Origin of the sequence: Sphingobium soli (assembly GCF_020782245.1) — a bacterium.
In the GTDB taxonomy this organism is placed as follows: domain Bacteria; phylum Pseudomonadota; class Alphaproteobacteria; order Sphingomonadales; family Sphingomonadaceae; genus Sphingobium; species Sphingobium soli.
The window spans coordinates 1-57,301 of record NZ_JAJGNP010000013.1 but is presented as its reverse complement, the minus strand read 5'-3'; the positions used below and the strand labels follow the sequence as shown (position 1 = coordinate 57,301).

Annotated in this window: 52 protein-coding genes and 4 pseudogenes (1 of these 56 cut by a window edge); 23 read left to right on the top strand and 33 right to left on the bottom strand. The window is 61.1% G+C overall.

Annotated features, from left to right (window positions below):
* Together fahA and hmgA are read right to left on the bottom strand one after the other, a co-directional pair.
* Positions 1–1,025, bottom strand: the 5' portion of a protein-coding gene (gene fahA, locus LL253_RS14570) for a fumarylacetoacetase (protein WP_228227645.1). It extends 268 nt beyond the left edge of the window; the window shows 1,025 of its 1,293 coding nt (coding positions 1–1,025); it begins with the start codon at positions 1,023–1,025; its stop codon lies beyond the left edge, outside the window.
* Entirely contained in the window at positions 1,025–2,353 is a 1,329-nt protein-coding gene (hmgA, locus tag LL253_RS14565; RefSeq protein ID WP_228227644.1) for a homogentisate 1,2-dioxygenase, read from the bottom strand. Before hmgA ends, fahA begins: the two co-directional genes overlap by 1 nt.
* A gap of 72 nt (positions 2,354–2,425) precedes the next feature.
* Between hmgA and LL253_RS14560 the strand changes: the two genes are divergently transcribed.
* Together LL253_RS14560 and LL253_RS14555 are read left to right on the top strand one after the other, a co-directional pair.
* Complete coding sequence (locus LL253_RS14560; protein WP_037544016.1) at positions 2,426–2,893, top strand: MarR family winged helix-turn-helix transcriptional regulator; 468 nt, start codon at positions 2,426–2,428, stop codon at positions 2,891–2,893.
* Between the two features lie 133 nt (positions 2,894–3,026).
* Positions 3,027–6,260, top strand: a complete 3,234-nt coding sequence (locus LL253_RS14555) for a glycoside hydrolase family 2 TIM barrel-domain containing protein (protein WP_407696110.1) — start codon at positions 3,027–3,029, stop codon at positions 6,258–6,260.
* 268 nt (positions 6,261–6,528) lie between these two features.
* Here LL253_RS14555 and LL253_RS14550 read toward each other — a convergent pair whose 3' ends face one another.
* Genes LL253_RS14550 through coxB form a run of 5 tightly spaced genes read right to left on the bottom strand, consistent with a single transcriptional unit; the run spans position 6,529 to position 12,050 of the window.
* Entirely contained in the window at positions 6,529–7,605 is a 1,077-nt protein-coding gene (locus tag LL253_RS14550; protein WP_228227642.1) for a c-type cytochrome, read from the bottom strand.
* Complete coding sequence (locus LL253_RS14545; RefSeq protein ID WP_228227641.1) at positions 7,602–8,192, bottom strand: cytochrome c oxidase assembly protein; 591 nt, start codon at positions 8,190–8,192, stop codon at positions 7,602–7,604. The genes LL253_RS14550 and LL253_RS14545 overlap by 4 nt, the downstream gene beginning before the upstream one ends.
* Entirely contained in the window at positions 8,189–8,566 is a 378-nt protein-coding gene (locus tag LL253_RS14540; protein WP_228227640.1) for a hypothetical protein, read from the bottom strand. The genes LL253_RS14545 and LL253_RS14540 overlap by 4 nt, the downstream gene beginning before the upstream one ends.
* On the bottom strand, positions 8,563–11,085 hold the full coding sequence (gene ctaD, locus LL253_RS14535) for a cytochrome c oxidase subunit I (protein ID WP_228227639.1): 2,523 nt from the start codon (positions 11,083–11,085) through the stop codon (positions 8,563–8,565). The genes LL253_RS14540 and ctaD overlap by 4 nt, the downstream gene beginning before the upstream one ends.
* The gene (gene coxB / locus LL253_RS14530; protein ID WP_228227638.1) at positions 11,082–12,050 is read right to left on the bottom strand and encodes a cytochrome c oxidase subunit II; all 969 of its coding nucleotides are present in this window, start codon (positions 12,048–12,050) and stop codon (positions 11,082–11,084) included. Before coxB ends, ctaD begins: the two co-directional genes overlap by 4 nt.
* A gap of 181 nt (positions 12,051–12,231) precedes the next feature.
* Here coxB and LL253_RS14525 point away from each other — a divergent pair, with 181 nt between their 5' ends.
* The 3 genes from LL253_RS14525 to LL253_RS14515 all read left to right on the top strand — a co-directional run bounded on the left by LL253_RS14525 (position 12,232) and on the right by LL253_RS14515 (position 14,290).
* Positions 12,232–12,660, top strand: a complete 429-nt coding sequence (locus LL253_RS14525; protein WP_323133417.1) for a DUF2231 domain-containing protein — start codon at positions 12,232–12,234, stop codon at positions 12,658–12,660.
* Positions 12,657–13,952 carry a PQQ-dependent sugar dehydrogenase gene (locus LL253_RS14520; protein ID WP_228227636.1) on the top strand — a complete coding sequence of 432 codons (1,296 nt, stop codon included), beginning with the start codon at positions 12,657–12,659 and terminating at the stop codon, positions 13,950–13,952. The genes LL253_RS14525 and LL253_RS14520 overlap by 4 nt, the downstream gene beginning before the upstream one ends.
* A gap of 101 nt (positions 13,953–14,053) precedes the next feature.
* The gene (locus LL253_RS14515; RefSeq protein WP_228227635.1) at positions 14,054–14,290 is read left to right on the top strand and encodes a hypothetical protein; all 237 of its coding nucleotides are present in this window, start codon (positions 14,054–14,056) and stop codon (positions 14,288–14,290) included.
* Between the two features lie 115 nt (positions 14,291–14,405).
* On the opposite strand, the gene LL253_RS14510 is transcribed toward LL253_RS14515, so the two are convergent.
* The 10 genes and pseudogenes from LL253_RS14510 to LL253_RS14465 form a co-directional block, all read right to left on the bottom strand.
* The gene (locus tag LL253_RS14510; RefSeq protein WP_228227634.1) at positions 14,406–16,007 is read right to left on the bottom strand and encodes an alpha-L-fucosidase; all 1,602 of its coding nucleotides are present in this window, start codon (positions 16,005–16,007) and stop codon (positions 14,406–14,408) included.
* A gap of 325 nt (positions 16,008–16,332) precedes the next feature.
* On the bottom strand, positions 16,333–17,022 hold the full coding sequence (locus LL253_RS14505) for a response regulator (RefSeq protein ID WP_228223057.1): 690 nt from the start codon (positions 17,020–17,022) through the stop codon (positions 16,333–16,335).
* Positions 17,019–19,697, bottom strand: a complete 2,679-nt coding sequence (locus tag LL253_RS14500; protein ID WP_228227633.1) for a sensor histidine kinase — start codon at positions 19,695–19,697, stop codon at positions 17,019–17,021. Before LL253_RS14500 ends, LL253_RS14505 begins: the two co-directional genes overlap by 4 nt.
* Entirely contained in the window at positions 19,694–20,296 is a 603-nt protein-coding gene (gene kdpC / locus LL253_RS14495) for a potassium-transporting ATPase subunit KdpC (RefSeq protein ID WP_228227632.1), read from the bottom strand. The genes LL253_RS14500 and kdpC overlap by 4 nt, the downstream gene beginning before the upstream one ends.
* Before the next feature lie 12 nt (positions 20,297–20,308).
* A complete protein-coding gene (gene kdpB, locus LL253_RS14490; protein WP_228227631.1) occupies positions 20,309–22,354 on the bottom strand; it encodes a potassium-transporting ATPase subunit KdpB in 2,046 nt (681 codons plus the stop codon).
* 13 nt (positions 22,355–22,367) lie between these two features.
* Positions 22,368–24,071 carry a potassium-transporting ATPase subunit KdpA gene (gene kdpA / locus LL253_RS14485; RefSeq protein ID WP_228227630.1) on the bottom strand — a complete coding sequence of 568 codons (1,704 nt, stop codon included), beginning with the start codon at positions 24,069–24,071 and terminating at the stop codon, positions 22,368–22,370.
* Between the two features lie 17 nt (positions 24,072–24,088).
* Entirely contained in the window at positions 24,089–24,178 is a 90-nt protein-coding gene (gene kdpF, locus LL253_RS14480; RefSeq protein WP_009823688.1) for a K(+)-transporting ATPase subunit F, read from the bottom strand.
* A gap of 105 nt (positions 24,179–24,283) precedes the next feature.
* Complete coding sequence (locus LL253_RS14475) at positions 24,284–25,135, bottom strand: TorF family putative porin (RefSeq protein WP_228227629.1); 852 nt, start codon at positions 25,133–25,135, stop codon at positions 24,284–24,286.
* A gap of 223 nt (positions 25,136–25,358) precedes the next feature.
* Positions 25,359–25,631, bottom strand: a pseudogene (locus LL253_RS14470) (transposase); the annotation flags it as partial.
* A gap of 223 nt (positions 25,632–25,854) precedes the next feature.
* Positions 25,855–27,026, bottom strand: a protein-coding gene (locus LL253_RS14465) for an IS3 family transposase (RefSeq protein WP_407696109.1) whose coding sequence is annotated in 2 segments (ribosomal slippage) — positions 25,855–26,765 and positions 26,765–27,026 — 1,173 coding nt in all. Because the reading frame shifts where the segments join, the coding sequence is not laid out codon by codon here.
* 156 nt (positions 27,027–27,182) lie between these two features.
* Between LL253_RS14465 and LL253_RS14460 the strand changes: the two genes are divergently transcribed.
* The 6 genes and pseudogenes from LL253_RS14460 (at position 27,183) to LL253_RS19830 (ending at position 32,295) form a co-directional block, all read left to right on the top strand.
* The gene (locus tag LL253_RS14460; RefSeq protein WP_228227627.1) at positions 27,183–28,820 is read left to right on the top strand and encodes a flavin-containing monooxygenase; all 1,638 of its coding nucleotides are present in this window, start codon (positions 27,183–27,185) and stop codon (positions 28,818–28,820) included.
* A gap of 158 nt (positions 28,821–28,978) precedes the next feature.
* Positions 28,979–30,169 (top strand): beta-ketothiolase BktB, encoded by a 1,191-nt coding sequence (bktB, locus tag LL253_RS14455; protein ID WP_228227626.1) that lies wholly within the window; start codon positions 28,979–28,981, stop codon positions 30,167–30,169.
* Positions 30,166–30,873 carry a CoA transferase subunit A gene (locus LL253_RS14450; RefSeq protein ID WP_228227625.1) on the top strand — a complete coding sequence of 236 codons (708 nt, stop codon included), beginning with the start codon at positions 30,166–30,168 and terminating at the stop codon, positions 30,871–30,873. Before bktB ends, LL253_RS14450 begins: the two co-directional genes overlap by 4 nt.
* Complete coding sequence (locus tag LL253_RS14445) at positions 30,873–31,514, top strand: 3-oxoacid CoA-transferase subunit B (protein WP_228227624.1); 642 nt, start codon at positions 30,873–30,875, stop codon at positions 31,512–31,514. The genes LL253_RS14450 and LL253_RS14445 overlap by 1 nt, the downstream gene beginning before the upstream one ends.
* Before the next feature lie 71 nt (positions 31,515–31,585).
* A pseudogene (locus tag LL253_RS19835) lies at positions 31,586–31,969 on the top strand (dienelactone hydrolase family protein); the annotation flags it as partial.
* Between the two features lie 110 nt (positions 31,970–32,079).
* On the top strand, positions 32,080–32,295 hold the full coding sequence (locus LL253_RS19830; protein WP_266101026.1) for a dienelactone hydrolase family protein: 216 nt from the start codon (positions 32,080–32,082) through the stop codon (positions 32,293–32,295).
* A 43-nt stretch (positions 32,296–32,338) separates the two neighbouring features.
* On the opposite strand, the gene LL253_RS14435 is transcribed toward LL253_RS19830, so the two are convergent.
* From LL253_RS14435 to LL253_RS14400, 8 genes are all read right to left on the bottom strand, one after another.
* Positions 32,339–32,845, bottom strand: coding sequence for a nuclear transport factor 2 family protein (locus LL253_RS14435; RefSeq protein ID WP_228227623.1), 507 nt, complete (start codon positions 32,843–32,845; stop codon positions 32,339–32,341).
* Positions 32,846–32,857: 12 nt separating this feature from the next.
* Entirely contained in the window at positions 32,858–33,619 is a 762-nt protein-coding gene (locus LL253_RS14430; protein WP_228227622.1) for an SDR family NAD(P)-dependent oxidoreductase, read from the bottom strand.
* Between the two features lie 56 nt (positions 33,620–33,675).
* The gene (locus tag LL253_RS19935; protein ID WP_323133416.1) at positions 33,676–34,836 is read right to left on the bottom strand and encodes a flavin reductase; all 1,161 of its coding nucleotides are present in this window, start codon (positions 34,834–34,836) and stop codon (positions 33,676–33,678) included.
* Positions 34,837–34,860: 24 nt separating this feature from the next.
* Positions 34,861–35,085 carry a dodecin gene (locus LL253_RS14420; protein WP_228227621.1) on the bottom strand — a complete coding sequence of 75 codons (225 nt, stop codon included), beginning with the start codon at positions 35,083–35,085 and terminating at the stop codon, positions 34,861–34,863.
* Between the two features lie 23 nt (positions 35,086–35,108).
* On the bottom strand, positions 35,109–35,879 hold the full coding sequence (locus LL253_RS14415; RefSeq protein ID WP_009821808.1) for an enoyl-CoA hydratase-related protein: 771 nt from the start codon (positions 35,877–35,879) through the stop codon (positions 35,109–35,111).
* Positions 35,880–36,716: an enoyl-CoA hydratase-related protein gene (locus LL253_RS14410; protein ID WP_228227620.1), complete on the bottom strand. Its 837-nt coding sequence runs from the start codon at positions 36,714–36,716 to the stop codon at positions 35,880–35,882.
* Positions 36,717–36,723: 7 nt separating this feature from the next.
* The gene (locus LL253_RS14405) at positions 36,724–37,182 is read right to left on the bottom strand and encodes a nuclear transport factor 2 family protein (protein ID WP_228227619.1); all 459 of its coding nucleotides are present in this window, start codon (positions 37,180–37,182) and stop codon (positions 36,724–36,726) included.
* A 69-nt stretch (positions 37,183–37,251) separates the two neighbouring features.
* Positions 37,252–39,609 (bottom strand): TonB-dependent receptor, encoded by a 2,358-nt coding sequence (locus LL253_RS14400; protein WP_228227618.1) that lies wholly within the window; start codon positions 39,607–39,609, stop codon positions 37,252–37,254.
* Between the two features lie 168 nt (positions 39,610–39,777).
* On the opposite strand from LL253_RS14400, the gene LL253_RS14395 reads away from it, so the two are divergent.
* Positions 39,778–40,437, top strand: coding sequence for a carboxymuconolactone decarboxylase family protein (locus LL253_RS14395; RefSeq protein ID WP_228227617.1), 660 nt, complete (start codon positions 39,778–39,780; stop codon positions 40,435–40,437).
* 55 nt (positions 40,438–40,492) lie between these two features.
* On the opposite strand, the gene LL253_RS14390 is transcribed toward LL253_RS14395, so the two are convergent.
* The 4 genes from LL253_RS14390 to LL253_RS14375 all read right to left on the bottom strand — a co-directional run bounded on the left by LL253_RS14390 (position 40,493) and on the right by LL253_RS14375 (position 44,853).
* The gene (locus LL253_RS14390) at positions 40,493–41,293 is read right to left on the bottom strand and encodes an SDR family NAD(P)-dependent oxidoreductase (RefSeq protein WP_228227616.1); all 801 of its coding nucleotides are present in this window, start codon (positions 41,291–41,293) and stop codon (positions 40,493–40,495) included.
* A 10-nt stretch (positions 41,294–41,303) separates the two neighbouring features.
* Entirely contained in the window at positions 41,304–42,395 is a 1,092-nt protein-coding gene (locus LL253_RS14385; protein ID WP_228227615.1) for a zinc-binding dehydrogenase, read from the bottom strand.
* A gap of 158 nt (positions 42,396–42,553) precedes the next feature.
* Positions 42,554–43,660 carry an LLM class flavin-dependent oxidoreductase gene (locus LL253_RS14380; RefSeq protein WP_228227614.1) on the bottom strand — a complete coding sequence of 369 codons (1,107 nt, stop codon included), beginning with the start codon at positions 43,658–43,660 and terminating at the stop codon, positions 42,554–42,556.
* 38 nt (positions 43,661–43,698) lie between these two features.
* On the bottom strand, positions 43,699–44,853 hold the full coding sequence (locus LL253_RS14375) for an LLM class flavin-dependent oxidoreductase (protein WP_228227613.1): 1,155 nt from the start codon (positions 44,851–44,853) through the stop codon (positions 43,699–43,701).
* Between the two features lie 148 nt (positions 44,854–45,001).
* Between LL253_RS14375 and LL253_RS14370 the strand changes: the two genes are divergently transcribed.
* Positions 45,002–46,651: a class I adenylate-forming enzyme family protein gene (locus LL253_RS14370; RefSeq protein WP_323133415.1), complete on the top strand. Its 1,650-nt coding sequence runs from the start codon at positions 45,002–45,004 to the stop codon at positions 46,649–46,651.
* The gene (locus tag LL253_RS14365) at positions 46,648–47,076 is read left to right on the top strand and encodes a nuclear transport factor 2 family protein (RefSeq protein WP_228227612.1); all 429 of its coding nucleotides are present in this window, start codon (positions 46,648–46,650) and stop codon (positions 47,074–47,076) included. Before LL253_RS14370 ends, LL253_RS14365 begins: the two co-directional genes overlap by 4 nt.
* On the opposite strand, the gene LL253_RS14360 is transcribed toward LL253_RS14365, so the two are convergent.
* Entirely contained in the window at positions 47,066–47,773 is a 708-nt protein-coding gene (locus LL253_RS14360) for a TetR/AcrR family transcriptional regulator (RefSeq protein ID WP_228227611.1), read from the bottom strand. The two genes, LL253_RS14365 and LL253_RS14360, sit on opposite strands and share 11 nt — an antisense overlap.
* A gap of 130 nt (positions 47,774–47,903) precedes the next feature.
* On the opposite strand from LL253_RS14360, the gene LL253_RS14355 reads away from it, so the two are divergent.
* The 5 genes and pseudogenes from LL253_RS14355 to tnpC all read left to right on the top strand — a co-directional run bounded on the left by LL253_RS14355 (position 47,904) and on the right by tnpC (position 52,369).
* Positions 47,904–48,680 carry a DUF2889 domain-containing protein gene (locus LL253_RS14355; RefSeq protein WP_228227610.1) on the top strand — a complete coding sequence of 259 codons (777 nt, stop codon included), beginning with the start codon at positions 47,904–47,906 and terminating at the stop codon, positions 48,678–48,680.
* Positions 48,677–49,810, top strand: a complete 1,134-nt coding sequence (gene ribB / locus LL253_RS14350) for a 3,4-dihydroxy-2-butanone-4-phosphate synthase (RefSeq protein WP_228227609.1) — start codon at positions 48,677–48,679, stop codon at positions 49,808–49,810. The genes LL253_RS14355 and ribB overlap by 4 nt, the downstream gene beginning before the upstream one ends.
* 217 nt (positions 49,811–50,027) lie before the next feature.
* A complete protein-coding gene (gene tnpA / locus LL253_RS14345) occupies positions 50,028–50,411 on the top strand; it encodes an IS66-like element accessory protein TnpA (RefSeq protein ID WP_228227675.1) in 384 nt (127 codons plus the stop codon).
* A complete protein-coding gene (gene tnpB / locus LL253_RS14340) occupies positions 50,408–50,755 on the top strand; it encodes an IS66 family insertion sequence element accessory protein TnpB (protein ID WP_228227608.1) in 348 nt (115 codons plus the stop codon). Before tnpA ends, tnpB begins: the two co-directional genes overlap by 4 nt.
* A 102-nt stretch (positions 50,756–50,857) precedes the next feature.
* Positions 50,858–52,369, top strand: a pseudogene (gene tnpC, locus LL253_RS14335) (IS66 family transposase).
* Between the two features lie 111 nt (positions 52,370–52,480).
* On the opposite strand, the gene LL253_RS14330 reads toward tnpC, so the two are convergent.
* Positions 52,481–52,798 carry a 2Fe-2S iron-sulfur cluster-binding protein gene (locus LL253_RS14330; protein WP_228227607.1) on the bottom strand — a complete coding sequence of 106 codons (318 nt, stop codon included), beginning with the start codon at positions 52,796–52,798 and terminating at the stop codon, positions 52,481–52,483.
* A gap of 4 nt (positions 52,799–52,802) precedes the next feature.
* Positions 52,803–54,056: a cytochrome P450 gene (locus LL253_RS14325; protein WP_228227674.1), complete on the bottom strand. Its 1,254-nt coding sequence runs from the start codon at positions 54,054–54,056 to the stop codon at positions 52,803–52,805.
* A gap of 156 nt (positions 54,057–54,212) precedes the next feature.
* On the opposite strand from LL253_RS14325, the pseudogene LL253_RS19930 reads away from it, so the two are divergent.
* The 4 genes and pseudogenes from LL253_RS19930 to LL253_RS14310 all read left to right on the top strand — a co-directional run.
* A pseudogene (locus tag LL253_RS19930) lies at positions 54,213–54,359 on the top strand (MerR family transcriptional regulator); the annotation flags it as partial.
* Between the two features lie 27 nt (positions 54,360–54,386).
* Positions 54,387–54,917 carry a MerR family transcriptional regulator gene (locus tag LL253_RS14320; protein ID WP_266101024.1) on the top strand — a complete coding sequence of 177 codons (531 nt, stop codon included), beginning with the start codon at positions 54,387–54,389 and terminating at the stop codon, positions 54,915–54,917.
* Between the two features lie 136 nt (positions 54,918–55,053).
* Complete coding sequence (locus LL253_RS20000) at positions 55,054–55,350, top strand: TetR/AcrR family transcriptional regulator (protein ID WP_407696108.1); 297 nt, start codon at positions 55,054–55,056, stop codon at positions 55,348–55,350.
* Positions 55,351–55,564: 214 nt separating this feature from the next.
* Positions 55,565–56,809, top strand: a complete 1,245-nt coding sequence (locus LL253_RS14310) for a sensor histidine kinase (RefSeq protein ID WP_228227604.1) — start codon at positions 55,565–55,567, stop codon at positions 56,807–56,809.
* 5 nt (positions 56,810–56,814) lie between these two features.
* Here the strand turns inward: LL253_RS14310 and LL253_RS14305 are convergent.
* Positions 56,815–57,301, bottom strand: a 487-nt coding sequence (locus tag LL253_RS14305) for an SDR family NAD(P)-dependent oxidoreductase (protein ID WP_228227603.1), incomplete at its 5' end; no start/stop codon positions are given.

The window sequence follows — 57,301 nt, the reverse complement described above, 5'->3', positions numbered from 1 at the left end:
ACAATCTGCGCCGCGGTCCAATACATGGCGCTGGCCCGACTGTGGCTGAGGCGGAAGGGTGGCATAGCGGCGTCCCGCATGCGCGCGGTGCGGATGGTGACGCCAAGGTCGAGCGCTAGTCCGCCCCATTCCTGATCCTGCGGGTCCAGTAAATAGGGCAGGGGCGCGGGGTCGCCCTGCGGCCGGGCGGGCTGAGCCTGACGGAAGGGTGCGAGGGCTTCGGGCGTTATCACCCAGGGGGAGATGGTCGAATGGAAATTCTTGGCCAGGAAAGGGCCGAGCGGGACATATTCCCACGCCTGGAAATCGCGCGCCGACCAATCATTAAGCAGGCAGAAACCGCCGATATGGCTGCCCGCATCTTTGATGGGGATAGGGTCGCCCAAGTCATTGCCCTGCCCGATCCAGATGCCCAGTTCCAGTTCATAATCCAGCCGCGCGGTCGGGCCAAAGCGCGGTTCGGCGGCATCGGGCGCCTTCGACTGCCCGTTCGGACGAACCACTGGCAGCCCCGAGGGACGCACGGAAGACGCGCGGCCGTGATAGCCGATCGGCACATATTTATAATTGGGCAGCAGCGGATTGTCGGGTCGGAACAAGGTGCCGACATTGGTGGCATGATGAATGCCGACATAGAAATCGGTATAGTCGCCGATCCGGGCGGGCAGATGGAGGGTACAATGTGCCTGGGCGTTAAGCGCTGCGGCAAGGACAGGCTGCGCATCCCGATCACATAGCAGGCGGGAGAGCGTGCGGCGCAGGGCGACCCGGTCAGTCGCGGGCAGCGCAAGCATGCGGTTGAGGCAATCATCGCCCAGCAGGGGCCGGACGGCATCGGGCAGATGATCGCCGATCGCGGCAAGATCGAGGATATGGTCGCCGATCGCGACGCCGGGGCGGGCCGATCCATTGGCAGGAGAAAATATGCCGAGCGGCAAATTCTGAACCGGAAAATCGGGGTGGCCCATGGCGTTGTCGACCCAGCATGGGAGATCAATCGCGTGGGTTTCGTCGATGGTCGTCATCAATCATCTCCTTGGACGGGCAGGCGCGCTTTGGCGAAGCCAGACCAGCATGCGTCATAATCCCGCTGCGCGAAGTCAGCCTCAGCGGCGAAATGGGTGGGGCGAAAAGGCAGCCGGCCTTCAAACATGAAGGCCATGGTCGCATCGATCTTGTGCGGCGCAAGGGAGGCGGAAATGGCGGTTTCGTAGCTGGACCGGTCGGGACCATGGCTGGCCATTTGATTATGCAGCGACGCGCCGCCCGGCGCAAAACCGCCAGCCTTCGCATCATAGACGCCCGCCACCAGGCCCATGAACTCGCTCATCACATTGCGATGGAACCAGGGCGGTCGGAACGTGTCTTCGGCCACCATCCAGCGCGGCGGGAAAATGACGAAGTCGCAATTGGCGACGCCGGACGTATCGCTGGGACTGGTCAGCACCGTGAAGATGGAGGGGTCGGGATGGTCATAGCTGACCGTGTTGATGGTGTTGAAACGGCGCAGGTCATAGCGGCACGGGGCTAGGTTCCCATGCCAACCCACGACATCGAAAGGCGAATGCGGCAAGGTCGTTGACCAAAGACTGCCCTGAAATTTCTGGATGAGTTCAAAGGACGCGTCGACATCCTCGAACCAGGCCACCGGGGTTTCAAAATCCCTGGCGTTGGCAAGGCCATTGGCACCGATCGGCCCCAGTTCAGGCAAGCGGAACAGCGCGCCATAATTTTCGCAGATATAGCCGCGCGCGGATTCATCCAGGAGCGAAACCTGAAAACGGACGCCACGGGGGATGAGCGCGACCTGCTGCGGCGCGACGTCGAACCGGCCAAGCTCAGTGGTAATCCGCAGTGCGCCTTGTTGCGGCACGATCAGCATTTCGCCGTCGGCATTGAAGAACGCGCGGCCGTCCATCGGGCGGTTGCAGGCATAAAGATGGACGGCGAAACCGACAGCTGCAGCGATATCGCCATTGCCGCAATAGGTGACGATGCCGTCCAGGAAATCCACCGGTTCGGACGGCATGGGCAGCGGGTCCCAGCGCAGGCGATTGGGCGAGGGCGGCATGTCCATGAAGGGGGCGGAGGCGAAGCGATGCGCCCCGGCATAAGGGCGGTAAGCCTCATGCTGCGCCGTGGGCCGCAGGCGATAGAGCCAGCTGCGGCGATTTTCGGCGCGCGGCGCGGTGAAGGCCGTGCCGGAAAGCTGCTCGGCATAAAGGCCAAAGGGCGTCTTTTGCGGCGAATTGCGGCCGATCGGAACAGCGCCAGCCACAGCCTCCGTCACGATATGATTGGCAAAACCAGGTATCATCGCGGCCGATGCGCCATCTTGATCCGGAATTGGCATTGCCCTCTCCTATAGTTTCATTTGCAACCAGTATAGACTTTGCCCGATCGGTGTCAAATGATAGCCTTCGCCATGACCACCTCCTCCCTGCTGCTCGATGCGTTCCTGCCCTATCGCCTGTCGTTCACCACCAATCTGGTGAGCGATGCGGTCGCCAGCGCTTATGAGGAGGCGTTCGGGCTGCGCATTCCCGAATGGCGCGTAGTCGCCGTGGTGGCAGAGCATCCCGACGGCGTGACGCAGCAGGCTATCGGCTGGACGACGCGGATGGACAAGGTAACCGTCAGCCGCGCCGCAGCCGCCCTCATCGACCGCGACATCTTGATCCGGGGGCCGAACCCGGCCGACCAGCGGTCGCATCTCCTGACGCTGAGCACGGCCGGCATAGCGCTGTACCAAGCGATCGTGCCGCAGGCGCTGGCGCTGGAGGAACAAATTTTCGGGTCCTTTACAGAGGCAGAACGGACACAGCTGGACGCGATGCTGCGCCGGATCGATGCAATCGTGCTGGACGGACACATGACAGCGTCCAAGGCATAGCGCGGGCGGTCACAGCCATCAATGACCTACATATGTTGGACGATGCACCCACATTGTGGCAGGGCAAACTTGTACACATCACGCCTAGATCAAATATGCGATGTTTGAAGAAGGCATAGTCGGGGGAATGGACATGCGCGCACCGATCGGGACCCTGGCGGCGAGCAGCCTGATCGCCCTGTCCGGCGTAGCGATAGCCCAGGGTGGTCCGCCACAGGTGCAGCCGGTGCAGATCGATCCCGCCCGGCCAGACTGGGAAAATCCGGCAGTTTTCGCCATCGGAAAGTTGCCCGCGCGCGCCACCGCCTTTCCCTTCGAAAGCCGCGACGCCGCGCTGGCCAGCGACCGTTCCCAATCGCGCCGCTTCCTGTCACTGAACGGGCCATGGAAGTTCGCCTTTTCGCCTAATGCCGACAAGCTGCCGAACGGGTTCGAGCGCCCCGATTTCGATGTGTCGGGCTGGAAGACGATACCCGTTCCGGCCGACTGGCAGGCGGAAGGCTATGACCAGCCCCGCTACAATAATATCACCTATCCCTTCCCCGCCAACCGGCCGCTGATCCCCCATGCGACAAATCCGGTGGGGTCCTATCGCCGCGATATCGACATACCGGCGGACTGGGCCGGGCAGGATATGGTGCTGCACATCGGCGCGGCTGGTTCCGCTTATTATGTCTGGGTCAATGGCCAGAAGGTCGGATATGCGCAGGATAGCAAGCTGCCGTCGGAATTCGACGTGACCCGCTTCACGCGCCCCGGCCGCAACAGCATCGCCGTCCAGGTCTATCGCTGGTCGGACGGCTCCTATCTGGAGGATCAGGATTTCTGGCGCGTGTCGGGGATCGAGCGCGATGTGTTCTTGATGGCGGCGCCCAAGACGCGCGTGCGCGACTTTTTCGCTCATGCCGGTTTCGATGCGGAGGCCGGTGCGGGCCAGTTGGCGGTCGACGTCACTGTAACCTCGGGCGCGGCGACGAGCGCCCGCTATGTGCTGATGGATGGCACGCGCATCGTGCTTGAAGGACGGCAAGCCGTTGCCGCCGGAAATGCGGAACGCACCGTGACCCTGACCGGCAGGATCGACAGGGTGAAACCGTGGACGGCGGAAACCCCCAACCTGTACCGGCTGCTGGTCGAACTTTATGACTCAGGCGGACGGATCATCCAGTCGAGCGACGCCAGAATCGGTTTCCGCACGGTCGCGATGCGCAACGGCGTCGTCACGGTGAATGGCAAGCCGATCACCCTTCGCGGCGTCAACCGCCATGAGCATGATCCCGAAAGCTTCCATGTCATTTCGCTGGCCTCAATGGAGCGCGATATCCGGTTGATGAAGCGCAACAATGTCAACGCGATCCGCACATCCCATTATCCCAATGATCCGCGTCTCTACGACCTGGCCGATCGCTATGGCCTCTATGTGATGGACGAGGCGAATATCGAGAGCCATGCCTATATGGATTATGGCAATCGGCATGGCGATCAGCGCGCCGAATATCAGATTGGGTTCGACCCGGCGTGGAAGGACGCGCATGTGAGCCGCGTCACCAACATGGTGGAGCGGGACAAAAATCATCCATCGATCCTCTTCTGGTCGCTGGGCAATGAGGCAGGAATCGGCCCCAATTTCGCGGCTGCGGCGGCCGCCGCCAAGGCGCGCGACCCCGATCGGCTGGTCAGCTATCTGGGCTGGGGCACATGGGACGGGATTGGCGACCATCGGCCCAATTTCTACGCCGACATCTACGCACCCATGTATGATCCGGTCGCCAAGCTGGTCGATTACGCAACCAACTGGAATTTCAGGCAGCCGCTGATTCAGTGCGAATATGCCCATATGCAGGGGAATAGCGGCGGCAATCTGAAGGACTATTGGGACACCATCTATGCCCATCCCGACCGGCTACAGGGCGGCTTCATCTGGGACTGGGTCGATCAATCCATGTATCGATACACCAGGGATGGCACGCGTTACTGGGGCGATGGCGGCGAATATGGGCCGAACCCGGGAGGCGACATAGAATTTGGCGACGGGTTGCTGCAGTCGGACCGAACCCCCAATCCGGCACTTTATGAATTGCGGAAGGTCTATGCGCCGGTCCAGTTCGATGGGTTCGACCCGGCGAGCGGCCGCGTCACCGTTCGCAACCGCCACGATTTCATCGATTTGTCCGGGTTCAGTTTTGATTGGGCGATGATGGAAGATGGCGTGGAAATTGCCCGGGGCGCGCTGACAATGGCGGACGTGCCTGCTCGCGGTGCTGCGGCAGTGACGGTGCCCATCAGCGCTATTCCTCGCAGGTCCGGATCGGAATATTTCGTGACGGTCAACGCCCGGGCCAAGGCGGGCGCCATCCCGTCGGTGGCCGCCGAAACGCTGATGGGCTGGGAGCAATTTGCGCTGCAATCGGACGCCCCTGCCCTACCCGCCGTCGCCACTGGTCCCGTGACGGTCAGCGAAAAGGGCGATGCCGTCAGTCTTAGTGCCAATGATGCAACGTTGGCGATCGACCGGACGAGCGGGCTTGTCAGGTCCTACAGCAAGGACGGACGTATGCTGGCGCGCGGCGGTGCGCCGCATTTCTGGCGCGCGGTCACCGACAATGACATCGGCATTGGCACGGCCAGACAGTTGGCGGTCTGGAAGACGATGAGCGAACAGCGTAAAGTGGCCGCCATCCGAATTCTTCCAGCGGAGAATGGCGGACGTTCAGTGGAGGTGCGCTATATATTGGGTGAAGGCGCGGCCGACTTTACCAGCATCTACCATATGGCAGGCGATGGATCGGTGTCAGTCACTGGCGATTTTCAGCCGGTCAGGGACGACCTGCCACCCCCGTTCCGCATCGGCCTCGCCTTCAGCCTGCCGCGCGCCATAGACACCGTTCAATGGTATGGCCGCGGCCCGCACGAAAGCTATGTCGATCGCAAGACGTCCGCACCCATCGGCTTGTGGCGCGGCGCGATCGCGGATCAGAATCACGACTATATCCGGCCGCAGGAAACCGGCAACAAGGTGGATGTTCGCTGGATGGAGGTGTCGGGCGATGGCGCGGGGCTTCACGTGCAGGGCGCGCAGCCGATGATGATGAACGCGCTGGCCTTTCCCTACAGCGACCTTGACCGGCATGCGCCGGGAACCTGGAAATCGTCGGACATTCGTCCGCGTGACGAAGGCACGCTGCTGATCGACGCCGCCCAATGGGGCGTGGGTGGCGACACGGCCTGGAGCGAATTTGGCAAGCCGATGGCCGCCTATCGCACCGCCAGCACGCCTATGCGCTTTTCCTTTCGCCTGACCCCTTTCACCGGATCGGGGACCCACCCTGATCAGGCGATACCAGCGCGCGCCACACAGGAGGAATGACGAAGGGCTCCGGCTGGAGAGGACCCGTCAGCCCTCGCCTTCGGCGAAAAATGGGACACCTCAAAGTGCCTCATGCGTTGAGCGCAGGATATTGTTTGAAAGGACCAACATGCCCCATCACAAGGAACGCCCCGCTCGCAAGGCGACGTCCCGTCTGGCCATATACCTGTTCTTCGCCTTCTTATTGGCTGCGCTTCTGGCATTTGCATGGGTAAACATGCACGGTTGAAGCCGGCAGCATGGTGGTCGAGCCCGGCCATTCCATATGTCATCGGGAAGTATCGTTATGAGGGCCGCCTGCCGCCTTGTTGCGGGATTCCCCTATAGCCGCGGCCAGCGAGTCGACGTCAGACGGCGGAATGCGCCGGGCGATCATCGCCATCGTTTCCGGTGACTGGCGCGCGTCAACGACAGCTTTTTCCTGTTGCCAGCCTTTCAGCCGCGCGGCGACATAGGACGATCTTTGCCCCGCCAATATAGGGCCTGCCTTTCCGGGCGCATGGCAGTTGACGCAGGCCGGGACCGGAATGCCGGCCTGATCCTTGAGCATCGGCAAGTCCGACAAGAGAATGGTCGGCTTCAGTCCCGGAAGGGCGGAAAAATGGTTCGCGAGCCGCTGCATTTCCGCATCGCTCAAGCTGCTGACCGCTGTTTGCATGACCGCGCTGGACCGCTCACCCGACGCATAGCGGCGCAGGCTGGCCAGCAGATAGGCTGGATCCTGCCCCCCTAAAATCGGGATATCGGGCTGTCCCCGCCCCTTCCCATCCGCGCCGTGGCAACCGGTACAGCCAGCGAGCGTACCAGGGGCGACCCCCGAAAGCGGCCTTTCCCCGGCCGCTTGCGTAAGGGCGCGATATTGACGGGGCGTCATACCGGGAAGCCGACGGACAAAGGCTGCCATATGTTTTACTTCGTCCGGACGGTCGGACACAGGCCAGGCGGGCATGCCCGTGAATTTGACGCCATGGCGGATGATCCAGAATAGCTCGCGATCCCGCCATTCTCCTGCGGTTTGTGCAAGATCCGGGGCAGGCGGCGTCGCGCCTTGCATCACAGGCGACGCGCGAACGCCGGGGGCGCCGTGACAGACCTGGCAGGCCTGACGGAAATGACCTGCCGCGCTGACCAGTCCGGTATCGGCCAACGGATCATCCGGCGCCTGGAACGCGGAATAGGTGCGCACCGAATTGCGCATCACCCAGTGCAGAAACCAGTCGGTGATGCGCCAGTGGCCAGAGGACGCTGAAATCTGCACCGCGCCCGACCATGCAAAGAGCATGGCGAGGGTGCCCACGCCGATAAGCGTTACAATGGCGCGCAGCCAGGTGATGCGGATGGTCATGCAATACTCCGCTGACGAAGGAGGCTGGCCAGCAACGCGAGTCCCCCCAGGAAATAGCTGGCGGCGCCCAGCAACAACATGATGACACCGCCCAGTTGCTGATCGACCAGCGCATCTACGCCGGCCAATCCATGATGTGCCATCGGATAAAGGGCCCGGGGCGCAAGGCCGATCAAGACCCCCAGCAAGGTCATATGCATGGATGTGAGCAGGAGCGCGCCTATCCCTGCGGCGCGGCGCGGCGCGTAGCATACCGACGACCAGAGCAGCAGGCCGGCGGCGAGAAAACAGAATTGTTCGATCACCAGGACTGGAAAGGATCTGGCCGCCGCGCGCAGCACTGGAAGATGCCAAAGCCACACGACCATCAGTTCAACGAGCATCATCGCCATTGGCGTCACGATATGGGGCCAGCGACGGGCAGGATCGGCCGCAGTTCCGGCGAGACCGAATGCAAGCAGCGGCGCGGCGATGGCAACGGCGATCATATGCCCTGCCATATGCCCGATCATGCCCAGTGGCAGCCAGGCCAGCAGCCAACCCGCGGGCAGCAACGCCAGGCCGGCAAGCAGGGAAGCCCGCTTCACAGGCAGTTCCGGAGAAACACGACAGGCAGCGCTGTGAAGAGGACGCCGACGAAACTGAGGCCAGCCAGCAGCAATGTCGATTTGGCCAGAAAGCGCAGCCGGTCGATATCCGTGGAATCCTGGTGCGGGGCGCTATCACCCGGGCGGCGCGTCTGCTTCCAGGCGACCCAGCCGGAAAGGGAGATGAGCCCCAGAGCGACAAGCGTTCCGACCACGAACAGGGTCGGAAAGGTTGCGAAGGTCCCCGCCTTTGCGCAGGAGATCGCGGTCCATAGATACGCCATCAGGAAATGCCCGGCCCAGATGGCGGGCGGAACGATCAGCGTCCAGAGCGTGACCCGGAGGCGCTCATGCCATTTGCCCCGCTCCGTCATGCGACCTCCGGAAACAGGCCGATGGTCGCGTAGGTGACGATCGCCGTCAGCGCGTAGAAATGCATATAGACGCTGACGTTGCGCAGATCCGCATCATGGTGCGGATCCATCTTTCCGGCCAGACTACGCGCGAGCGCATAGCTTTGCATGATGGCCGCCACACCGGCATGGGCGCTGGTCCAGATCGCGAGCGTCCACACGATCGCAGGGTAGCTGTGCACCTGGGGATCAAGGCCGCTCATCCATGGCCCGGCCAATCCCGCGCCTGCCCCCGCTATGCTGAGCACAATGCCGCACGCCAGCAGAACGCGCGCCCGTGCTACGCCACCGCGGGCATGGATGTTACGCGCCGCGATCGTCGCAAGCCAGCCGACCAACCCGGCAATCAGCGCGATCATCGGCCACATCATGCCCGGCCCGTTCGCCATATCCGCAGGAGGGAAATCGGCATGGCGCGTCCAGAAGAAGAAATAGCCGAAGACCAGGCCGGAAAAAGCCGTGGCGTCGGCCATCATCGTGATGAACATCGCCCACCAGCCAGGCGCGGCGGGGCCGGAGAGATAGAGCGGCAACTCTATGCCATGACCCACCGGCTTGCATGGCTTTTCGGGAATTTCGGCGGTGCCCGTCCACAGCCACCAGAGCGTGCACGCCAAGGTCGCCACACCGCAAACGAGCGCAGCCCAATAGAGGTGATAGGTGGTGAAGATGAACACCCCGCCCAGCGCGATGGCGGTCAGCATCGGTTTGACGCTGGGCGTTCCCAGCCGGATGACGGCCAACGGCCGCGCGTCGAGGGCAGTGGTCACGATGGTTTCCCTGCGCCCCTCCTCCGCATCGGGCAGGAAAAATCGTCCTTCGTCCACTTTCCTGACAAAATCCGGCTGGTCCCATATGGGGTAGCGGCTTTCGATCAGGGGCACAGAGCGGATGCCCCAATCCTCATCATCGGGATGCGCCAGCCATTCAAGCGTGCCCGCATTCCAGGGATTGCGCTGCGCCTTGGATCGACGGGGCGACAGGCAAAGGTCAACGCAGATGACCGCAACGCCCGCCGCGAACAGATAAGCGCCCGCTGTCGAAAGCAAATTGAGGCCGCCAAGGCCTAGTTCCGCTGGATAGGTGAAAACGCGGCGCGGCATGCCCATCAGGCCCGACAAATGCATCGGAAAGAAGGTCAGGTTTGCGCCTGCAAACAGCATCCAGAAGGCGACGCGTCCTAGCCGGTCAGACAGTTTCTTGCCAGTGATCAACGGCCAATAATAATAAAGGCCGGCAAAGAGCGGCATCAGCGTCCCGCCGATGAGGACATAATGGAGATGCGCGACGATGAAATAGCTGTCGTGCGCCTGCCAGTCGAAGGGCGCGACCGCCACCATGACGCCGGTAAGGCCGCCGATCACGAAGATCGCAAGGCTGCCGGTGGCATAGAGCAGCGGCGTCGACCAAGTGACGCGCCCGGCCCATAGCGTTGCGATGAACACGAAAATCTGGACGCCGGTGGGAATGGCCACGGCTTCCGACGCAGCCGAGAAGAAGGCCAGGCTGATCTTGGGCAACCCGGTCGTGAACATGTGGTGCACCCACAGGCCGAATGACAGGAACGCCGTGCCCACCGCCGCCAGCACGATCCACGGATAGCCCAGCAGATGTCGGTTAGCGAACGTCGGCACCAGCATGGCGAACAGGGCGATCGACGGCAGGAAGATGATGTAGACTTCGGGATGGCCGAAGATCCAGAAAAGATGCTGCCAGAGCAGCGGATCGCCGCCCCGGTTCGCGTCGAAAAAGGACCAGTCGAGCAGCCGCTCCATTTCGAACAATATATCGCCCGCGATCAGCGGCGGGAAGGCAAAGAGGATCATCACCGCGACGACCAGGATATACCAAGCATAAAGCGGCATCAGATTGAGCCGCATGCCGGGCGGCCGGCATTTGAGCACGCCGACGATCAGTTCGACGGCGGCGGCGACCGACGACACTTCGATGAAAGACAGGCCCAGCATCCATATGTCCGCGCCAAGCCCTGAAAGGTCGGTCCGGGTGGTGAGCGGCGGGTACATGAACCATCCGCCATCGGGCGCGGCATTGAAGAAAATCGAGCCGCTGACGAAAACGCCGCCGATCAGGAAGGACCAGTAACCAAATGCGGACAGCCGGGGAAAGGGCAGATCGCGCGCGCCAAGCAATTGCGGCAGCAGGATGATCGACACGGCCTCGAACATCGGCACGGCAAAGAGGAACATCATCATCGAGCCGTGCAGGGTGAACAGCTGATTGAAGCTGTTCGCGCTGACCAGTTCATTGTCGGGGACGGCCAGCTGCGTGCGCATGATGAGCGCCAGCACGCCGGCAAACAGCATGAAGCCGAATGCAGTCAGCACATACCAGACGCCGACCCGATTATTGTTGGTGTCCGTCCAGCGCAGGAACAGCCCCTGGGGCGGCTTCCATACGGCCCGCAGCCGTTCTTCCTGTGCAGCGCGCAGCGCGGGATCGTCCTGATCATGCAGGCTCATTTCAGCCCCTTGAGATACTGCGCGATCGCCTGGGCATCGGCGGCGCTGATTTGCGGGAAGGCGGGCATCCGGGCGCCGGGCTTGGCATCTTGCGGCGCGCGGATGAAAGAGGCGATATTGGCGGAGGTCGGCGGCATGATGCCAGCCCCCATTGTCCGCCTTTCCCCAAAGCGGCTGAGATCCGGGCCAATCCTTGCGTCATGGGACGTACCGCGTATCGCATGGCAACCGCCGCAGCCATGCGCATCGAACAACGTCTCCCCGCGCGACGCGATCGCGCCGGCGCTTGCAGCCCTGCTCCGGCGCAGCCAGGCGTCGAAATCCGTGGCATCCATGGCGATCACGTCAAAGGCCATCAGCGCATGGCTGAGGCCGCAAAATTCCGCGCATACGCCGCGATAGCGGCCCGACTTTTCCGCCTGCACCACGAGCCGGTTGGTGCGTCCGGGGATCATGTCCATCTTGCCGGCCAGCCCGGGAATCCAAAAGCTGTGGATGACATCGCGTGCGGTGAGTTCAAAGACGACGGTTCGTCCGACGGGGATGCGCACTTCATTGGCCGACAGCAATGGCGACAGGTCGCCAGCAGGGTCGTAGGCGACCCGCCACCAGAATTGCTCGCCATCCACCCGCACGACCAAATCACCAGGGGCGGTAGCGCGAGGCCGCATCGCAGGCAGCGCATAGATCAGCAAGGCTGTCAGGATAAGCGTCGGGCCAATGGCGCCCATCCACAGGACCATGCGCATGCCGCGGTCATGGCTCAGCTTGCCTTCCGGCGCGCGCACGGCGCGCACGTAGAGGACGGTCATGATCGTGACGATAACAGCCGCCCCTATGGTCAACAGGAGCGCCATCTGCCGCACGGCGCGCGCTTCTGCGCCAAAAACATGCAGGGTCGATTGCTCTGCATTGCAGGCCGTCAGGCCTGCCAGCACCAGCAGCCAGAACCATGGATTGCGCATAGCGCGACTTTACCCCTTTCATGCCGCATCGACCGTGCGCGTTATAGGCCGAACACCTCAAGCGCGGTCGGGTTCAATTATTTCTCTTTCGTAACAAGTGCATCCAACCGGACGCCCGGCGCAACCAAAGTGCTCGCCGGGGATTGCACAATCGTCAGTCCTTCGACCGGGAGTTTCCCCTTTGCCCAGTGCTCCGCCACGCCTCAGACCCTTGCTTCATCCGCTCCATGGCCTTCTCTTGGCGTGGCCTGTCGCGATGTTTCCCGCAGCGCTGGCGAGCGACATCACCTATCTCAACAGTGCCGAGATCCAGTGGACCAATTTTTCCGCCTGGCTGATCACCGGCGGCTTGCTGGGCGGGGGATTTGCCTTGATTTGGAGCATCGTCGCGCTCTTGCGCCGCAAGGGCAGCGCCAGGTCGCGCCTCGCCATCGTTTCGGTGCTGCTGCTCATGATGATGATAGCAGGCCTTATCAACGCGTTTCAGCACAGCCGTGATGGCTGGAGTTCGGTCGGTACAACAGGTCTCATCTTGTCAATCATCAGCAGCATTCTGGCGGTCGCGGCGGGTTGGATCGCATATGCAGCCTATCGGGAGGACCGGCCTTGAAACATCATGCATTATGGCTGAGCGCCGGCCTCCTGACCCTGGCGGCATGCGGCAAAAGCGAGCCGGGACTGGACCAGACCGGTCCGCAGCCCGACCTGCCCGAACAGCGGCAGACCTTGCTGCCACCGATGAAGATCGCGACGCCGGCCGGATGGGACGGCGAAAAGCCGACTGCACCCAGCGGCTTCACGGTGACGGCGTTGGCCACCGGCCTCGCCATTCCGCGGCAAACGCTCGTTCTGCCCAATGGCGACATATTGGTCGCCGAAGGGTCAGGCGGCGGCGCCCCCGCGCTTCGGCCCAAGGACGTTATCGCCACCTATATCAAGGCCATGGGAAAATCATCCGTCAAGGGCGGCAATCGCGTGACCTTGTTGCGCGATGCCGACAATGATGGTCGCGCGGAGTTGCGCACCAGTTTCATCACCGGCCTGAACGCCCCCTATGGCCTCGCCTATGTCGATGGGCAGATCTATGTCGCCGATCAAGATGCGCTTGTGCGCTTTCCCTACCGCGAAGGTGTGACGCGCATAACCTCCCCGGGCGTCGAGCTTCTCAAGCTCCCCTCCCACATCAATCATCACTGGACCAAGTCGCTGGCTGCGGGGCCGGATGGATCGAGGCTGTATGTCGGCATCGGCTCCAACAGCAATGTCGGCGAGCGCGGCATGGGGGTAGAGCAGGATCGGGCGGTCATCTGGGAAATCGACCGACAAAGCGGCATGCATCGGACTTATGCATCGGGCATCCGTAACCCCACCGCCCTCGCCATCGAACCCCGCACGCAGCGCCTGTGGGCGGTTGTCAACGAACGCGACGAATTGGGACCGCAGTTGGTCCCTGATTATCTGACGAGCGTCCGCCCTGGCGCCTTTTACGGCTGGCCCTACAGCTATTGGGGCCAGAATGTCGATCCGCGCGTTCGACCGCAAAAGCCCGATATGGTCCGTCGGGCGATCCGTCCGGATTATGCGCTGGGGTCTCATGTCGCTGCCCTTGGCGTCAGTTTCACCACTGACGGCGGCTTTGGCGGCGGCTTTTCCGAGGGCGCGTTCGTCGGGGAGCATGGGAGCTGGAACCGGCAGGATCTGGCGGGCTATAAGGTCGTCTGGGTGCCCTTTTCGAACGGTCGCCCGTCCGGTGAACCGCAGGATTTCCTGACCGGCTTCATCAAGGGCGACCACGCCCGGGGCCGCCCCGTCGGCGTCACTTATGACCCTGTGCACAAAGCGCTGATCGTCGCCGATGACGTGTCCAACACGATATGGCGGGTCGCGCCCGATCGCCGGTAACGGCCCTGCGCGCGCCTGGTTGACGCGCGCAGGACTTTGATGACGGCGGAAATTCGCCGCTGATCAGCCTGGTCGGCAATCGCCTGCCGCTGGCATCCAAAATGAATGTCTCTGCGCGACTGTCGCAATGGTTCGACGCCGGCCCGGGACGCCTCGATTGGCAGGCGCTGCTGAACTACCGATCCTCCTATTATCTAAGCCAGTTCAACGAGGACGACATCGTCTTCCTTGATGGAACGCGTCAGGACGCGTTGTCAGCAGGTTTTCCCGATCGGCAGAAAGGGCTATGTCACTCTCAGTCTGAGCATCGGCTACACAATCAAGAATTTTCGCATTGAAGGCTGGGCAAGCAAATTCTTCAATGACGCACGTAGCTACGGGATGCATGTGAGGGTGAATTTCTAAACCCGGGAATAGCCGCCTGCGCCCTGTCGGGACGCGGGCGGCTGTTTGTCAGACCGCCACATTATCTCCGGACAGAATGAGGGCCAATCCGATGGCGTTTCGCGCGGCTGGCGGCAATGCCACCTCCAGCGCGTCGGTCGTGCGCGTAAATCTGAGCGGTTCGGTGCTGCCCGGTAGGGTGACGCGTTCGACCGTCCCTCTTAGCGTTGGATCCTTGCCCGCGAGCAAGGTCAACCGCGCGACATTGTCATCTGGCCAACCCAGAATGAAGGCATGGAGGTTACTTCCCTTAGTGACGTAGCGGATATCCCTGGCGCCATAGGGGGACACCGGCCCGCCTTCCGAAAACAGACCCGTATTGCCGGTGGTCGGCCCTTCGCCATTGCGCCGCCATGGCCGCGTGCCATAGATTGCTTCCCCAAATCCCGCCATCCAGGCGGCAATGTCCTCGACGATCTTTTCAGCCTTGTCGTCGATCGTTCCATCGCCGCGCATCGGCACCGACACCATCAGATTGCCGTTTTTCGACACTACGTCGCATAAGGTGTGCAGCACGGTAGCGGCCGATTTATACCCGCCGCGTTCATAGAGTTCCGCGTCATAATGCCAGTTTCCAAGGCAGGTGTCGGTTTGCCATGGGAAGCGTTCAATGTAATTTTTGCCGCCGCGTTCTACGTCATCGACCACGCCCATCCGCCGCTGCGGCGGGATCATCTTGGCAGTCACGACCGCTTCCAGACTACCATTATGCCAGCGCATCGACTGGTTGTAGAAATAAGCTGCGATATCAAGGCCATATTGTTCGAGCGGAAGATCGAAATTGTCGAAATAGACCATGTCCGGACGGTATTTGTCGATCAGTTCGCGACAGCGCAAAAACCAATTGTGCGCAAAAGCAGGGTCGGCAGGCATACCCTCATTCCACAATCTGTCGGTGCCTTCATGCCACTCATTGGCCTCCGCGATGGTGCGGATGCCGTCTGGCATGGGCATCATGCGACCGGTATAGAGTTGTTGCGGATCAAGCCCCTGCCACCATTTTCCGCGGCCCTGCTCCGTCGTTAAGCGAAATGCGTCGTACCGTCGACCGGCATGGGGTCCTTCCGGATCATAGCCATAGGCAGGCTGGTTCCAGTGCCATGCATGGGATGAATGGTTGGATACGGCAAAGCGCATGCCCCGTTCACGCGCCAGCCTCTCCCACGTTCCGATAATATCTTTCTTCGGACCTACGCGCGTGCTGTTCCATGGATGATGAGAAGACGCATAGGCATCGAAATTGTCGTGATGGTTGGCCAGCGCCATGAAATATTTTGCGCCGGCGCGCTTATACAGGTCGAGCAATCGGGCAGGGTTCCAAGCCTGCGCCGTCCACTTATTCTGTATCTCCATGAAGCCAATATCGGTGGGGTGGCCATAATGCGCCAGATGATGATCATAGGCGCGACTGCCCTGGAGATACATGTTCCGCGCATACCAGTCGCCAGCTTCCGGCACGCATTGCGCGCTCCAATGCGCCCATATTCCAAACTTCGCGTCGCGGAACCAGTCGGGGACGCTGTAGCCGGCGGTCAGGGACGTCCAGTCTGGTGTAAAGCTGGTCGGGGCCGGGACGCGGACATCGCGGCCGGCGCCAAGCGGCGCCGGCAATGTAGAAGCGGACCCCTTGGAAAAAGCACCGGAGGCCGTCGCAGCGGCAGCGGTTCCCTTGATTAGTTGACGCCTCGTCGTCTTCATTGCACCCCTCCCGCCCGCCCCAGTTCGACAATCCGGCGGGATCGCGATGACGGCGGCAACTGACCAATATCTGGACCAAGGATCCATCTTTTGGCTGTGGGCATCAAGCCACATTTGCTTCCGGTCAGTTTGCCGCTTATCGACTTGGCAACGACTAACGACCGCACCCTGCGATCGGCTCTGGACTATCACCCATATCAGCCACCTCGACAGGACAACATCGGAACGTCAGTGGCCCTTAGTTGTCCGCCATCAGGCGATAGCCTACGCCCAGTTCGTTGATGATAAGCGCTGGGCGCGACGGGTCGGCCTCCAGCTTTTGGCGGAGGTTGCGCACCACGATACGTAGATAGTCGATACGACGATCAATCTCATGGGGCCATGCAGCCGCCAACACGCGCTGGTGCGTGACGACCCGTCCGGGATGCAGAGCAAGCTGGCTGAGCACCTCGAACTCCTTGCGGGTAAGATGCACCTCTTTGCCATCACGGCGAACCTCTCGATTGGCGAGATCGATCGTCACGGTGCCGGCCAGCACGATCGGTGACGCGCCCTGCGCCTCGATGCGGGCGCGCAGGGTCGCGCGCAATCGGGCAAGCACTTCTTCGCTATCAAAAGGCTTGGTTACATAATCATGCGCGCCCAGGTCGAGCGCGGCTACCTTTTGATCCGTGGATTCACGCGCCGACAGAATGATGATCGGCGCAGGGCATCGCTGCCGCAGGAGCGTCACGATTTCCAGGCCGTCGCGATCGGGGAGCCCCAGGTCGAGAAGAATGGCGTCCGGTGCGCCATTTTTCGCCTGCTCCAGAGCCTCGGCCGCCGTCGTAGCTTCGATGGGCACATAGCCCGCGCGCACCAGCGCGCTTTCCAGCAGGCGGCGAATGTGAAGGTCATCGTCGACGACCAGGATGCGGTTTGCGGTCATATATCAAGCGTTTCCTCCGGTGGCCGCACGAGCAATCGTTCCGGAAAATCGATGCTGAAACACGCGCCATGGCCATCGTCGCGATTCTGCGACTTTACGGTCATGCCCATTGCCTCGGCAAAGCCCTTGACGATCGCCAGCCCCAGACCCGTGCCACTGGCGGACCGATCGGAACCCTCCAGGCGGCGGAAAGTTTCGAATACCTCTGCTTCTCGACCCGCCGGAAGCCCCATGCCGCAATCGATGACCGACAGGACGAGCCCGTCGATGGTCCGCTTCGCGTGGACGATGATGGCTGTTCCAGGGTCGCCATAGCGCCCCGCATTGTCGAACAGGTTGAGCAGGCAATGATGGAAAAGCTGCGGATCCACCATCACCAGCGGCAGGTCGGGCGCGACATTGAGTTCTATAGGATGCCCATCAAGCGAACGGCGAGTGTCATGGACGGCGGCACTGACCGCATCGGTAAGATCGACCGGTTCGAGATGGAGTTTAAGCGCGCCAGCCTCGACGCGGGCCATATCGAGCAGGTTGGCCACGAAGCGGTTAAGGCGGGTCGCCTCGCCCTCCAGCGTGTCGAGCAGCGGATCGGGATATTTGCGGCGCAGTTCGCCCGCCGCCGCCAGAACCGATGTCAGCGGCGTTCGCAAGTCGTGACTGACTGAAGACAAAAGCGCGGACCGCAAACGTTCGCGCTCCTGCATGGCGTCGATATCGCGCATCTCGCTTTCCAGCCGAAGGCGCTCAAGCGCGAGGGCCGTCTGATCGATGAGACTGCCCAGCAATGGCAACTGGTCAGAGCGAACCGGGTCCCTGCCATCTTCCTGCGCGAGGCCCAGGACCGCCAATATACGATCGCCTGCCTGGACTGGCTGAAATCGCCAGTCGGACGCGGTAAGCGTGCCGGTGCCACGGCCTGCCGGCTGGCCAGTATCCGTGACCCACTGCGCCGCAGCCATTTCCATCGTTTCGAGATTTGGTCCGGCATGGCTTGAAGCCTTTATGGACAGTCCGGCGGACCCCTGTTCGAGCATGACGACGCGGAGCGACAGCAGGCGCGCAATCTCCACGCAGGCCGCGTGCGCCACTTCTGCGGGATCCTTGAGCGATGTCAGGTGGCGCAGATAGCCGGCCAAAGCGGCGTTGGTCCGCGCGCTTGCAGCGGCAAGGTCTGCCTGCACGCGAACGTGGGACGTGAGTTGGCTGGTGACGAAGGCAACGCCCAACAGCACGAAGATCGAGATGATGTTTTCCGGATTGCTGATCGTCAGCGTGCCCGTCGGGGGCAGAAAGAAGAAATTATAGGCAAGACTGGAAGCCAGCCCGGCAAAGAGGCCCGTGCGCAGGCCGAACAGGCTCGCCGCCGCCATGACCGGGACGAGATACAACATGCCGACATTGCCAAGATCAAGGATGTGGAACAGCCCAGACCCGATCAGCGTCACCGCCACCACCCACGCGAATGTCCAGAGATATCCCGATGGCGCGCCCCAGGGAGACATTGTTGAGCTTGGAAGTTGCGCGCGCCCTATGCCGCTGGGCGACTCTTCTTCGAATGGCAACACATGCACGGCAACGCCAGGCGTTTCGCGCACGAGTCGGTCCACCACCGATCCGTGCCGCATTTCGAACAGCCGCGAACGGACGGATTTGCCGACGATAAGCTGGGTCGCGCGAGCGTCGAGCAGGAAAGCTTTCAGCCCTTGGGTAACAGTCGAAGCGGGCACGGTGGCAACCTGTCCACCCAACTGGGTGGCAAGAGCAAGCACGGCCGCGATACGCTGGTGCTCGTCCGGACCAAGCTGGCGCGTGCGCGCTGTTTCGACATGCACCGCTGTCCATGGCGCATGCAGCGCGTCCGCAATCCTCTTGGCCGCCCGCACAAGGCCGGTTGAGCCGGCAATTTCGCTGACAGCCACAACGATCCGCTCGCTACCCGCCCATGTGCCACCCAGCGCATTGGCCCGGACATGATCGAGCATCTGGGCGTCGACTGCTTGCGCCGCGCGGCGGAGCGCCAGTTCTCGCAGGGCGGAAAGGTTCGATTGCGAGAAGAAATGACCAAGTGCGCGTGTCGCTTCCTGCGGCAGGTAGACCTTGCCTTCCTTCAGCCGTTCGATCAGTTCGGCGGGCGGGATATCCACTACCTCAATCTCTGCCTGGTCAAGAATTGTGTCAGGCACCGTCTCACGCACGCGAACGCGGGTGAAAGAAGCAACGACGTCGTTCAGACTCTCGATATGCTGGATGTTGACGGTCGAATAGACATCTATGCCAGCGTCGAGCAGTTCTTCGACATCCTGATAGCGCTTGGGATGGCGGCTGCCGGCAGCATTGGTGTGCGCCAGTTCATCGACCAGCGCGAGTTGCGGGCGGCGCGCGAGCAGTTCGTCCAGATCCATTTCGGTCAGCATGTGACCCTGATGGTCTATCGCGCGGCGCGGCAGGATTTCGAGCCCGCGCGTCAGGGCTTCGGTTTCGGTGCGGCCATGGGTTTCGACGATCCCCACGATGACATCGACGCCGGCCTTGCTGCGGGCCATGCCTTGCGACAGCATCTCAAAGGTCTTGCCGACGCCGGGCGCGGCGCCAAGGAAGATTTTCAGCTTGCCCCTCCCTTCCTGCGCGGCTGCGCGCAGGAAGGCTTCGGGCGGAGGTCGATCTCGCTGCGTCAATGTGTCCCGCCGGTCCGCCGGTTCGCCAGTTGGTCAAGCTGCCGGTTGAGCGCCAAAAGATTCACGCGGTCTTCCCCCAGGAAACCCAGCAGCGGATGGTCGACATTCCGGTTCACCAGATCGCGTATCTGCGTTTCGGGCAATCCGCGGGCGCGCGCCACGCGTTTCACCTGCACAAGAGCGGAGGCCGGCGATAGATGAGGGTCGAGGCCCGATGCGCTGGCCGTTACGAGATCGATCGGTACTGGCCCGGTGATGCCAGCGTCCCGTTGCTTGTCGATGTCTGCGCGGACACGGGCGACTAGCGCCTTGGAAGTCGGGCCCAGGTTCGAACCAGACGAGGCAAGCCCGTCATAGCCTTTCCCCGCGGCCGAGGGCCGCGTCTGGAAATAGCGATCGCTGACAAAAGCCTGTCCGACCACGCTCGACCCGACCACATGGCCCTGTGAGTCGTGGACCAGGCTGCCATTGGCCTGAGAAGGAAAGAGCGCCTGTCCGATGCCGGTCATGACCAGAGGATAGACGATGCCGAGCAAAAGGGCGAACAGGATCGTGAGAATGATCGCAGGCCGCAATGACGTGACGAAATCCTTATTCATTGGAGCGCCTCCTCAGGCAAGACCCAGGCCGCCAACGGCCAGGTCGATGAGCTTGATGCCGATGAAGGGCGCGACGAGCCCGCCCAGTCCGTAGACCGCGAGATTGCGGGCCAGCAGCGGGCCGGCGCCCATGGGTTTGTAGGCCACGCCCTTCAGCGCCAACGGCACCAGCAACGGAATGATCAGCGCGTTGAAGATGATGGCTGACAGGATCGCGCTTTGGGGGGTCGCCAGCCCCATGATGTTGAGCACGCCGAGGCCGGGATAAAGGGCAACGAACATCGCGGGAATGATGGCGAAATATTTCGCCACATCATTGGCAACCGAGAAGGTCGTCAGAGCCCCACGGGTCATCAACAATTGTTTGCCCAAGCCGACGACTTCGATGAGCTTGGTCGGGTCGCTGTCCAGATCGACCATATTGCCCGCTTCGCGCGCCGCCTGCGTGCCGGTGTTCATCGCCACGCCGACGTCGGCCTGGGCAAGGGCCGGTGCGTCATTGGTCCCGTCGCCGCACATCGCCACCAGGCGTCCGCCCGTCTGTTCCTGGCGGATCAAGTCAAGCTTGTCCTCAGGGGTTGCCTGGGCCAGGAAATCGTCAACACCCGCCTCGGCCGCGATCGCCGCCGCGGTCAGCGGATTGTCGCCGGTAATCATGACCGTGCGGATGCCCATTTCGCGCAGTTCGGCGAAACGCTCCCGGATGCCGGCCTTCACCACATCCTTGAGGAAGATCGCGCCAAGCAGCTTGCCGTCCTTTGCAACCGCCAGAGGCGTGCCGCCGGCGCGGGCAATTTCATCCGTCACGCGCCGAAGTTCGGTCGCGGCCGCCATCTCGCTTGATCCGGGATTGGCCTTCAGGATCGAATCAACGGCGCCCTTCTGCACCAGCGAACCGGCGACCTGCACGCCCGAGATACGGGTTTGCGCAGTGAACGGGATGACCTCCGCGCCCTCGGGCAATCGGGTCGTATCGATGTGGAATTTTTCCCGGGCCAGAACGACGATCGAGCGCCCTTCAGGAGTTTCATCCGCCAGGCTGGCCAACAACGCCGCCTCCGCCAATGTTTCCGGCGTCGTGCCTGCCACCGGGCGGAACTCGCTTGCCTGACGGTCGCCGACCGTAATCGTGCCGGTCTTGTCGAGCAGGAGGACGTCCACGTCGCCGGCCGCCTCCACCGCACGCCCCGACTTGGCGAGCACGTTGAACCGCACGAGGCGGTCCATGCCGGCAATGCCGATCGCGGACAGCAGGGCAGCGATGGTGGTCGGGATGAGCGTGATCAGCAGCGCTGCAAGGATTGCGACGGGTATGCTGCCGCCGGCATAGCTGGCGAAGCTGGGGATAGTGCCGACCGCGATCAGGAAGATGATCGTGAGGCCGACGAGAAGGATGGTAAGGGCAATTTCGTTCGGCGTCTTCTGCCGTTCGGCCCCTTCCACCAGCGCGATCATGCGGTCGAGAAAGCCCTGCCCCGGCTCGGCGGTGATGCGCACCTTGATCTGGTCCGAAATGACCCGGGTGCCAGCGGTGACCGCCGACCGATCCCCGCCTGCTTCACGGATCACCGGCGCGGACTCGCCGGTGATCGCGGCTTCATTGACACTGGCGACGCCCTCGACGACTTCGCCATCGGCAGGGATGAGATCGCCCGTTTCCACCAGCACGATGTCGCCGGCGCAAAGCTGGCTTGCCGGCACCTGCTGCAAATGACCATTTTTCAGTCGTTTGGCGCTAAGCTCCGCCTTGGTTGCGCGGAGCGAGGCTGCCTGCGCCTTGCCGCGTCCCTCCGCCAGCGCCTCGGCGAACGTCCCGAAAAGCACCGTCAGCCACAGCCACATGGCAAGTTGCAGCTTGAAGCCGATGCCAAGGCTATCACCTCCCACCACGAGCAGGATCGTCATCAGCAGCGCGACGCAAGCCGTCACGAACATCACGGGGTTCCGGATCAACGCGCGGGGATGAAGCTTTTTGAACGCGTCGCCGATTGCCGGGATAATTAATTCGGCAGTGAACAGGGATTTGCCCGTCTGGGTCTTTGTGGTTGCGCGAGCCATGCGACGCCCCCCCTTAAAAGAGTTGCCCGTCGATCATCGCGAGATGATCGGCGATGGGACCGAGCGCGAGGCTCGGCAGAAAGGTCAGGCCACCGACGATCAGGATGATTCCTACCAGAAGGCCGACCCAAAGAGGCCCGGTCGTGGGGAATGACCCCGCGCTTTGCGGCGTGTATGTCTTGGCCGCCAAACTACCCGCGATCGCCAGCATCGGCACGATCACGAAGAAGCGGCCCAACCACATCGCGATGCCGAGCAGGCTGTTGTAGAAGGGTGTGCCCGCAGTCAGGCCGGCGAAGGCGGAGCCGTTGTTGCCTGTAGCCGAGCTAAAGGCGTAGAGGATCTCCGAAAAGCCATGCGGGCCTGCGTTGAGGGGGCTGACCAGACCGGCGGGTAGGACTGCGCTGACGGCTGTGAAGCCCAAGATGCATAGCGGGAGGATAGCGATTGCGAGCACCGCCAGCTTTACCTCCCTCGCCTCGATCTTCTTGCCGACATATTCGGGCGTGCGCCCCACCATCAATCCGGCGACGAAGACGGCCAGAATTGCGAAAAGCAGGAAGCCATAAATGCCCGCGCCCACACCACCGATGACGATCTCGCCCAATTGAATGTTGAACAGCGGGATCATGCCGCCCAGCGCCGTGAAACTGTCGTGCATCGCGTTGACCGCGCCGCAGGAGGCCGCGGTCGTGATGACCGAAAACAGGGCGCTGGCGGCGATCCCAAAGCGGACTTCCTTGCCCTCCATATTGCCGCCGGTCGTGCCGAGCGCATGGAGGACCGGGTTGCCGGCAGCTTCCTGCCAATATGTTACCGTGACGCCAGCCACGAACAGCACAAGCATCGCAGCCAGGATCGCCCAACCCTGCCGGCTGTTGCCGACCGCCTTGCCGAAGCACCAGGTCAGGCCGAAACCGATCATGAAGATCGACAACATCTGAACCAGATTGGTGAGCGCCGTCGGGTTCTCGAACGGGTGGGCCGAATTGGCATTGAAGAAGCCGCCACCATTGGTGCCCAACATCTTGATCGCTTCCTGGCTGGCCACCGGACCAAGTGCCAGGGTCTGCTTTGCACCTTCGAGCGTCATTACGTCGACCGACGCGGCCAGCGTCTGCGGAACGCCAGACGCTATCAGGAACAAGGCGTAGACGAAGCAGATCGGCAGCAGCAAATACAGGGTGACGCGCGTCACGTCGGCCCAGAAATTTCCAAGCGACTGCATCTCGCGTCGCGCGAAGCCGCGAAACAGCGCGAACGCGAGTGCGATCCCGGTTGCTGCCGACAGGAAATTATGGATCGTCAGGCCAAGCATCTGGCTGAGGTTCGACAGTGTCGCTTCACCCGAATACCATTGCCAGTTGGTGTTGGTCGTGAAGCTGACGGCGGTGTTGAAGGCGCCGTCGGCGCCAATGCCAGCATAGCCCAGCCCATTGAGAGGCAGCAGTCCCTGCAGCCGCAGAACCGCATAGGTGAAGATCATCAGCACGAAATTGAACAGCAGCATATGAACGGCATAGCGCCGCCAGCTCTGTTCCTCTGTCGGATCGATGCCGGCGAGTGTGTAGAAGCCGTTCTCGACCGGACCAAGCACCCAGTGAAGCGGCGTGCGCCGGCCTTCATACAGCGCAAACAGCCAAGCGCCGACCGGCTTGGTCAGCGCCAGCAGGATGCCCACGAAGACAAAAATCAGGATCCAGCCTTGGAAAGTCATGATATTGACCTCCCTTTCTAATATTTTTCAGGGCGGAGCAGCACCGCCACCAGATAGACGAGAAGACCAAGTGCGGTTACCGCAGCGAGCCAGAGATCAAGCGTCATCGCGTCACCTCACGCATGATCGCACAGTCGGGCATAGGCCAGTGTCGCCGCCAGCAGCCCCGCCATGGCACACAGCCAGAACAGATCCTGCATATGTCATCTCCTTCAAAATGCTGTGGAAAGTGAGAGGAGGATGGCGCCATCAGCGATGGAGCCCGAACCGTCCTGGCCCTTGCTGAAACTGGGCTGGAGATAGGCTGCTTCGCGCCGCCCGATGTCGGTATCGACATAGGCGACGCCCAACGTCAGGTTGCGCCAGACCGCGTCCATCCCCACCGACCAATCCCAATAAGCGCCCGTCGGCGCGACGCTGGTCGCATTGGGTCCGAGCCCGCGGTTGCCGTCGGAATGACCGATATGCGCTTTCGCACTGAGCGGCGTGCCCTTCAGCGCGACGGCTGCATCTCCCCAGATGTAAAGATTGTCTCCCCTCGCGCCTGGATGGGTATAGGTGCCCGACACAGCATCAGCGCCGGTCCGATACCAGCGTCCCAGCGCTTCCTGTTTCGGCGCATAGGCCACGCCCGCCGTCAGCGACGTCGGGCCGGCGGTTCCAGAGAATTTGACATAGGGTTCGGCGAAGTCGGACTTGTCTGCTCCGCCGGGATACATGTACCAGGTCAGACCGACGTCGAGCGCCAAATTTCCGGTGAGCGACCGTTTGTAGCCGGCGAGAAGATCCAGCTCCATATTGGCGCCGCCAAACGTCCCCCATCCAGACAGATTTGACGCCCACGCGCCCGCATAAGCGCCATCCTTGTGCGTCAGGGTGATGCCGCCCTGGAGCGCCATGCGATCGTCGCTCTGTGATATACCACGGAAGCGGTAATCGGATATGAGCATTGCAGAACCGCTGACAGCGATGTCGGGTGCCGGCATCGCAGCATCCTGTGCGAACGCTGGGGCGACCGAAAGCAGACTAACAAATGCCGCAACAGGAGCGGGCAAGCGATGCATGATATCTCCCCTTCGAAGGGCGGCGGAGGCGTTCCGCACGCGAAATCGTGAGGTGACGAGATATTAGCTGACGGCGTTAAATATCGAGATGGGCGCCTGCCCATTGACATAGTATTTGCATATAGAATGACGGGGCAGCACATCCGGCATTTCGGGTCGGGTTGCCGACGAATGACGGAGCAGCAACAGCAGGATCGACAAGGTTGTGGGCAAGCGCGGGTCCTTGCCGCAACAACGCCTTAAGTTTGGCGAAGGCCATCTCGATCGGGTTCATGTAGCGGCTGTAGGGAGGCAGGTAGAAGAGCTGGGCGCGCCGGGCGGTGATCGCTTCACGGATGCCGGGGACCTTGTGGGCGGGCAGATTGTCGAGCACCACGACATCGCCGCGCCGGAACGTGGGTGCCGGGACGTTGCGGACGTAGACCTGGAAGGTATCGCCATCCATCGGCCCGTCGAGCACCCAGGGCGCCGTCATGCCCGTCAGGCGCAGGCCGGCGAAGTGGCGACGCAAGAGTTTGGTAGGCCCGGCATCTCCTTATAATCACCATCAAACAATTGAATTTGAACTATATTTTCCCCTTAATATCTCAAAATACCCCAATCGATACCCCATTGGCTGCTTTGCTAGGGTCAGAACTTCTCCGGTTGCCGCAGTTGATGCAAGAGGTTTTCGACCGTGCGGTTATGATCTGCCCCCACCGAGTGGACCAATTGGTTTATTAGTGCATTAATCTCATCGCCGCCATATCCGGACGGAGGTGGAGCGAAGCGGAACCGGAGGCCGGATATGGCGGTGTCGCCGTTTCCGGTGCCGGTGGTCGATAGCCCAGGCTGTTATGCGGGCGGACGGTGTTGTAATGCCGCCGCCAGGCTTCGATCAGCACTTTGGCCTCGGCGAGGCTGTAGAAGATCTCGCCGTTGAGCAGTTCGTCGCGAAGCGACCCGTTGAAGCTTTCGTTATAGCCATTCTCCCATGGTGACCCCGGCGTGATGTAGAGCGTCTTCACGCCGATCTGCCCCAACCATTTCTGGACGGCAGTCGCGATAAATTCGCTGCCATTATCGGATCGTATATGTGCCGGAGGGCCGCGCGAGATGAACAGGTCGGCTAAGGCCGCCAGAACATCCTCATGCTTGAGCTGACGCGCCACGACGAGCGCCAGGCACTCCCGGCTGGCCTCATCGATGATGGTCAGGATGCGGAACTTGCGGCCATCATGCGTGCGCCCTTCGACGAAGTCGTAAGCCCATACATGTCCCGGATATTCCGGCCGCAGGCGGATGCAGGATCCGTCATTGAGCCATAGACGCCCGCGCTTTGGCTGGCGCTGCGGAACCTTCAGCCCCTCACGCCGCCAGATCCGTTCGACCCGCTTATGGTTCACCGTCCACCCCGCATGGCACAGCAACGCCTTCACCCGGCGGTAGCCGTAACGACCATATTGCCTCGCCAAGGCGATGATGTCCTCTGTCAGCGCCTGTTCGTCATCCGCCCCGCGCGGCACCTTGCGCTGCGTCGATCGATGCTGACACAGTACCCTGCATATCCGTCGCTCGGATACCGGAAACTCTCGTCGCACATGATCAATGCAGCGTCGCCGCCGCGCGGGGCTTAGAAGTTTCCCTTTGCCGCCTCCTGCAGGATCAGCTTATCCAAAGTCAGGTCCGAGATCGCCCGGCGCAGCCGCTGGTTTTCCTTCTCCAGATCCTTCATCCGCCGTGCCTGGTCGGTCTTCAGCCCGCCATATTCCTTGCGCCAGCGATAATAGGTCTGCTCGCTGACCCCGATCCGACGGCATGCTTCGGCGGTCGAGGCCCCCTGCGCCAGCACAATCTCAACTTCACGCAGCTTGCCGATGATCTCTTCCGGCTTGTGCTTCTTGAATAGCATCTGTCATCCCTTTCGTGGTCCAGACTATCATAGTCTCTGGGCCACTCAGCAGGGGGCAGATCAAACTTCTGAGATGGCCGCCACTTCAAATCTCCTTGACAGATCGTCAACGCGGGCGTTGACAGTAAGAAAGATCGTTCCAAGGAGAGATGTGTCGTGAGTAGAGTTGAGACGAAGCTGGATTATGATGCGATCATCATCGGTGCAGGTGTAACTGGCATGAACCAGACCTACCTGCTCGACCGGGAAGGCTTGCGGGTTCTGGGCATCGAGGCGGGCGAGGATGTTGGCGGAACATGGTACTGGAACCGCTACCCCGGATGCCGCCTCGACACCGAAAGCTATACCTATGGCTATTTCGCGCTGAGCGGCATCATTCCCGAATGGGACTGGAGCGAAACCTTCGCGGGGCAGCCCGAGATGTTGCGCTATGCCAATTATGCGGCCGACAAGATGGATGTCCGCCGCCACTACAAGTTCCGCACCAAGGTGGTGTCTGCTCACTATGACGGCCTCGCTAATGTCTGGAAGGTCGGTCTGGACAGCGGCGAGAATCTGACCTGCCGCTTCCTGATATCGGCGACTGGCCCGTTGTCCGCCTCGCGAATGCCGGATTATGCGGGTATCGAGGACTTCAAGGGCGAAGCCTTTCATACGTCCCGCTGGCCGACCGACGCCGAGGGCAATCCGCAGACGATCGATTTCACGGGCAAGCGGGTCGGCGTCATCGGCACTGGCGCGACTGGCGTGCAGATCATTCCGATTGCCGCACAGTCCGCCCAGGATCTCTTTGTTTTTCAGCGGACGCCGAACTGGTGCACGCCGCTCGGCAATATGCCACTCGAAAAAGACGAGATGGATCTCATCCGCAAACGCTATCCCACCATCCTGGAATATGTGAAATCGACACCGACGGCGTTCCCTTACCATCGCGACACGCGCAAGGGGACCGAGGTTTCGGAGCCGGAGCGTGAGGCATTTTTCGAGCAGCTCTATAATCAGCCGGGCTATGGTATATGGCTCAGCAGCTTTCGCGATCTCCTGCTGAGCAAAGAATCGAACAAGTTCCTCGCCGACTTCATCGCGAAGAAAATCCGCCAGCGTGTGACCAATCCGGCGATCGCGGAGAAACTGATCCCGACGGACCACCCCTTCGGTGCGAAGCGCGTGCCGATGGAGACCAACTATTATGAGGCCTACAACCAGGCCAATGTCCATCTTATCGATATCAAGGATGGACCGATCCAGCATTTCACGCCCGGAGGGATCGTTACCGCTGACGGAGTCTATGACCTCGACGTGATCATCTTCGCGACCGGCTTCGATGCCGTCACCGGCTCGCTCGATCGCATCGACATCACCGGCAAGAACGGCCAGCGTCTAAAGGATGCCTGGGCCGATGGCCCTTCGACATTCCTGGGCCTCCAGGCGCGCGGCTTCCCCAATTTCTTCACGCTGGTCGGCCCGCACAATGGATCGGCCTTCTGCAATGTAGGCGTGTGCGGCGGCCTCCAGGGCGAATGGGTCACCCGCATGATCACCTATATGCAGGATCGCGGCCTGACCTTCTCGGAAGCCAGCGAAGCCGCCGAAGCGCAGTGGACCGAGGCGGTCTATGCCGATTTCGCCAGAACGCTCATGGCCGACGCCAATGCCTGGTGGGTCAAGACCACGACCAAGCCGGACGGTAGCACGGTAAAGCGCACCCTCGTTTATGTCGGCGGTGGCCCCGAATATCGCAAGCGCTGCGAGGAAGTGGCCTATTCCGATTATGCGGGGTTCGAACTCGCCTAGGCGTTTGATCACGGGTTCGCGCAGTTCATCCAGGATCGGCGAACCCGGCTCGAAGTGTGCAGTTTCATCGCCACAAGATCCACCCCGCGCGCCGGCGCGACCGTTCCGCAGGACGCCATCGGCGCATCTAGACCCGTCCACCAAAAGATGAGGAAGCCATGAAACCAATTTATATCCTGTCCGGCGTGCGTACCGCGATCGGCGACTTTGGGGGAAGCCTTCGCGATGTTCCGCCAGCCAAGCTCGGCGCTGCCGTCATCGCCGAGTCCATCGAGCGCGCCGGCATCGGCGCCGATCAGGTCGGCCATGTGGTCATGGGCAATGTCATTCCCAGTGAGCCGAAGGATGCCTATCTTGCCCGTGTCGCCGCGGTCGACGCCGGAATTCCGATCGAAGCGCCTGCACTGACACTCAACCGACTATGCGGCTCGGGCCTGCAGGCGATCATATCTGCTGCGCAGATGATCGCGCTCGATGAATGCGAGTTCGCCGTGGCCGGCGGCGCGGAGTCGATGACCCGCTCGCCCCATTCGGTGGCTGCGGCCCGCTTCGGTCAGAAGATGGGCGAGATCAAGATGGTCGATACGCTGCTCGCGGTGCTGAGCGATCCCTTCGAAGGCATGCACATGGGAATCACGGCCGAGAATGTCGCGGCCGATCATGATATCTCGCGGCAGGATCAGGATGAGCTTGCGGTCCTGAGCCATAGCCGGGCGGCACGAGCGCAGCAGGAGGGGCGCTTCACCTCCCAGATCCTGCCGATCGAGGTCAAGGATCGCAAGGGCACCAAAATGTTCGATACCGACGAACATGTCCGGGCCGACGTCTCTGTCGCGAGCCTGTCGGGTCTGAAGGCGGTGTTCAAGAAGGATGGCACCGTAACGGCAGGCAATGCTTCGGGGATCAACGACGGCGCGGCCGCGATCGTCCTTGCGTCGCAGGCCGCCGTCGACCGCGATGGCCTCAAGCCGCTCGCGCGGATTATTGGCTGGGGCCATGCCGGTGTGCAACCCGACCGGATGGGTATCGGTCCCGTCAAGGCGGTCCCTATAGCGCTCGAACGGGCGGGCCTGGCGCTCGAGCAGATGGACGTCATCGAGTCCAACGAGGCCTTTGCGGCGCAGGCGTGCGCGGTTGCCAAGGTGCTCGGGTTCGATCCGGAGAAGGTCAATCCGAACGGCTCGGGCGTATCACTGGGCCATCCGGTAGGTGCGACCGGTGCGATCCTGACCGTCAAGGCGATCTACGAGCTTGAGCGGATCGGCGGGCGCTATGGCCTGATCACCATGTGCATCGGCGGCGGTCAGGGCATCGCCATGGTGGTGGAGCGTGTGGGAGGCGCGGAATGAAGAAGCTTTTTCCCGACGCAGCCTCGGCGCTCGCCGGCATCTTGCAGGACGGTCTACTCATTGCCTCGGGCGGCTTTGGCCTCTGCGGCATTCCGGAAAGGCTGCTCGACGCGGTGCGCGACAGCGGTGTTTCCGGCCTGACCTTCGCCTCCAACAATGCCGGCATCGACAATGAGGGGATCGGCAAGCTGCTGCGCACGCGGCAGGTCGCCAAGATGATCGCCTCCTATGTCGGCGAGAACAAGGAGTTCGAGCGGCAATATCTGGCGGGCGAACTGGAGGTGGAATTCTGTCCCCAGGGCACGCTGGCGGAACGTATGCGCGCGGGTGGTGCGGGCATCCCCGGCTTCTACACCAAGACCGGCGTCGGGACGCAGGTGGCGCAGGGCAAGGAAGTGAAGAGCTTCGGCGGCGAGGACTATATCCTCGAACGCGGCATCTTCGCCGACCTCAGCCTGATCAAGGCGTGGAAAGCCGACGAGAGCGGCAATGTCATCTTTCGCAAGACCGCACGCAACTTCAACATGCCCGCTGCGACCTGCGGCAAGATATGCGTGGTCGAGGTGGAAGAAATCGTGCCGGTGGGATCGCTTGATCCCGATGCGATCCACCTCCCTGGCGTCTATGTCCAGCGCATGATCGTGGGGGCACCCTACGAGAAGAAGATCGAATTCCGCACCGTTCGTCAGAGGGAAGACGCATAATGGCCTGGAGCAGAGATGAAATGGCTGCGCGCGCGGCAAAGGAGCTTGAGGACGGCTTCTACGTCAATCTGGGCATCGGCATCCCGACGCTTGTGGCGAACCATATTCCGGCCGGTGTGCAAGTCACGCTCCAGAGCGAGAATGGCATGCTCGGCATCGGTCCCTTTCCGCTCGACGGCGAGGAGGATGCGGACCTGATCAATGCCGGCAAGCAGACGATCAGCGAACTTCCACAAACCGCCTATTTCAGCTCGTCGGACAGCTTCGCGATGATCCGTGGCGGGCATATCGACCTGACCGTGCTTGGCGCGATGGAGATTGCGGAGAATGGCGACATTGCCAACTGGATGATCCCCGGCAAGATGATCAAGGGCATGGGCGGCGCGATGGATCTGGTGGCGGGCGTCAAGAAGATCATCGTCGTTATGGAACACACTTCCAAGAATGGCGACCCCAAGTTCATTCCGGAATGCACGCTGCCGCTGACCGGCAAGAATGTGGTAGACATGATCATCACCGACCTGGCCGTATTCCAGCGGGCCGACCATGACAGCCCCTTCAGGCTGATCGAGCTCGGGCCCGGCGTGACGCACCAGGATGTCGCGGCAAAGACGTCCGCCTCCTTCGAGGTGGCGTTGTGACCGGCCGGTCGCCAAGGGACGCACGCGCGATCAGCGTGCGGACGGTGGATTATGTGGCGGACGGGCTGGCGATGCGCGGACATCTTGCCCTACCCGCTGGCGCAGGACCGCACCCTGGTGTCCTCGTCTTTCCCGAAGGCTATGGCCTGAGCGACCAGGCGATCCTGCGCGCCGAGCGGATTGCATCCGAGATGGGCTATGTCGCGCTGGCGTGCGACCTTCATGGCGAGGCGCGCGAACTGAGCGGGCTCGAGGAGGTTCTACAGAAGCTCGAACCCTTGCAGAGAAGCAGTGACTGCGTGCGCGAGCGTGTGGTGCCTGCCTATGAGGCGCTGCTTGCGCAACCGGAGGTCGATCCTGCGAAGATTGGTGCGATCGGCTTCTGCTTTGGCGGTACGATGGCGCTGGAGTTGGCGCTTACCGGCCGCGACATCGGAGCCGTGGTGGGCTTTCACAGCGGCCTGGCGTCGACCGCGCCACAGGATGCGCCGAACATCAAGGCAGCGATACTTTTGCGGACGATCCCTCCATCGACGCAGAACAGCGGCTGCATTTCGAGCAGACGATGCGGGAAGCGGAGGTTCGTTGGGAGATGCATGTCTATGGCGGGGTCCGTCACAGCTTCACAAATCCCAGGGCGCGTGAGCGTGGCCTTCCCGACTGGCTTCGCTACGATCCCGTTGCCGATCGTCGCTCATGGAATGCGATGCGGGCGTTTCTGGATGAACTTTGGGCAGCACCTGACGTCGGGACGAGCGGCAATCGCCATGACGTGATATAAGCTGGCGTGCGATGTCCAGCGGACCGGCACGCCTGCGCTACGACTAACACTTGCGCGGGAAATCCGAGGCGGCTGCTTCGCCGCCCGGCCAGCGCACCGGGGTCGTCGAGGCGAACGCCTCGCCGACCTCATCCCACGGTGCGATATGAACGGTGCGCATATCGCGTGAGGCAAAGCGCCAGACCTCGCCGTCTCGGACATAGCTGTCGACATAGCGGACGGCACCGACGACGCTGGTGCCCCCCAGGACCAGTTCCAGGTGCGCGCCGACAAGGCCGGTAGCCCGATCGTCGGACTCGAACCGGCACTGGACATAATGGGGAGTGTGTACCGTGAGCCCCATATAGGAACGAGCCGTCTTTATGAATTCGACGATGGCATCGCGACCGGTCGCATTGAGAACGCCCGAAGAACTGAATGTGGCGTCGGGAATGAAGCTGGCCGCCACGCTGTCGGAATCGTCATCGTCAGACGCCAGGAAATAGGAGACGACGAGATCCGAGATCGCATTGCGATCCTCCAGTCGGCGAATGCGTTGCTCCAGGTCCATTTCTCTCTCCTTCTATCGCGGCGCCATTCTGATCGCGCCGTCGAGCCTGATGACTTCACCATTGAGCATGGGGTTGCCGATGATGGCTTCCACCAGTTGAGCATATTCTTCCGGGCGGCCCAAGCGGCTGGGATGCGGGACCTGCTGACCAAGCGAATCCTGCGCCGGCTGGGGCAATCCCATCAGCATCGGCGTCAGGAAGATGCCCGGCGCGACCGTCATGACCCTGATCTTGTGCTGCGCCAGATCGCGGGCGACCGGTAGCGTCATGCCCACGACGCCTCCTTTTGACGCGGCGTAGGCCGCCTGACCCATCTGCCCGTCATAAGCAGCGACACTTGCGGTGTTGACGATGACGCCACGTTCCTCGCCGACAGGCTCGGCAGCGGTCAGAAGGGCGGCGAACTGGGCGATGACGTTGAAGCTGCCGATGAGATTGATCTCGACGGCGCGGCGAAAGCTGTCGAGCGGATGCGGCACATTTTCCCGACCGACCGTCTTGATCGCCGGCGCGACGCCTGCGCAATTCACCAAGATGCGCGCCGTTCCGTGCGCTTGTGCTGCGGCTTCCAGCCCATCCTTCACGCTCTGCGCGTCGGCGACATCGACCCGGTAGAACGCGCCGCCCAATTCCTGGGCCTTCCTGGTCCCCTGCTCCTCATTGAGATCGAAGATCGCGACCCGTGCGCCGTGCGCGGCAAGCATCGAGGCTGTCGCGCCACCCAGGCCCGATGCGCCTCCCGTGACGATTGCTGCGACATCACGCATGTCCATCGGTGTTTCCTTGAAAGTTGAATGAATAGGCTGCTGTCGCCCGGAAGGTTCATATTCTATTGCGCGCGGGCTCCAAGACTCGCGTCAACGCGGGCGGCTGCTTCGATCAGATGCGCGATATAGATATCGATGCCGCCTTCTGGAGGCTTGGGGAAACCATAGAGTGTCAGCGCCATTGCGACGGCGCCGTCGGTACCAAAAACCGGCACCGAGACGACCCGCGCCTGTCCCTTGGTCGCATCAGTCCATTCGGCCGGATCATAGGCCAGGTCGGAAATCAGCTCCTCCAGCGCCTCGACAGCGATCTCGTCGTCACCAGCAGCGGCCAGCTGCGCGGAGAAGATGCGTTGTGCCTCACTGATAAGGCCGACCGAGAAGCCGCGTTCGCGCACTGTGGCAAGAACGGTGGCCGCAGCGTCGCGGACCGGAACGTCGTGGCGGCCAAGCCAGGGGCCGACTTCCTGATCGGAGAGCCAGGCTGCGAACACCGACCCGGTCGGCAGGCGGAACGGCAATCGTTGCCCGACGAGCGTTGCGATGCCAGGAACATTTCCCTGTCCGGCACTCGCTGCCACGATCAGTTCCTCGCCGGCCCGGACGGTAACAATGCATCGTCCCCCGGTTTCGGCGGCAAGACGCTCCAGTTCGGCGCGCGCCCGATCGACCTGCCGAAGCTGGGCAAGAGACAGGCCCGGCGCTTCGCTCGCGACGAGCGATCCGGGGGCAAACTGGCCATAGCCGCCCTGAAAGAAGAGAAGAGGCAGTCCGCCGCCAGCGATGTCGAGCGCGACAATTTCGCCTGTGACCATCTCATGGTCCCCAGCATCAGTGATGGCGTAGCGTCGGCATTCTATCCACGCGACCACATCTTCAAGGACAGGACAGCCTCGATCCGAAATCCGGTGGGCGACGCCGTCAAATTTGTTTGGGTCCTTGGACGCCAGTTGGCGACAGACAGGCTCCTGCTCTGCGCCCAGGATATTAACGCAGAAATGATCACAATCACGTAACTTGGCCCAACTGCTCGATCCGCGATCGGGAAAGAAGGCGACCAACGCCGGATTTAACGAGACCGACGTGAAGGAACCCACGACCATCGATACGGGAACGCCATCGCTGTCCGTCGCGGTGATCACGCAGACACCGGTCGGATATTGCCCGAGAACCTGGCGATACCATTTGGGGTCGATGGAAAGGACTTGCTGAGAAGATAACACAGGGCGCCTCGTTCAGTATGGCGTTCAATCGGAGCCAGTCACGGGGTCGACGACGAAGCCGACTTTCAATGTGACCTGGAAGTGCTGGATCTGACTGTCCTCGATATGTCCACGGGTCTGGACCAACTCGAACCATCGCAGGCCATGCAGTGTCTCGCTGGCGCGCGCTATGCCGGTCTTGATCGCGTCGTCCACACTCGACGTGGAGGAGCCGACGATCTCAATAATCCGATAGACATGATCACTCATTACCTGGCTCCTCCTTGGTTAGGTCAGCGTCCGGTCCACACCGGCTTGCGGCGTTCGCCGGCGGCTTGTTCGCCTTCGCGCTTGTCCGCGCTCGCGGCATATTGCTCGATTTCCTCGAACTTCGTCATGAGGGCGACCTCAAGCGGGTAGCCGAGCCGATCGAGAGCCGCGACCTTCGCGGCCTGGTTGGCCAGCGGCGATGCGCCATTGATCTTGTCGGCCCATTTCTGCGCCGTGGCAGCAAGATCGGCGTAGGGTACGACCTCGTTGACCAAACCATAGCGCTCCGCGGCTTCCGCCTTGATGCGATCGCCGGTCAGGATCATAGCCATTGCGATATGGTGGGGAAGCTGGCGCACGGCGCGATGCACGACGCCGCATTCGCCGATGATGCCGACCTTTGTTTCGGGCAGACCGAACTGAGCTGTGTCGGCCGCAACGATGATGTCGGCGCACATGGCGAGTTCGAAACCGCCACCAACGCAGAAGCCCTGGACCGCAACGATAAGGGGCTTTTTCAATTTTACTAGCGGGCCGCCGATGCCGGTCAGGCCACCAGCCAGCGCCATGCGCGTTTTGCGCTCGGCGCCGCCGGAGACGTCCGCACCTATGCAAAAGCTTTTCTCGCCTTCAGCCGAAAGAATGACGGTCCAGATATCCGGGTCGTCGTTGATGTCGGTCCATGCCGCGAGCAGCAGATCATCCATCTCCTGCGTGATCGCATTGAGACCTTGCGGACGGTTGAGCTTCACATGCGCGGTATGGCCGTCTTTCGTGAATTCGATGTCAGACATTCATGGCTCCTTTAGCGCGACCAGTGGGCTCGTCGGCGCGACTTTATATTCCTGGATAACCGCCTTGAGGCCCTTGTCCTTCATACGGGCACGGATCTCGAGGACGGCGGGTGCGAGGTGCAGCAGCGCGTCGATCTCGGCGATGCCGGAGAGCGACTGACGGAAGCCTTGGGCTTCGGCCGCACGGTTGATAGAAAGCTTCTTGAGCCTGAGCACTTCGGGCGGCGTGAGGGCAATGCGCTCGGCCAGCGAGCGGACGCAGGCGATGAGGTCGTCGGCCGGAACGCAATGATTGGCCCAGCCCCATTCGACGGCGGTGGGTCCATCGATCCAGTTGCCCGGCACGAATGCAAATTCCTTCGCCCGTTTGTGCCCGACGAGGGAAACCCAGGCGGGAGCAATGAAGCCGCCGCCTATGGGAATGGTCGGTTCGCCGATCTTCACATTATCGGCAACCACCGTGATGTCGGTGAACACGCACATCTGTGCGGCGGCGGCCATGCAATACCCATGGACCGCCGCGATGACGGGCTTTGGGTGATCCCACATCTGCAACCAGCGCGCAACGTTGGCTTCAAGCCGGGCGCGGTCGGCCATCGGATCTGCCGGCCCCTTGTCGCCCCCGCCATAGCCTCCGAGATCGATGCCGGAACAAAAGCCCCTGCCCTCCCCCCGTATGGCGATGACCGGGCCCCCTTCATGCTTAAGCAATTCGAGCGCATGGCCGAACTCGTCGAGCAATTGCGGCGACAAGGCGTTGGCGGCCTCGGGACGATTGAGCACGATCCAGCTCAACGCCTCCTCATGCTCTATCCTGACGGTTTCATAGGGAGGCATGGAGCGATTATTCCAACCGGCCGATGGGGTTGGAAGCTTTGACGTGATAGTCGGTGGTCATGGTCGTGCGCAGCTCGCGGCGCTTGAACTTCCACTGTCCATCGACCTTGACGACGCGATCGAAGTACTGGCCGTAAAGGATGCCGTCGGGGCGCTCCTTAGTGTAGCGATGAACGGCCAAGACGATGGAGCGGACGTCCGCTTCGGTTTCGCTGACGAAGTCGACGACGACATTGGAATTATGGTGGCTGGTGCCCTTGAAGAAGGTGCCAATCCCGTCGAGCGTCTTCTTGTAAGCCTCGATGCCGACCGCGCCGAAATTGGGCGCATAGCTGACCTCGCAATCATCCACGAAGAGCGTGGCCATGCTCGTCGGATCGTTCATGTCGAGATAGTAAGAATATTCGAACATCATCCGTTCGATCGCCTGTTGCTCCAAAAGCTGCGAGATCTGGCTGTCTGTCATTTTTAATCATTCTCCTTTCGGGGCAGAAGTCTCTCCCGCTCGCCCCTTCACCGAGCGGGAGAGCAAGCGTCAGCGGAACTTGACGCTCAAGGTTGCGCCATATGTCGCCGGGCGAGCCGGCCAGCGCGTTACCGTGTCGAAGAAAAACGCGACGTTGTCCCAATAGTAGCTGTTGGTCACGTTCTTGCCCCAGACCTGGAACGACCAGCGGTCGTCCTGCGACTTGATGCCTGCCCGCAGATCAAGCGTGCCATAGTCCTTGATCTCGAACAGGTTGGATGCACCAATGAACGCATTGGTTTGGCTACGATAGTTCAGGTCAGCTCCGCCAAAACCGTTGACGCTGTCATTTAGCCGGAAATCGACGCTGAAACCTGTGCCAATCTGATATTTCGGCGTGTAGGGCAATGCGGCGCCGTCGAAATTCTGTCCGACTGCCAGCGTTTCCGGGTTGAGGCCGGTATAGCGCTTCACCTTGGCATCAAGATAGGTAAAGTTGGCGTAGGCGGTGAACCAATCTGCCGGATTGGCCGTCAGCTCCAGTTCCAGACCCTTCACATTGGACTTGGGCACATTCACAAGAACGTCAAGCGGACCAAAGTTGGGATCGAGCAGCTTCGAACGGATCTGGCGGTTGCGATAGTCGTAGTAGAAGATCGCGCCATTGGCCTGGAGCGTCCGGTCGATCAGCGACAACTTGAAGCCTGCTTCATAGGATTGCAGGGATTCCTGACGCACAGGCTGGCTCTGCTGTGTCGTCGAGGCCGCTACCGACGGAAAGCTGCCCGCCTTGTAGCCCTTGGCGACGTTAGCATAGAGCAGAATGCCAGGACGCGGCTTGTAGTCGATACCCGCACGCCAAGAGACGTTGTCCTCGTTCAGCTTGCCCACAAATTCACCAGGCAAGAAGGTCGGATCGGCACCGAGAAGTCCGGTATTGTCGATGGTGAGACAGCCTAGCGCCTGTTCAGGTGTGACGGTGATGGGGGACAGCCCGTTTTGCGAACGCAGCAGGTTGGCGAAGAAGGTGTAGAGCGGCGCGAACGGTTGGTTCGCCCCCTCAGCTGCAACGCCAAAGAAACAGCTGTTCGCATCGCGCTTCGATTTGGTGTAACGGATGCCGCCCTTGAAGGTCAGGTCGCCCACATCATATTCGGCGTTGGCGAAGGCGGCGTAATTTTTCATATTCTGGTTGGCTCGGAACCCTGAGCGGAAGATGCCGCCGAACGCCGCCGTTCCCGTGTTGATTGTAGAGTCGCGATAGTCCAGTTCCGACCGGTCGCGCGCACGATCGCTGGAATAGTTCAGACCCAGAATGTAGCGGAACGGGTTATTGCCGCCATTGGCGAGACGCAATTCCTGCGAGAAGCTCTTGATGCCGCCGCCGAAGAAGCGGAAATCCGCATTGTTGAGCGTCGTGCCGTCGCCGTCGAACGCCATCTTCTGTTTGTAATCGACATAGGATGTCAGCGAGGTCACCGAAATATCGTCGGTCAGATCGTAGTCGATCCGGCCGATCGCCTGCCACATGCTGTTGTCGAGATAAGGATCGATGTTCGTTGAGAAGTCGGCCGAACGCGCATTTTGCGGTGCCAGCGGATAGCCGGTTATGGGGTTGCCGGGGCCTTCGTTACGGACGCCGATCAGTTGCAGCGCTGGCGGCTTGCCCTTCTCCAGCCATCCATTGACGTTGAGGTTGACCCGCAGGCGATCGGTCGGTTCCCAGGCAAGAATGATGCGCCCGGCATAATTCTCGCTGCCGCCAGTCTTCGCGTCAGTCGTATAGCTTTTTTGCCAGTCATCGGAATGGGTAGCCTTGCCCGAAATACGCACACCCAGCGTGTCGGAGATTGGTCCGCTAACATAGGCTTCGCCATCGATGGCGTTGAAACGGCCATAGCTGACCGTGCCCCCGGCCTCGAAAGACTTGGTCGGTTTGGCCGCAATGAAGTTGATCGCGCCGCCGGTAGCATTGTTTCCAAAAAGCGTGCCCTGCGGTCCTTTCAGGACTTCGAGGCGATCGAGGTCGAACCCCACCAACTTGGTCATCACCGGGAATGGGAGCGGGGCTTCGTCGAGATAGACACTGACGTCGGGATAGGACCCCAGCGTCGTATCGTTAAAGCCAACGCCGCGCAGCGTGTAAACTGGGGTGTTGGACGCGCTATTGGAAAAGACCAGTCCAGGAACCGCAGTCGCGATGTCCGACAAGGTCGTGATTTGCCGATTTTCAAGCGCTTCGCCGCCGATTGCCGTCACCGCGAGGCCGACGTCGTTAAGACGCTGCTCGCGCTTCTGGGCGGTCACTACGATATCCGCCGCACCACCGCGGGGAGCCGAGCTAGCGGCCTGATCGGGTTCCTGCGCGCTTGCTGTTCCGGCAGTCATTGTCGTTGCGACGAGTGCTGTCGATGCCAGAAGGCTCATGTGGCGCAGTCGCTTCGTAATTGCTTGGGTCAAGCTATCCTCCCTCTCCCATGGTCGTGTTAGGACCAGTTTACGTGGAGGACTCATTTGGCCCTGCCATCGTCAACGCCAGAGTTGACACAAGCATATTCGGTCGTCAACACCAGAGTTGAAAAACGGAGAATTATTATGGCTTTGATGTCGGGAGCGGAGATTGGAGACTTTAGTGCGCTGATCGCGGAGGCAGGCGTGGACGATGGCGAGCCACTATTCGCCGTCGACAGGGCGCTTATACAGCTTGGTCTGGCGTGCGCGCTCCCGTCATTGAACAAGGCCGCTAGTGGGCGCGCGATAGCCACGGCTTTGGAACTTGGCGCCACCACTCAGCAGATACAGGAGATCGTCTCTTTGATGGCGGGCTTGGGCGTGCATTCGCTGATGCTGACGGCCAGCCTCATTACAAATGAGGCAGGTATGACCGAGAGCGACGGCGCGATTGCCTTCACCGCTGAAGAGCAGCAGATATGGGATGCTCGCGTCGGAAACGACCTTTTTTGGAATCGGATGGAAGACGAGTTGCCGGGCTTTCTGCGCTCGATGCTCAAGCTGTCGCCAGTGCAGTTCGAGGCTTTCTTCGACTTCTGCGCGGTGCCGTGGAAGACGCGGACGGTGTCGGCGCGCACGAAGGAACTGCTTGCTATGGCGAGTGATGCTATGCCTTCGCATCGGTTCATGCCGGGCTTCAGGCTGCACCTGGCCAATGCCATAAAATTGGGGGCCGGACGGCGCGCACTCGAGGACTGCCTGCAACTTGCCGCGGACGCGCCGCTACATGTGGGCGTGGGGTGAATAACAAGCGGCATTCCAACGGGATGATCGGAATGCCGTCGTCGCCCTTTAAAGATCAGGCGTTGACGCCGCGCCAGGCCAGCGTGCCGCCATCGATCACATAGGCGGCGCCGGTGATGAAGCTGGAATCGTCCGAGGCCAGGAAGCAGGCGAGCTTCGCAATCTCTTCCGGTCGCCCGAGACGCGGGATGAGATGGGAGCCGGTCATGACGGACAGAATGAGGTCCTTGTCCGGCGCCGCCTCATAATATTTCTGAACCATCGGCGTATCGATAGCGCCAGGACAATAGCAATTGCACCTTATGCCATATTTCGCGAGATCGACGGCTGCAGCCTTGGTCAGCATCAGGACGCCGCCCTTCGTTGCGCAATAGGCACCGGCCTGGGGGTAGGATACGAACGCCCCAGTCGATGCCACATTGACGATGGCAGGACCGCGCTTTGATGCTTTGAGGTAGGGTGCCGCATATTTGATCGCCAGCCAAACGGCGCGTAGATTGATCTCATAGACCTTGTCCCACAGATCGTCGGGGAGGTCCTCGATCGAGGTTTGCGCGGTAAGGTCGGTCTCATGCACGGCAGCGTTGTTGTGCAGGACATCAATGCCGTCGAACAATTCCGCCGCTTTCGCCATCATCGCCTTGATCTGCTCGGGGTCACGCAGGTCGCATTGATGCGCAACGCCGACGAACCCTGCCCCAATTATCTGCGCGACGGTTTCCTCAACGGCCTGGAAGTTTACGTCGACCGCGAAGACCTTGCCGCCCTGACGCGCCATTTCGATGGCGCAGGCTCGCCCCATGCCGCTTCCGGCGCCGGTGACGATGATGCTCTTGCCGGTGACGCTATTGCCCATTTCCCGTTCCTCAGCTTGTAGGCGAGAGTTCGGGGTCGATGACCGCCTTGATCACTTTGCCGTGATGGACTGCGTCCAGAGCCTTGCCGGCATCTTCGATCGCGTAGCGATGCGTCACCAGCGATGCGAGGGGCACCTTGTTCTGCAACTGCGCGGCCAAATGCATTGCGCCGTGATAATGTTTGGGTTTCGGGAAGGTCGCCCCGGCGATCGTGATATTCTTGGTCGTCATGTCGCGAGGGGAGATGGGCTGCGTTCCAATCGCTCCCCACAGGCCCAGAATGACGTAGCGGCCATGAATGCCGGTGAGGTCGACACCTTCAGAGAAAGCAGGGAGGAAACCCGCAGCCTCTACAACCAGCGACGGGCCGGAAGGACCGGCGATGTCATATATTTGCCGGCGCCGTTCTTCAGGCGAATCCGACAGCAAGACTGTTGCGGTCGCGCCGAGGCTCCGCGCCACCTCCAGCTTGCTCTCGACACCGTCGATGACGATCACATCCCTGGCGCCAGCCTGTTTGGCGACAAGAACGGCCGACAGGCCCACCGGTCCGGCGCCCTGCACCACGACTGTTTCGCCGAGGCGAACCGGTCCGCAGCGGTCAAAGCCGCGCAGCACGGTTGGCAGCGCGCAACCCAACGCCGCGACGGCAAGCGGATCTGCGCGGTCCGGAAGCTTGAAAAAGGCAAGGCCATTGGGGAGCCAGGCGAAGTCCGCATAGCTGCCCCAATTTGGCTTGTTGGCGTCTTCGAAAAACCGCGAATTCTCGCAAGGAGTTTCGTCAAGGACGTTGCAGCTGTGGCAGCGATGACAGGCGGAAATCGGCGACCAGTAGACAAGATCGCCCGGCTTGACTGGCACGCCGGCATAATCGGTATCAAAGCCACCGAGTTTCTCGATCCGTCCGATACCTTCATGGCCGAGGATAATGGGGAACGGCATGACACCGGCCTGTCCCGTGGTGATGTGGACGTCGCTGCCGCACACGCCTCCCAGCACGATGCGCACCAGCGCTCCGCCATGCTCGGGTTCGACCACCGGCACGTCCCACGTTTCCAGTTTGTTGGGTTCCACCAGGACGGTGGCGCGGCCGGTTGCCATTTTTTCTCTCCTTACGATCTGCCTCGTTGGGCCTGTCGGAATCTTTGTGACGCAAAATGCAGGCGTGCCCCCTACCCGCTACAGTCCCGCCCTTGCCCCGTGCAGTCAGCAAGGACGGGATCAGGTAGCGCGCCTCCAAGGATGCGCGGTTTGCGGTTTCAGTCGATGCCGGGCATCCGCACCTTCGGTGCAACTTCCGACGCGAACCGACGCAACGACTCTTCCCAGGGCTTGGGATCGTCGATGCTGTCATGCTGGTTATAGACCAACTGGCCCCAGCCGCCGACCTTGTCGGCAAGGGCTTCGAGCTTCTCGATCGCCGTTTCGGGCGAGCCGCACAGCACCACATGCTCGGCGAGGAAATCCTCGTCGATATCGTCGGGCGTCAAATCCTTGCCGGAGTCCTGGATGATGCCGTTGAACAGGCCGAACTTGACGTAGATTTCCTTGAGATAATGCTTCCACGTCTGGGCGAGGCCGCTGGCAAGGAAGCGCCGTTTGGCCTCCGCATCGGTGTCTGCGATGAAGATATCGCGGCAGACACGATAGCGTTTGCGATCGGGTGTACGCCCCTTCGATTCCATCGCCGTCGCCCAGGTATCCCAGTGTGCCTTCATCTGCGGGGTACCGCCGAAGAAGGAGATGGGCGAGTAATCGCGCTCCCCGGCGAACCGCATCGACGAGGAGTTTTGCGACAGGCCCGTGACCGCGATTTCCAGCTTGTCGCGGCCGCCATAGGGGCTGTTGTCGGCAATGATGACGTTATATTCCGGCATCGTGTCGGCGCCCGGAAAACCCGCCTTGAAATATTTGCCCTTCTCCAGGAACGGCTTGCCCTCCCACACACGCTCCATCAGATGAAGCGCCTCAAGCTGCATTGGAGGCAGTTCGCCGATGCTTTCGAAACCATGAAGAATGGCGTCGGTATGGTGGCCGCCCGGCGCAACGCCTAGGAAGTAACGTCCTTCCATCACCTGGCTCAGCCAGCCGATGCGGACCGCGAGCGTCGCAGGGTCGTGGTAAGGCAGCAGATGCGCCATCGGTGCGAAGCGGATCTGCTTGGTGGTCTGGGCGCAAGCCGCGATGATGGCTTCGGGGATGGGAATATTTTCCCAGCCCAGCGTATAATGTTCTCCGATCATGAAATCGGCATAGCCCGCCTCGTCGGCGATCCGCGCTATGTCGACCGCCCAGTCGAAAACTTGCCGCGCCGTCCGGCTCGGCGGGTTATAGGGGGTCATGAAGATGCCGCACTGCATTGCCATTTTGCTCTCCTAATCGTGTCTGCGCGCGTGGGTCTAGTTCAGACGAAGGTACCTTCGGCATCCTTGGTCGAGAAGCGCGGCGCGACCTTGCTGATGAACTTCTCCAGCTCTTCCTGATTGGCTTCGGGCTCCAGATGGCCTTGTCCGAACATGAGGAAGAGTTCGTCGAAGCCGAGGCGATCATGCGCCCGACCAATCTTGTCGGCGATCTCGTCAGCCGACCCGATCAGGACGTTAGGCGGGCGCTGGCCGAGCGGAATGAACCATTCGTCCCAGAACCACATATGCTCTTCCATGAGCTTGGCCGCGCGATCCTTGTCGTCGGTCAGCATAAGGAAGCCGCCCCAGGCCGATGCATCCGTCTTCGTGACCTCGCGGCCATTCTTGGCGGCGGTCGCAATGTAACGATTGTTCAACTGCTCGCAGAAATCGATATTGTCCGAAAGAACGATCAACTTTCCGCCTTCCTCGGCCCAGAAGTCGATTGTGCGGCCGGACGCCGCAAAGCCACCGTAGATCGGCGGATGAGGGCGCTGATAGGGCAGCGGCGCAATGCCGATCTGCTGCACACGACCATTCTCGTCCTGGCCTTTGCCATATTTGGCATAAGCAGGATGGCCGGTCGAACCGCCTTCTGGTGGAAACTGCCAATTGTCGCCCTTGTGGCTGAACACGTCGTTGGTCCAGGCCTTCTTAACGACGCGCACGCCCTCTTCAAACAGCGAGCGGTTGCGCGCATCCTGCTCGTCACGGGCCTTTACATTGTCGGGGGTCGTGGCACTGACACCTTCCTTGATACCGTAGGCGTCCACCCAGCGTGCATGATAGCCGCGCGTGAAGCCGCAATAGAGCCGACCTTGCAGCATGTGATCGAGCGTCGCGATTTCCTCTGCGACACGGACCGGATTGTGGGTGGTCATGGTATAGCCCATGATGCCGGCCTTCATCCGCTTGCTGTGCTGCCCGACGAACAGGCTGAACATGCCAGGGTGATTATTGGCCTCAAAACCCTCAATCTGAAGGTGATGCTCGGGTTGGCAATAGCCATAGAAACCAAGCTCGTCGGCGAGTTGCACATAGCCCTTAACCTCTTCGAGGAAGCGCTGATACAGTTCCGGCCGCTGACCGGCCATGCCCTGCTCGATTTCATGACGGCGACCGACCACACCGGTCTGCATAAGATGAAACTTCATACCTCTCCGTCCCCAAAGGAGCTTTCATGCTCCCCCGCTATTAGGGTTGATCCTGTGTCGACCCCCTAATCCAATCCCCTTTCGGAAGACTTGTCAACTCTCGTGTTGACGACCCCTAATTTTTTTTCGCATAAGTGCATTCGGCTCGATGATGCTGTGCGAAGCTGCACGGCCTGGAGCGGAGAGGAACATGATGGATCGTCCGATCACGACCGAAGTTTCAACCTTGGGGGACCTGCTTTTCCGGGCAGCGGCAGTCGCTCCGGAGCGTGATGCTCTGGTGCTGCCCAGCCAGCGCGCCACCTATTCGGCTATGCGCGATGGGGCAGTTCGAGTCGCGCGATCGCTGACGGCTCTGGGTGTCCGTCGTGGCGAACATGTCGGCCTGCTCATTCCCAATTGCGTGGAGTTCGCCGAAGCAATTCTGGGCGTTGCGCTGCTCGGCTGCGTTGCCGTGCCGCTGAACGCGCGCCACAAGGCGACGGAATTGGGATATATCATCCGCAATGCCGATCTCGTGGCGATCCTGACGAGCCGACATCCCGACGATCCGGTCGATTTCCCCGCGGTGCTGGCAAGTGGCCTTGAAGGCGAGCCTGCGCCGCATCTGGAGCATATCGTCCTCGTGCGCGGCAGTGCCGGGCAAGGCGTCATGGACGTCTCAGCGTTCCAGGCGCTCGCCGACCATATCGAGCCGTCGGTCATCGAAATCAGGCGACGGCAGGTCCGGGTGCGCGATGCCGCGCTCATCATCTACACCTCGGGTACGACGGCCAACCCGAAGGGCTGCGTCCTCAGTCACGAGGCGGTCACGCGTGGCCCAGTCGAGCGGGCTCGATATCGGCTGAAAGCAGCTGATCATGATGTCGTGTGGGGTGCCGGCCCCCTGTTCCATATTGGAACGTTCGCGCCATTTGTGGGCACGCTCGGGGTCGCCGGTACATTTCTGACGGATGGCTATTTCGAAGCCGGCCGGGCGCTTCAACTCATGTATGACGAAAAGGTCACCCTGACATGGCCCTGGTTCCCAGCAATCATGCAGGGACTTATCGGGCATCCCAGCTTCGATCCGGCCAAACTCGCCAGTATGCGGCATCTGTGCATCATCGCGCCGCCTGCGCAGGTCGATTTGGTCCAGACCCTGCTTCCAAGCTGCGAAGTGATACAGGGCTGCGGTATGACCGAAACAGCCGGCGTCTTCGCATTGAGTGATCCCGACGAAGATCGGGTGTCGCGATCAACTACGAACGGAAAGGCGAGTCCGGGCATCGAGATTCGGATTGTGGATCCGGAAACCGGCACCGACCTTCCCGACGGCACGCTCGGCGAAATCTGGGTGCGTGGCTACAATGTGATGGAGGGATATTGGGCAGCGCCGGAGAAAACTGCTGAAGCTCTCACGTCGGACGGCTGGCTCAAGACCGGCGATCTTTATACGCGCCTTCCCGGTGGAAGCCTCGTCTTTGGTGGTCGCTACAAGGACATGCTCAAGGTCGGTGGCGAAAATGTCGCTGCCGTCGAGATCGAAGCCTTTCTGGCGACGCATCCAGCAGTCAAAACTGTTGAGGTGGTCGGCCGTTTCGATATCCGCCTCGATGAAGTTCCGGTTGCGTTCGTCGAAATTCATCCGGGACATGAAATCGACGAAGATGGGCTCATCGCGCACTGCCGGGGCCGGATCGCAAGCTACAAGGTACCGCGCGCAATCATATTTCTTGCTGCGTCCGACTGGCCGATGTCAGCCACGAAGATCGACAAGCGGGCGTTAAGGGATCGGCTCAAAGAGCTGGCTTCATGAGCGAGCCAAAGGCTATCGTTGCCGCGTTTCTGGATAGCTTTTCATCGAACGATGGCGAAGCGATCCTTGAATATCTGGCCGAAGACGCGACATGGTGGGTCTTGGGGAACCTGGATGGAATGTCCGGGACGATCGACAAGGCCGCGCTGGGCAGTTTGCTGCGCAAAGTAAAACCGCTCTCTCTCGACGGGGCGTTGACGATCACGCCGTCGAGCATAATCAGCGAGGGCCGACAGGTGTCAGCGGAAGCGGCCTCGCATGCACGGCTGTGCGACGGTCGCGTCTATGCCAATGCCTATCATTTCAGGTTCGATCTCGACGGGGACCGGATATGCAGCGTGCGGGAATATTCCGACACGCAGCATATGCTGGAAATATTCGGACAGCAGTCCGAGGTTGGCGTGCTGGACAACCTCAGCCTGTGACGGCGCTGAGGACCGGCGGCGATGGAAGCGCGTTAGCACGGCCCGCGTCGGTAAGCGCTCCGCCGGTATAGATGGACCAGAATGTTTCGGCGACCTGTCGTCCGGTCAGGCTGCCGCCCGGTACAAACCAGCGATGCGTCCAGTTCAGCATTCCGAACAGGGCATTCTCATGGAGACGGGGCGGTATGTCCGATCGCAGATCGCCATCCTCGATACCCTCCTTAATGAAATCGATCAGCATCCGGTCGAACAAACGCGTGCGCTTCATGATCAACTGCGCCCATTCGGTTTCCTGCACGCCGACCTGATGCATTTGCTCCTGGATATAAACGAAAGTCGCCGGATAATTTTCTTCATAGCTCGTCATCAGGATCACGAAGATCTGATGCAGCCGCTGCATGCCGGTGAGTGCGTCATTCGCACGCAATTCCTCCGCGGCAGCGATGGCCGTGTCCAGGACACCCCCAACGATATCCTGCAGCAGTTCCTCCTTACTACCGGCGTAATAATAGATGGTAGCCCGATCAAGACCTGCTTCTCGGGCGACATCCACGAGCCGCGTGGAATGGAAGCCCTGCTGCTTGAACAAAGTGGCGGCCGCGCCCAGCACCTCCGCCCGCTTGGCGACGTAATCGGCGCTGTCTTTTGCACGAGCCGTCCGCCGGCGCTTAGAAATGTTGCTGCTTTTATCATTCATGCGCCGAACTTGCACTCAACACACGTGGGAGGCAAGCGGCCTCATCAACGTCAACGTCGGCGTTGACTGGATCCAGTTTTCATATAAGATGAAACCTGGAGAGGAATAAGTGAGTCTAAGCCATTTCCCTGTGAACCCGGAATACGGAATCGGCTGCTTTCGGCGGCTGGTTCGAACATTCCGCGTGCCCGGAAAAATCGTCGTTACGCTCGACGATACCCATCATTCGATGTGGCTCGTCATGCATCACGCCAATGGGCATGTAACCGATATCGAGGCGCGAGTGGCACGTGGAGCGGCGACCAGCTGTGGTTCGGCCGACCGTCCGCTCGGCAAGTTAAAAGGCCTGCCTGTCGATGGTGACATGCTGGCGTTCCGCGAGCGTTTGCCACCTGTTCTCAACTGCACACATCTGATGGATCTGGCATATTGGGCGTTCAGGAACGCCACCAGCCAGATGCCGCTCAAGCGCGAAGTTCTCATCGAGATACCTGACGAAGCTGATGCGCCGGTATGGATCAAGGTCAAGCGAGACGGGGAGATCGTCCACAACTGGTACGTTCAGGATCATCATGTAGTCGAGCCACCGCATCTTGCTGGCAAACCGATGATGAAAGGCTTTGCGTCGTGGGCACGCGAGCAGTTCAGCGGGGACGACCTCGATCTGGCGATCATGCTGCAGCGAGGTGTTTTCGTCGCCCGAGGCCGGCGGCATCTGGTTGATCTCTCGCCGCCCGTGCCACTCAACGCTGCACCAGCGATGCGCGACGCCTGCCACAGCTATTCCCAGGACTATTTCGACACCGCGACCAGCATCGTCGGCTACGTCCGGGACTTTACCGACGGCGTCGCCGTCGCCTCACTCCCACCCCATGTTACCGCATATTTCAAAGGCTTTTTCCGATGACTGACTATGGTAAAATCGCGCCGATCGAAGAGATCATCGAGGATGCGCGCAACGGGCTTCCCTATATTCTCGTGGATGCGCCGGATCGCGAAAACGAAGGCGACATCATCATTCCCGCGCAGTTCGCGACACCGCGGATCATCACCTTCATGGCGACCCATGCCCGTGGCCTGATCTGCCTAGCGATCACAAACGAACGCGCCAAGCAACTCGATCTGCGACCGATGGCAACCCGCAACGAAAGCGGTCATGGCACTGCGTTCACCGTCTCGATCGAAGCCCGCGAAGGGGTTTCAACCGGCATTTCGGCGCATGATCGGGCTCATACCATTGCCGTTGCGGTGGACCCCTCCAAGCAGGCGCATGACATCGTCTCGCCGGGGCATGTGTTCCCGCTTACCGCCCGCGACGGTGGCGTGCTGGTTCGCGCTGGCCATACCGAGGCCGCAGTCGATATCTCGCGTCTGGCTGGCCTCACGCCTGCAGGCGTCATTTGCGAAGTCATGAATGACGACGGCACGATGAGTCGCTTGCCAGATCTTCTCCGCTTCGCTCGCGAACACAAGATGAAGGTCGGAACGATATCCGATCTTATCGCCTACCGTCGACGTCTTGAGACGTTGGTAGAGCGCGTGGCTGAGGCGCCGTTCGAGAGTTGGCATGGTGACTTCCAGGTGATCGTCTATCGCAACAAGATAGACGGCGCTGAGCATGTCGCGCTCGTCCGGGGTTCGCCTACGAAGGATAAACCGACGCTAGTGCGCGTGCACCAGCTGGATCTGACGGCGGATATTCTGGGCTGGCGGGAAGCACATCGCAACTATGTCCCGACAGCACTGGCTGCACTTTCAGATTATGACGGGCCGGCCGTGGCGGTGTTCGTATCCGATCCCAATCCGGCATCGATTTCGGAGCGGATCAAGGGCAACCGCAAAGCCTATTCCGACACGCACGGCTATCGCGATTACGGTATCGGAGCGCAGATGTTGCTTGATCTTGGGGTAGGAGAAATGATCCTTCTCACCTCAAGCCCGACGAAGATGACTGCGCTGGAAGGCTTTGGTCTGAAGGTGGTGGCCAAGCGACCGCTTGTTGAGCCAGCTATGCGCCTAGTGCAGTCGCAGGCTTGACTTGTATCGCCATCGGGAATGTCGGCTCGCCGGCATTCCCCTGAAGCGCATGCAGCGCTCGGTGGCCTGACGCGATAAGCCGTAAGCGAGGTCTGACGGCCGCCTTGCACGGCGCCCATTCGCGGGGATGATTGCCGCTCTTTGAGCGGGGTGGCCGGTGTCGGACGAGATTGAGGATTCAGCGAGCGGCGCAGCGACTGCTCATACGAGCGGTCGTATGAGTAGTCGGATAGAGATCGTTAGCCGTGTGTCAGGCCGGCGGCGGTGGACGGTAGAGCAGAAGCTGGCCGTGCTGCGGGATGCATTCGGGCCGGAGGGCTGCGTGCGTACGGCCTGTGAACGCCATGATGTCGGCAGCGGCTCGATCTACACTTGGCGGCGCCAGGCGATGTCCGGTGAGCTTGCCGGGGTTCGCAAGTTGGCCGAGCCGGCATTTGCGGAGGTGCAGATCAGCGAGCAGCCAGCCTTGCCTGCCCCGACAGTTGCAGCGAGCAGCGGCGGCGTGATTAGCATCGAACTGCCGCCTGGTATCAGGGTGAGCGTGGATGCCACGGTCGATGCCGATGCCCTGTCACGGGTGATCGGTATCCTGACGCGATGATCCCGCTGCCGCTATCGACGCGGATCTTCCTGGCCTGCGGTGCGACCGACATGCGTAAGGGTTTCGACGGCCTGGCGGTGATGACGCAGCAGGTTCTGGAGCAGAGCCCCCATTCCGGTGCGCTGTTCGCTTTCCGGGGCAAGCGCGGCGATCTGGTGAAGCTGCTTTGGTACGACGGCCAAGGCATGTGTCTGTTTTCCAAGCGGATGGACCGGGGGCGCTTCGTGTGGCCGTCGACCAAGGCGGGGTCGGTGGTGATGACGGCGGCGCAGCTTTCGATGCTCTTGGAAGGCATCGACTGGCGGCGACCTGAACGCACTTTCACTCCTTCATTGGCGGGGTAAAACGCCCATTTTCTGGTGCTTTTATTAGCGTTTCGACCATCGATCTGCTATGTGATCGTGGTGTCGGACGCAGGCCTTTCCACCCCTGATAAAGACGCTCGGATCGCCGAGCTTGAAGCTGCATTGGCAGCTGCCCACGCCGATATTTCCGCCCGCGACATCCTGATCGATACGCTGCGCGTGCAGATTGCGCGCCTCAAGCGGATGCAGTTCGGCAAGTCGTCCGAGAAGCTCGATACCCAGATCGCTCAGCTTGAGCTGGCGCTCGAAGAACTCGAAGGCGAGGCCATCGTCGCTGCCGCGCGTCGAGCCGATCTGGCAGAGGCTGATCGGCCGTCGCCTGTTCGGGCGCTGCCCGCCCATCTGCCACGCGAGTAGCAGCGGATAGAACCCGAGCAGGGCACCTGCACCTGTCCCGAGTGCGGTGGTGCGCTGCGGCCGCTGGGGCAGGATAGCGACGAGATGCTCGATGCCGTGCCGGTGCAGTGGCGCGTCGTTCGGACCATCCGCCCCAAGTATAGCTGCCGCGCCTGCGAGAAGATCGTGCAGGCGCCCGCACCGGTAAAGGCGATAGCGCGCGGCAAGGCGACCTTCGGCACGCTGGCCCACGTCGTCGTCTCCAAGTTCGATCATCATCTGCCGCTTTACCGTCAGGCCGAGATCATGGCTGCGCAGGGGGTCGAGATCGACCGCTCGACGCTGGCAGGCTGGGTGGGACAGGCATCCGTGCTGCTCGACCCGATCGTCAGTCGCATTCGCGAGGTCGGCTTGACCGCCTCGAAGATCCATACCGACGATACGCCGGTTCCCATGCTTGATCCGGGACGCGGCAAGACGGCGACTGGCAGGCTCTGGGCTTACGCCGTCGATGATCGTGGCTCCGGTGCCACGACCCCGTCGCTGGTCTGGTATGAGTTCACCACCGATCGCACCGGCGCGCATCCCCAGCGGCAGCTGGCCAACTTCACCGGCTATCTCCAGGCCGACGGCTATGCCGGTTATGACAAGCTCTACGACACGAACCGCGTCACCGAGGTTGCTTGCTGGGCGCATTTCCGGCGAAAGATATTCGACATCCACGCCACCAAGCCGACGTCGCTCACCACTGATCTGCTGGAACGCATCGGCCAGATCTATGAGATCGAGGTAGAGGTTCGAGGCCAGCAACCCGAGATCCGACGACGAAGCCGGCAGGACCGCACCCAGCCATTGATCGACGAGCTGCGCCATGCACTCGACGATGCCCTGCGCCGTCTCTCGCCCAAGTCCGAGATGGCCAAGGCGATCGCCTATGGCCGCAAGCGCTGGGTCGCGCTGACGCGCTTCCTCGACGATGGGCGCCTGGAAATCGACAACAACATCGCGGAGCGCGCCATGCGGTGCGTGGCCCTGGGCCGCAAAAACTGGCTGTTTGCCGGGTCAAAGGCCGGCGGTGATCGCGCCGCTGCCGTCTATTCCGTCATCGAGAGCGCCAAACTCAATGGCCTCGAACCACAGGCATATATCGCCGACGTCATCGCCAAGATCGCGGACGAATGGCCTGCTGCCCGCTGGGATGAACTCATGCCGTGGAACTGGCGGCCCGATCAGCAACCGATCGCCGCAGCCGCCTGATCTGCGGTCTCCAGCCCACGCTTACGATAAGCCAACATACACTGCTCGAACGACGTACGGAGCGCGACCGGTAGGGCGCGCTCCGCAGTTTAGTCGTTCTATCGGGTAAGGTCAGTCTTCAGGCGCGATCGTCAACGCCATCCCGTTCATGCCCGCATTGACCACGAGCTGACAGGCCAGACGCGAGCGCTCGTTCCGGTGATCGGAACTGTCCAAAAGGTCGTTTTCATCATCGGAGAGCGCGGGCAGCCTGCCTTCAAACTCCTCCGCCACATAGACATGGCAGGTCGCACAGGAACAGCATCCGCCACATAGCGCCAGCAGCTCGTCGATCCCGGCGTCCCTCACCGCTTCCATTACGCTGATGCCTTCAGCCACTTCGATTATGCGCGACTCGCCCGTTCGCGTCATGACATTGATACTCGGCATAAGTTTAGCGCTCCGACCAGATCAGAGGGACATTGTCGACAGCAGCAACAATGCCGGAATGATAGATAGGCTGCGCTCCTGGCTTCATGGCGAAGGTGGGAATGCGCTTGAGCCATTCCTCGATGGTGACGATCACTTCCATGCGCGCAAGGTGGAGGCCGGCGCAGCGATGAGGACCGCCGCCGAAGGTGCTGTGCGAGATGCCGCGACGTTCGAGATTGATACGCCAGGGATCGTCGTTCAACTGGTCGTCCAGGCCATGCAAAGCGGTTGGCAGCAATATCATGTCGCCCCGCTTGAGTTCGATACCTCGGAAATCCTGGTCCTTTGCGACCATGCGTGCCTCGGAAACAACCGGAAAACGCCGAAACATCTCTTCCGCGCTGCGCATCAGCTTCAGGGGGTCAGCGCGCAATTCCTCGACGACCTGCGGGTTCTTCGCAAGGTGAATCATCATGAAGCTGAGGAAGTTTACGACCGTATCGAGACCACCGAGCAGAAGCAGGGAAATGAGACCGAGCGCCTTGTCGTGCGTGATCCGCTCGCCGTTGATCTCGGCATTCACCATGACGGTGATCAGATCATCCCCCTCCTTGCCTCGACGGGCCTGGATGATCGGCTCGACATAGGCGAAGAAGCCCTTATTGCCTTCCTCAAGATGCTTGGCCATTTCCTCGGGCGTGTTGCCCTCCGGGCGCGTCATCATCTTGGCGAAGCGGCTGAGCGTAGGCACGTCGCTTTCGGGGAGGTCTGCAAGCGCCATGAAGACCCTTACAGGGAAGACGTTGGCATATTCGGCCGAAAAGTCGCATTCGCCCCGGCTGACGAAACTATCGATGAGATCGACCGCGACCTTGCGCACTTTCGATTCAACCTTGCGAATTTGGGCGAGGCTCAAGCCCTTGTCGAGCGCCTTGCGGTAGGGCGTATGCTCGGGCGGATCCATGCGGGTCGGGACCATCTCATATTTTTCGCCAGCTTCTTTGGGCAGGAAAATGACCTCGCTCGAGAAACGGGTAGGATCACTGTAGACCTCGCGGACTGTATCCCCATTGGTCGCGATCCAGTGACCACCGGTAAAGGGGGTCCAGATGAGATCGGGCATGTCTGGCTTGGGGATATTCTTCCACGCCTCATGATAGCCCTGCTCGATGCCTTCGAGCGCATACATGTCGATTTCATGCACATATTGCTCGGGAATATGCTCCGGGCGCGGAGCGCGGGCGCGTGACATCGTTTCAGGGACATGTTCAGGCATCGTAGCCAAGATCGCTCTCCTTATCTCAACATGCCCAGCCGTTCCCGGGCCATGCGTGTTCTTTACACGCACAAAAAATGCCGTGCAAGGAGTTTCAACGCTGGCGTTGATCTGAAACATTTGCGCCGAGCGCGGTCACACGCTTAGGTAGTCGTCATGAAAATGCGCGAACTAGAAGAGCGGACCGGCGTTGATCGCGAGGTCATACGGATCATGATCCGTGAAGGCCTGCTGCCCGAGCCACAGCGCCCAGCGCGCAATGCTGCGGAATATGACGAGGGTCACGTCAGCGGCATCGCCACGATCAGGCATTTGCAACAGACTTCGCGCATGACGCTCAAGGAGATCAGATCCGCCCTGTCGGGCGAAGCGCTCGAACGCCCAGGTCCCGCATCAGCTTACAGTCACCTGGAAGCTTTGCTGTCACGCTCTTTCGGACTGGAGCAGCCGACATCGGTCTCTTTGCAAAGCCTTTGCGAGCGCTATCCCCGCGCCGAACGCGATGCCCGTGCATTCGAGGCCATGGGGATGCTGACGCTTTTGCCGACGGAGAGCGGTAGCAGCCTCAGCCTGACCGATGCGCGACTTGTGGAAATATGGGGAAAGATACGGGAAGCGGGATTTGTCGAGGAACAGGGCTTTCCTCCGGAAAATATCAGCTTCTACCGCGAAGCCGCGGAACTGGTCGCCCGGCACGAGGCATCGATATTCTTCAGCGGGTCGGATGGCGCAATCAGTGAAGAAGATGCCGCTAGAATGCTCCAGATAGCTCTGCCACTGATGCTCGATTTCTTCGGCCTTCTTCGGATCAAGGCTTTTATGACCAACGTACATCGGTCCCTCGGGACGGGCGACCGCTAGGCCGTCGCGGCTCTCTTCCGATCCAGACAGCGTGCCAGCAAACGCCAGAAGGGATCTTCGACCGCCAGGCCCCATTCGATTAGGCTGGTTAAAAGCAACTGGAACGGTTACGGACAATATTGTCCGGATAAGACGAATGGAATTGGGTGTGCGCAGAGATGCCAAAGATCGGCGTGAGCGGATTGTCGCAGCGGCGGCGACGATATTCGCAAGGCACGGATATGCCGTGGCGCTTGATGCGATCGCTGCGGAGGCTTCCGTCGGCCGTACTACGCTCTACCGGAATTTTGCCGATCGATACGCGCTTGCTCTTGCGGTTATGGAACGTCGTATCGAGGATGTCGCAGCAATAGCGGACGAACATCACGACCGGCCCGACACCTTTCTTCTGATGGTCCGGAAGAGCGCCGGAGGGGCGGACCTACGATGGTAGTCGGATCGACCTTCGAAACACGAAGCCCTGACCGGCGTTAGCGGTTCCTTCCCTCAAGCCGCATCAGCAGGCGACACATACCATTGTATGGGATGCCGGAGCTTGAGAAGGAATGGTGCCGCAGCGCGTGTAAACATACGATCGACGGCTCACCCAGGATATTATCCGCTCGAACATCTCGATCGTTCAACCAAGGCCAAGTCTGCTCGCGAACATGCCTGCCAACAAACCACCGGACGAATTTTACGAACTTGTTTTTCGGACAATGCCGATCGCCCTGTTTCGTATTGACACCGAATCGTCTGCAGACATCCGATCTGAGCTTATGGCTTTACCAGCTGAATTGCGGGAGGACTTTCTTCTCGCTCGTCCCGAGCTTCTGGCCGACATGGCCCGTCGCGCCACCATTGCCGAAGCGAATGACCGCGCGGCGGTTCTCCTCCGCGCGCCGACCGCTAAATCGCTCATTGGCACGTCCTTGACGCACTATTGGTCTCGTCGGATGGACTCGTATCGTCGATCGGTGACAGCACGCTCGAGCGGGCAGTATCTCGAAGAAGAAACCCAGGTTGTAGCGTTAGACGGAACAATCATCGATGTCATCTTCGCGATGGCGCCGGTGAGCCATGCCGGACGACCCATGACGCTGGTGGGGATGGTCGATATTAGCGATCGCCGGCGAGCCGAAACCGAACTGGCAAAGGTTCAGGCGGACTTTGCTCATGCAGCACGAATTGCTTCGTTGGGAGAGCTGACCGCATCGCTCGCGCACGAGGTAAGCCAGCCACTAGCTGCCATACGTTTATCGCAGGAGGCCGCCCTACGGTGGCTGGAGAAGCCGGCGACAGGACTCGAACAGGTCCGCCTGCATGTCAATCGCATCGGCGGACATGCGACGCGCGCGGCGAACGTCATCGATCGGGTCCGTCAAATGACGTTCGCCAGCGGCGCCGCCAGGCAGTGCTGCGCCCTTGGCAGCATCCTTGAAGATGCGCTTGCTCTTGTCGGACCTCAGGCGCGGGCTGCCTACACCAACATAGTGGTGGCGGCGCATTCTGTTCGTTCGCTGATCCTCGCTGATCGGATCGAGGTGGAGCAGGTCATTGTAAACCTGATCATCAATGCGCTGGACGCGTTGAAGAGCACCGAGCCGAAGAGCCGTGAGATCACGGTGGCCTTAACGGAATCGGATGGCGTGGTAATCTGCACCTTCTGCGACAATGGCCCAGGCTTGACGGGCACCGCTGAGCACCGCCTCTTTGATCGCTTCTTCACCACCAAGCCTGAGGGTATGGGGTTGGGTCTTGCCATCTGCCGTACAATCATGGAAGCGCATAATGGCAGCATCACCGCGACAAACCGCAGCGATGGAAGCGGCACCCGGATCACCTTGCGCTTCCCTGCACTGCACACCCGGGACGCGCTCTGCCATGCGCCGATGGGATCTGGCGAAGGCTGAATGAGCTACGACTTGTCGGCGGCATCTGTATCAGCAGCACTTCCCGCTTGGGCGCGAACGGACTCGAGCCGGGCGCCGAGCGCCTTCTCAAGGATCGCCTGAGCATCGCTTCCCAGCACCAGGCGCAACGGGGCAGGATCGATCGCGATGCTCGCGATGATCCGCTCGGCCATGCGTTGGGGGTCGCCGCCCGGCGTGCGAGCCGGGTCGCTGAGTACGGCACGTAGATGCGCCAGCGGCGTGTCGCGGTAAGCGTCCGGCACTGCGCCTAGTTGCGTCGACGCCGCGTCGCGAAATCCCGTCCGAGCTGCGCCCGGTTCTACGATGGTGACGCCAATGCCGAAGGAGGCGACCTCTTGCGCAAGCGACTCGAAAAAGCCTTCCATCCCCCATTTACTGGCGTGGTACAGCGAGGCTGTTGATTTCCACTGAGAAGTGACCCGGGTAGGGCGTAAATTTCCACTGAGAATTGACCCATGTTGAACTCGTCCC

What these genes read in the sequence shown, in the direction of transcription:
- LL253_RS14330 (WP_228227607.1), bottom strand. Translation starts at nt 52,798, where the DNA reads ATGCCGAGTATCAATGTCATGACGCGAACGGGCGAGTCGCGCATAATC.
- tnpA (WP_228227675.1), top strand. Translation starts at nt 50,028, where the DNA reads ATGAGTAGTCGGATAGAGATCGTTAGCCGTGTGTCAGGCCGGCGGCGG.
- kdpB (WP_228227631.1), bottom strand. Translation starts at nt 22,354, where the DNA reads ATGGCTCGCGCAACCACAAAGACCCAGACGGGCAAATCCCTGTTCACT.
- kdpC (WP_228227632.1), bottom strand. Translation starts at nt 20,296, where the DNA reads ATGAATAAGGATTTCGTCACGTCATTGCGGCCTGCGATCATTCTCACG.
- LL253_RS14400 (WP_228227618.1), bottom strand. Translation starts at nt 39,609, where the DNA reads ATGAGCCTTCTGGCATCGACAGCACTCGTCGCAACGACAATGACTGCC.
- LL253_RS14560 (WP_037544016.1), top strand. Translation starts at nt 2,426, where the DNA reads ATGACCACCTCCTCCCTGCTGCTCGATGCGTTCCTGCCCTATCGCCTG.
- LL253_RS14415 (WP_009821808.1), bottom strand. Translation starts at nt 35,879, where the DNA reads ATGTCTGACATCGAATTCACGAAAGACGGCCATACCGCGCATGTGAAG.
- LL253_RS14430 (WP_228227622.1), bottom strand. Translation starts at nt 33,619, where the DNA reads ATGGACATGCGTGATGTCGCAGCAATCGTCACGGGAGGCGCATCGGGC.
- LL253_RS14475 (WP_228227629.1), bottom strand. Translation starts at nt 25,135, where the DNA reads ATGCATCGCTTGCCCGCTCCTGTTGCGGCATTTGTTAGTCTGCTTTCG.
- LL253_RS14410 (WP_228227620.1), bottom strand. Translation starts at nt 36,716, where the DNA reads ATGCCTCCCTATGAAACCGTCAGGATAGAGCATGAGGAGGCGTTGAGC.
- LL253_RS14555 (WP_407696110.1), top strand. Translation starts at nt 3,027, where the DNA reads ATGCGCGCACCGATCGGGACCCTGGCGGCGAGCAGCCTGATCGCCCTG.
- LL253_RS14450 (WP_228227625.1), top strand. Translation starts at nt 30,166, where the DNA reads ATGAAGAAGCTTTTTCCCGACGCAGCCTCGGCGCTCGCCGGCATCTTG.
- kdpF (WP_009823688.1), bottom strand. Translation starts at nt 24,178, where the DNA reads ATGACGCTTGATCTCTGGCTCGCTGCGGTAACCGCACTTGGTCTTCTC.
- LL253_RS14420 (WP_228227621.1), bottom strand. Translation starts at nt 35,085, where the DNA reads ATGAGTGATCATGTCTATCGGATTATTGAGATCGTCGGCTCCTCCACG.
- LL253_RS14435 (WP_228227623.1), bottom strand. Translation starts at nt 32,845, where the DNA reads ATGGACCTGGAGCAACGCATTCGCCGACTGGAGGATCGCAATGCGATC.
- LL253_RS14365 (WP_228227612.1), top strand. Translation starts at nt 46,648, where the DNA reads ATGAGCGAGCCAAAGGCTATCGTTGCCGCGTTTCTGGATAGCTTTTCA.
- LL253_RS20000 (WP_407696108.1), top strand. Translation starts at nt 55,054, where the DNA reads ATGGAATTGGGTGTGCGCAGAGATGCCAAAGATCGGCGTGAGCGGATT.
- LL253_RS14320 (WP_266101024.1), top strand. Translation starts at nt 54,387, where the DNA reads ATGACGCTCAAGGAGATCAGATCCGCCCTGTCGGGCGAAGCGCTCGAA.
- LL253_RS14390 (WP_228227616.1), bottom strand. Translation starts at nt 41,293, where the DNA reads ATGGGCAATAGCGTCACCGGCAAGAGCATCATCGTCACCGGCGCCGGA.
- LL253_RS14550 (WP_228227642.1), bottom strand. Translation starts at nt 7,605, where the DNA reads ATGACCATCCGCATCACCTGGCTGCGCGCCATTGTAACGCTTATCGGC.
- bktB (WP_228227626.1), top strand. Translation starts at nt 28,979, where the DNA reads ATGAAACCAATTTATATCCTGTCCGGCGTGCGTACCGCGATCGGCGAC.
- coxB (WP_228227638.1), bottom strand. Translation starts at nt 12,050, where the DNA reads ATGCGCAATCCATGGTTCTGGCTGCTGGTGCTGGCAGGCCTGACGGCC.
- LL253_RS14445 (WP_228227624.1), top strand. Translation starts at nt 30,873, where the DNA reads ATGGCCTGGAGCAGAGATGAAATGGCTGCGCGCGCGGCAAAGGAGCTT.
- tnpB (WP_228227608.1), top strand. Translation starts at nt 50,408, where the DNA reads ATGATCCCGCTGCCGCTATCGACGCGGATCTTCCTGGCCTGCGGTGCG.
- hmgA (WP_228227644.1), bottom strand. Translation starts at nt 2,353, where the DNA reads ATGCCAATTCCGGATCAAGATGGCGCATCGGCCGCGATGATACCTGGT.
- LL253_RS14385 (WP_228227615.1), bottom strand. Translation starts at nt 42,395, where the DNA reads ATGGCAACCGGCCGCGCCACCGTCCTGGTGGAACCCAACAAACTGGAA.
- LL253_RS14360 (WP_228227611.1), bottom strand. Translation starts at nt 47,773, where the DNA reads ATGAATGATAAAAGCAGCAACATTTCTAAGCGCCGGCGGACGGCTCGT.
- LL253_RS19830 (WP_266101026.1), top strand. Translation starts at nt 32,080, where the DNA reads ATGCGGGAAGCGGAGGTTCGTTGGGAGATGCATGTCTATGGCGGGGTC.
- LL253_RS14395 (WP_228227617.1), top strand. Translation starts at nt 39,778, where the DNA reads ATGGCTTTGATGTCGGGAGCGGAGATTGGAGACTTTAGTGCGCTGATC.
- LL253_RS14505 (WP_228223057.1), bottom strand. Translation starts at nt 17,022, where the DNA reads ATGACCGCAAACCGCATCCTGGTCGTCGACGATGACCTTCACATTCGC.
- LL253_RS14375 (WP_228227613.1), bottom strand. Translation starts at nt 44,853, where the DNA reads ATGAAGTTTCATCTTATGCAGACCGGTGTGGTCGGTCGCCGTCATGAA.
- LL253_RS14540 (WP_228227640.1), bottom strand. Translation starts at nt 8,566, where the DNA reads ATGACGGAGCGGGGCAAATGGCATGAGCGCCTCCGGGTCACGCTCTGG.
- LL253_RS14380 (WP_228227614.1), bottom strand. Translation starts at nt 43,660, where the DNA reads ATGGCAATGCAGTGCGGCATCTTCATGACCCCCTATAACCCGCCGAGC.
- kdpA (WP_228227630.1), bottom strand. Translation starts at nt 24,071, where the DNA reads ATGACTTTCCAAGGCTGGATCCTGATTTTTGTCTTCGTGGGCATCCTG.
- ribB (WP_228227609.1), top strand. Translation starts at nt 48,677, where the DNA reads ATGACTGACTATGGTAAAATCGCGCCGATCGAAGAGATCATCGAGGAT.
- LL253_RS14310 (WP_228227604.1), top strand. Translation starts at nt 55,565, where the DNA reads ATGCCTGCCAACAAACCACCGGACGAATTTTACGAACTTGTTTTTCGG.
- ctaD (WP_228227639.1), bottom strand. Translation starts at nt 11,085, where the DNA reads ATGAGCCTGCATGATCAGGACGATCCCGCGCTGCGCGCTGCACAGGAA.
- LL253_RS14405 (WP_228227619.1), bottom strand. Translation starts at nt 37,182, where the DNA reads ATGACAGACAGCCAGATCTCGCAGCTTTTGGAGCAACAGGCGATCGAA.
- LL253_RS14325 (WP_228227674.1), bottom strand. Translation starts at nt 54,056, where the DNA reads ATGCCTGAACATGTCCCTGAAACGATGTCACGCGCCCGCGCTCCGCGC.
- LL253_RS14370 (WP_323133415.1), top strand. Translation starts at nt 45,002, where the DNA reads ATGATGCTGTGCGAAGCTGCACGGCCTGGAGCGGAGAGGAACATGATG.
- LL253_RS14515 (WP_228227635.1), top strand. Translation starts at nt 14,054, where the DNA reads ATGAATGTCTCTGCGCGACTGTCGCAATGGTTCGACGCCGGCCCGGGA.